This window comes from Streptomyces sp. CB02923 (assembly GCF_001905005.1).
Classification (GTDB): domain Bacteria; phylum Actinomycetota; class Actinomycetes; order Streptomycetales; family Streptomycetaceae; genus Streptomyces.
Map to the genome: position 1 here is coordinate 114,650 of NZ_LWKZ01000028.1, position 57,140 is coordinate 171,789.

48 protein-coding genes, 1 tRNA gene and 1 riboswitch (2 of these 50 running past the window's edge) are annotated in these 57,140 nt (G+C 72.7%); of the genes, 21 read left to right on the forward strand and 28 right to left on the reverse strand.

Features of this window, described 5'->3' with window-relative positions; all coding sequences use genetic code 11:
* The 6 genes from eno to A6A06_RS38620 all read right to left on the reverse strand — a co-directional run.
* A protein-coding gene (gene eno, locus A6A06_RS38595; protein ID WP_073768603.1) for a phosphopyruvate hydratase crosses the window boundary here: on the reverse strand, positions 1-694 show its 5' portion. 587 nt of this gene lie to the left of the window's left edge; 694 of the gene's 1,281 nt are visible here — the first part of the coding sequence; it begins with the start codon at positions 692-694; its stop codon lies off the left edge, out of view.
* 403 nt (positions 695-1,097) lie between these two features.
* Positions 1,098-1,811, reverse strand: a complete 714-nt coding sequence (locus A6A06_RS38600) for a transglycosylase family protein (protein ID WP_073768605.1) — start codon at positions 1,809-1,811, stop codon at positions 1,098-1,100.
* 1 nt (position 1,812) lies between these two features.
* Positions 1,813-1,983: riboswitch (cyclic di-AMP (ydaO/yuaA leader) on the reverse strand.
* 260 nt (positions 1,984-2,243) lie between these two features.
* Positions 2,244-3,236 carry a LysM peptidoglycan-binding domain-containing protein gene (locus tag A6A06_RS38605; RefSeq protein WP_073768607.1) on the reverse strand — a complete coding sequence of 331 codons (993 nt, stop codon included), beginning with the start codon at positions 3,234-3,236 and terminating at the stop codon, positions 2,244-2,246.
* A 180-nt stretch (positions 3,237-3,416) separates the two neighbouring features.
* The gene (locus tag A6A06_RS38610) at positions 3,417-4,682 is read right to left on the reverse strand and encodes a cytochrome P450 family protein (RefSeq protein ID WP_199931432.1); all 1,266 of its coding nucleotides are present in this window, start codon (positions 4,680-4,682) and stop codon (positions 3,417-3,419) included.
* Positions 4,683-4,775: 93 nt separating this feature from the next.
* Positions 4,776-5,174: a DUF6479 family protein gene (locus A6A06_RS38615; protein ID WP_242441160.1), complete on the reverse strand. Its 399-nt coding sequence runs from the start codon at positions 5,172-5,174 to the stop codon at positions 4,776-4,778.
* Between the two features lie 107 nt (positions 5,175-5,281).
* Positions 5,282-6,190 carry a LysR family transcriptional regulator gene (locus A6A06_RS38620; RefSeq protein ID WP_073768611.1) on the reverse strand — a complete coding sequence of 303 codons (909 nt, stop codon included), beginning with the start codon at positions 6,188-6,190 and terminating at the stop codon, positions 5,282-5,284.
* 142 nt (positions 6,191-6,332) lie between these two features.
* Between A6A06_RS38620 and A6A06_RS38625 the strand changes: the two genes are divergently transcribed.
* Positions 6,333-7,592 carry an MFS transporter gene (locus A6A06_RS38625; protein WP_073768613.1) on the forward strand — a complete coding sequence of 420 codons (1,260 nt, stop codon included), beginning with the start codon at positions 6,333-6,335 and terminating at the stop codon, positions 7,590-7,592.
* Here A6A06_RS38625 and A6A06_RS38630 read toward each other — a convergent pair.
* From A6A06_RS38630 to A6A06_RS38650, 5 genes are all read right to left on the reverse strand, one after another.
* A complete protein-coding gene (locus A6A06_RS38630) occupies positions 7,538-8,548 on the reverse strand; it encodes a nucleoside triphosphate pyrophosphohydrolase (RefSeq protein ID WP_073768615.1) in 1,011 nt (336 codons plus the stop codon). The genes A6A06_RS38625 and A6A06_RS38630 overlap by 55 nt on opposite strands.
* A gap of 179 nt (positions 8,549-8,727) precedes the next feature.
* Positions 8,728-9,369 carry a SurA N-terminal domain-containing protein gene (locus A6A06_RS38635; RefSeq protein WP_073768617.1) on the reverse strand — a complete coding sequence of 214 codons (642 nt, stop codon included), beginning with the start codon at positions 9,367-9,369 and terminating at the stop codon, positions 8,728-8,730.
* Between the two features lie 195 nt (positions 9,370-9,564).
* On the reverse strand, positions 9,565-11,262 hold the full coding sequence (locus A6A06_RS38640) for a serine/threonine-protein kinase (RefSeq protein ID WP_073768619.1): 1,698 nt from the start codon (positions 11,260-11,262) through the stop codon (positions 9,565-9,567).
* Positions 11,259-11,942 carry a hypothetical protein gene (locus tag A6A06_RS38645; protein ID WP_073768621.1) on the reverse strand — a complete coding sequence of 228 codons (684 nt, stop codon included), beginning with the start codon at positions 11,940-11,942 and terminating at the stop codon, positions 11,259-11,261. Before A6A06_RS38645 ends, A6A06_RS38640 begins: the two co-directional genes overlap by 4 nt.
* 118 nt (positions 11,943-12,060) lie before the next feature.
* Complete coding sequence (locus A6A06_RS38650; protein ID WP_073768859.1) at positions 12,061-14,106, reverse strand: N-6 DNA methylase; 2,046 nt, start codon at positions 14,104-14,106, stop codon at positions 12,061-12,063.
* 330 nt (positions 14,107-14,436) lie between these two features.
* On the opposite strand from A6A06_RS38650, the gene A6A06_RS38655 reads away from it, so the two are divergent.
* Complete coding sequence (locus A6A06_RS38655; protein ID WP_073768623.1) at positions 14,437-15,216, forward strand: DUF4190 domain-containing protein; 780 nt, start codon at positions 14,437-14,439, stop codon at positions 15,214-15,216.
* 122 nt (positions 15,217-15,338) lie between these two features.
* Here the strand turns inward: A6A06_RS38655 and A6A06_RS38660 are convergent, their stop codons facing one another.
* On the reverse strand, positions 15,339-16,076 hold the full coding sequence (locus tag A6A06_RS38660; RefSeq protein ID WP_073768861.1) for an HNH endonuclease family protein: 738 nt from the start codon (positions 16,074-16,076) through the stop codon (positions 15,339-15,341).
* Between the two features lie 138 nt (positions 16,077-16,214).
* On the opposite strand from A6A06_RS38660, the gene A6A06_RS38665 reads away from it, so the two are divergent.
* Both A6A06_RS38665 and cpt read left to right on the forward strand, forming a co-directional pair.
* A complete protein-coding gene (locus A6A06_RS38665) occupies positions 16,215-17,678 on the forward strand; it encodes a DUF2079 domain-containing protein (protein ID WP_073768626.1) in 1,464 nt (487 codons plus the stop codon).
* A 17-nt stretch (positions 17,679-17,695) separates the two neighbouring features.
* The gene (cpt, locus tag A6A06_RS38670) at positions 17,696-18,265 is read left to right on the forward strand and encodes a chloramphenicol phosphotransferase CPT (RefSeq protein ID WP_073768628.1); all 570 of its coding nucleotides are present in this window, start codon (positions 17,696-17,698) and stop codon (positions 18,263-18,265) included.
* A 16-nt stretch (positions 18,266-18,281) separates the two neighbouring features.
* On the opposite strand, the gene A6A06_RS42420 is transcribed toward cpt, so the two are convergent.
* Complete coding sequence (locus A6A06_RS42420; protein WP_199931438.1) at positions 18,282-18,869, reverse strand: hypothetical protein; 588 nt, start codon at positions 18,867-18,869, stop codon at positions 18,282-18,284.
* A gap of 165 nt (positions 18,870-19,034) precedes the next feature.
* Positions 19,035-22,574, reverse strand: coding sequence for a transcription-repair coupling factor (gene mfd / locus A6A06_RS38680; protein ID WP_073768630.1), 3,540 nt, complete (start codon positions 22,572-22,574; stop codon positions 19,035-19,037).
* A gap of 381 nt (positions 22,575-22,955) precedes the next feature.
* On the opposite strand from mfd, the gene A6A06_RS38685 reads away from it, so the two are divergent.
* Positions 22,956-24,710 (forward strand): MFS transporter, encoded by a 1,755-nt coding sequence (locus tag A6A06_RS38685; protein WP_242441162.1) that lies wholly within the window; start codon positions 22,956-22,958, stop codon positions 24,708-24,710.
* A gap of 65 nt (positions 24,711-24,775) precedes the next feature.
* On the opposite strand, the gene A6A06_RS38690 is transcribed toward A6A06_RS38685, so the two are convergent.
* From A6A06_RS38690 to A6A06_RS43670, 4 genes are all read right to left on the reverse strand, one after another.
* Complete coding sequence (locus A6A06_RS38690; RefSeq protein WP_242441163.1) at positions 24,776-26,044, reverse strand: cellulose-binding protein; 1,269 nt, start codon at positions 26,042-26,044, stop codon at positions 24,776-24,778.
* A gap of 109 nt (positions 26,045-26,153) precedes the next feature.
* On the reverse strand, positions 26,154-27,215 hold the full coding sequence (locus A6A06_RS38695) for an LCP family protein (RefSeq protein ID WP_443333827.1): 1,062 nt from the start codon (positions 27,213-27,215) through the stop codon (positions 26,154-26,156).
* A 78-nt stretch (positions 27,216-27,293) separates the two neighbouring features.
* A complete protein-coding gene (locus tag A6A06_RS38700) occupies positions 27,294-29,876 on the reverse strand; it encodes an SUKH-4 family immunity protein (protein WP_073768632.1) in 2,583 nt (860 codons plus the stop codon).
* A 6-nt stretch (positions 29,877-29,882) separates the two neighbouring features.
* Entirely contained in the window at positions 29,883-30,890 is a 1,008-nt protein-coding gene (locus A6A06_RS43670) for an SMI1/KNR4 family protein (RefSeq protein WP_073768634.1), read from the reverse strand.
* 318 nt (positions 30,891-31,208) lie between these two features.
* Between A6A06_RS43670 and A6A06_RS38710 the strand changes: the two genes are divergently transcribed.
* Positions 31,209-31,721, forward strand: coding sequence for a YwqJ-related putative deaminase (locus A6A06_RS38710; RefSeq protein WP_073768636.1), 513 nt, complete (start codon positions 31,209-31,211; stop codon positions 31,719-31,721).
* Between the two features lie 8 nt (positions 31,722-31,729).
* Positions 31,730-32,308: an SUKH-3 domain-containing protein gene (locus A6A06_RS38715; protein WP_073768650.1), complete on the forward strand. Its 579-nt coding sequence runs from the start codon at positions 31,730-31,732 to the stop codon at positions 32,306-32,308.
* Positions 32,309-32,420: 112 nt separating this feature from the next.
* On the opposite strand, the gene A6A06_RS38720 is transcribed toward A6A06_RS38715, so the two are convergent.
* A complete protein-coding gene (locus tag A6A06_RS38720) occupies positions 32,421-33,890 on the reverse strand; it encodes a sensor histidine kinase (RefSeq protein ID WP_079194644.1) in 1,470 nt (489 codons plus the stop codon).
* A 156-nt stretch (positions 33,891-34,046) separates the two neighbouring features.
* On the opposite strand from A6A06_RS38720, the gene A6A06_RS38725 reads away from it, so the two are divergent.
* The 7 genes from A6A06_RS38725 to A6A06_RS38755 all read left to right on the forward strand — a co-directional run bounded on the left by A6A06_RS38725 (position 34,047) and on the right by A6A06_RS38755 (position 39,758).
* Entirely contained in the window at positions 34,047-34,895 is an 849-nt protein-coding gene (locus tag A6A06_RS38725) for a hypothetical protein (RefSeq protein WP_073768654.1), read from the forward strand.
* 29 nt (positions 34,896-34,924) lie between these two features.
* Positions 34,925-34,996, forward strand: a tRNA-Gln gene (locus A6A06_RS38730).
* Between the two features lie 111 nt (positions 34,997-35,107).
* Positions 35,108-36,565, forward strand: a complete 1,458-nt coding sequence (glmU, locus tag A6A06_RS38735; RefSeq protein ID WP_073768656.1) for a bifunctional UDP-N-acetylglucosamine diphosphorylase/glucosamine-1-phosphate N-acetyltransferase GlmU — start codon at positions 35,108-35,110, stop codon at positions 36,563-36,565.
* Positions 36,566-36,635: 70 nt separating this feature from the next.
* Entirely contained in the window at positions 36,636-37,610 is a 975-nt protein-coding gene (locus A6A06_RS38740) for a ribose-phosphate diphosphokinase (RefSeq protein WP_073768658.1), read from the forward strand.
* 223 nt (positions 37,611-37,833) lie between these two features.
* On the forward strand, positions 37,834-38,415 hold the full coding sequence (locus A6A06_RS38745) for a 50S ribosomal protein L25/general stress protein Ctc (RefSeq protein ID WP_073768660.1): 582 nt from the start codon (positions 37,834-37,836) through the stop codon (positions 38,413-38,415).
* Positions 38,416-38,517: 102 nt separating this feature from the next.
* Positions 38,518-39,111, forward strand: a complete 594-nt coding sequence (pth, locus tag A6A06_RS38750) for an aminoacyl-tRNA hydrolase (protein WP_073768662.1) — start codon at positions 38,518-38,520, stop codon at positions 39,109-39,111.
* 110 nt (positions 39,112-39,221) lie between these two features.
* Positions 39,222-39,758 carry a hypothetical protein gene (locus tag A6A06_RS38755; protein ID WP_073768664.1) on the forward strand — a complete coding sequence of 179 codons (537 nt, stop codon included), beginning with the start codon at positions 39,222-39,224 and terminating at the stop codon, positions 39,756-39,758.
* A gap of 86 nt (positions 39,759-39,844) precedes the next feature.
* Here the strand turns inward: A6A06_RS38755 and A6A06_RS38760 are convergent, their stop codons facing one another.
* The gene (locus A6A06_RS38760; RefSeq protein ID WP_073768666.1) at positions 39,845-40,441 is read right to left on the reverse strand and encodes a hypothetical protein; all 597 of its coding nucleotides are present in this window, start codon (positions 40,439-40,441) and stop codon (positions 39,845-39,847) included.
* 64 nt (positions 40,442-40,505) lie between these two features.
* On the reverse strand, positions 40,506-43,280 hold the full coding sequence (gene ppc / locus A6A06_RS38765; protein ID WP_073768668.1) for a phosphoenolpyruvate carboxylase: 2,775 nt from the start codon (positions 43,278-43,280) through the stop codon (positions 40,506-40,508).
* A gap of 407 nt (positions 43,281-43,687) precedes the next feature.
* Between ppc and A6A06_RS38770 the strand changes: the two genes are divergently transcribed.
* Together A6A06_RS38770 and A6A06_RS38775 are read left to right on the forward strand one after the other, a co-directional pair.
* Positions 43,688-44,680, forward strand: coding sequence for an acyl-CoA desaturase (locus tag A6A06_RS38770; RefSeq protein ID WP_073768670.1), 993 nt, complete (start codon positions 43,688-43,690; stop codon positions 44,678-44,680).
* Between the two features lie 22 nt (positions 44,681-44,702).
* Positions 44,703-45,389: a TetR/AcrR family transcriptional regulator gene (locus A6A06_RS38775; protein WP_073768672.1), complete on the forward strand. Its 687-nt coding sequence runs from the start codon at positions 44,703-44,705 to the stop codon at positions 45,387-45,389.
* 24 nt (positions 45,390-45,413) lie between these two features.
* Here the strand turns inward: A6A06_RS38775 and A6A06_RS38780 are convergent, their stop codons facing one another.
* Positions 45,414-45,782, reverse strand: coding sequence for a VOC family protein (locus A6A06_RS38780; RefSeq protein WP_073768674.1), 369 nt, complete (start codon positions 45,780-45,782; stop codon positions 45,414-45,416).
* A 17-nt stretch (positions 45,783-45,799) separates the two neighbouring features.
* A complete protein-coding gene (locus A6A06_RS38785) occupies positions 45,800-46,618 on the reverse strand; it encodes a trans-aconitate 2-methyltransferase (RefSeq protein WP_073768676.1) in 819 nt (272 codons plus the stop codon).
* Between the two features lie 144 nt (positions 46,619-46,762).
* Here A6A06_RS38785 and A6A06_RS38790 point away from each other — a divergent pair, with 144 nt between their 5' ends.
* The 3 genes from A6A06_RS38790 (at position 46,763) to A6A06_RS38800 (ending at position 50,371) form a co-directional block, all read left to right on the forward strand.
* The gene (locus A6A06_RS38790; protein WP_073768678.1) at positions 46,763-47,260 is read left to right on the forward strand and encodes a MarR family winged helix-turn-helix transcriptional regulator; all 498 of its coding nucleotides are present in this window, start codon (positions 46,763-46,765) and stop codon (positions 47,258-47,260) included.
* Positions 47,261-47,341: 81 nt separating this feature from the next.
* Positions 47,342-48,166: an SDR family NAD(P)-dependent oxidoreductase gene (locus tag A6A06_RS38795; RefSeq protein ID WP_073768680.1), complete on the forward strand. Its 825-nt coding sequence runs from the start codon at positions 47,342-47,344 to the stop codon at positions 48,164-48,166.
* Between the two features lie 147 nt (positions 48,167-48,313).
* Positions 48,314-50,371, forward strand: a complete 2,058-nt coding sequence (locus A6A06_RS38800; protein WP_073768682.1) for a beta-galactosidase — start codon at positions 48,314-48,316, stop codon at positions 50,369-50,371.
* Positions 50,372-50,420: 49 nt separating this feature from the next.
* On the opposite strand, the gene A6A06_RS38805 is transcribed toward A6A06_RS38800, so the two are convergent.
* From A6A06_RS38805 to galT, 4 genes are all read right to left on the reverse strand, one after another.
* The gene (locus A6A06_RS38805) at positions 50,421-51,200 is read right to left on the reverse strand and encodes a response regulator transcription factor (RefSeq protein WP_073768684.1); all 780 of its coding nucleotides are present in this window, start codon (positions 51,198-51,200) and stop codon (positions 50,421-50,423) included.
* 365 nt (positions 51,201-51,565) lie between these two features.
* Positions 51,566-52,801: a galactokinase gene (galK, locus tag A6A06_RS38810; RefSeq protein WP_073768686.1), complete on the reverse strand. Its 1,236-nt coding sequence runs from the start codon at positions 52,799-52,801 to the stop codon at positions 51,566-51,568.
* Complete coding sequence (gene galE / locus A6A06_RS38815; protein ID WP_073768688.1) at positions 52,798-53,769, reverse strand: UDP-glucose 4-epimerase GalE; 972 nt, start codon at positions 53,767-53,769, stop codon at positions 52,798-52,800. The genes galK and galE overlap by 4 nt, the downstream gene beginning before the upstream one ends.
* Positions 53,766-54,812, reverse strand: a complete 1,047-nt coding sequence (gene galT / locus A6A06_RS38820) for a galactose-1-phosphate uridylyltransferase (protein ID WP_073768690.1) — start codon at positions 54,810-54,812, stop codon at positions 53,766-53,768. Before galT ends, galE begins: the two co-directional genes overlap by 4 nt.
* 235 nt (positions 54,813-55,047) lie before the next feature.
* On the opposite strand from galT, the gene A6A06_RS38825 reads away from it, so the two are divergent.
* The gene (locus A6A06_RS38825; RefSeq protein WP_073768692.1) at positions 55,048-56,718 is read left to right on the forward strand and encodes a sodium:solute symporter family protein; all 1,671 of its coding nucleotides are present in this window, start codon (positions 55,048-55,050) and stop codon (positions 56,716-56,718) included.
* 33 nt (positions 56,719-56,751) lie between these two features.
* Positions 56,752-57,054: a hypothetical protein gene (locus tag A6A06_RS38830; protein WP_073768694.1), complete on the forward strand. Its 303-nt coding sequence runs from the start codon at positions 56,752-56,754 to the stop codon at positions 57,052-57,054.
* Positions 57,055-57,063: 9 nt separating this feature from the next.
* Here the strand turns inward: A6A06_RS38830 and A6A06_RS38835 are convergent, their stop codons facing one another.
* A protein-coding gene (locus A6A06_RS38835) for a helix-turn-helix transcriptional regulator (protein ID WP_073768696.1) crosses the window boundary here: on the reverse strand, positions 57,064-57,140 show its 3' end. It continues 640 nt past the right edge of the window; the window shows 77 of its 717 coding nt (coding positions 641-717); its start codon lies beyond the right edge, outside the window; the stop codon is at positions 57,064-57,066.

Sequence of the window (57,140 nt, forward strand, 5' to 3'; positions counted from 1 at the left end):
TGTAACCGGCTTCCTTGATCGCTTCGAGGATCAGGTCCAGGGCCTCGCGGTTGGAGCCCAGGTTCGGGGCGAAGCCGCCCTCGTCGCCCAGGCCGGTGGCCAGGCCCTTGCTCTTCAGGACCTTCTTGAGGGTGTGGTAGACCTCGGCGCCCCAGCGCAGGGCCTCGGAGAAGGACTCCGCGCCGATCGGGGCGATCATGAATTCCTGGATGTCCACGTTGGAGTCGGCGTGCGAGCCGCCGTTCAGGATGTTCATCATCGGGACCGGCAGCACGTGGGCGTTCGGTCCGCCGAGGTAGCGGAACAGCGGCAGGTCGCTGGCCTCGGAGGCGGCGTGCGCGACGGCCAGGGAGACGCCGAGGATGGCGTTGGCGCCGAGCGAGCCCTTGTTGTCGGTGGCGTCCAGGTCGAACATGGCCTGGTCGATCAGGCGCTGCTCGGTGGCGTCGTAGCCGACGAGCTCCGGGCCGATCTGCTCGATGACCGCGAGGACGGCCTTCTCCACGCCCTTGCCCATGTAGCGGGCCGGGTCACCGTCGCGCAGCTCGATGGCCTCGAAGGCACCGGTCGAGGCGCCGGACGGGACGGCGGCACGGCCGGTGCTGCCGTCGTCGAGGCCGACCTCGACCTCGACCGTGGGGTTGCCTCGCGAGTCGAGGATCTCGCGAGCTACGACGACGTCGATGGACGGCACGTTGTCTCCTTCGTGGGTGTCTGGAGTTCTGCAGCACGAGCCTAACGGCCTCCGGGGGTTCCGCTTGCCGCCAGCCCGGGTCGTGGGACGAATACACCCACAAAGGCCCTGTTCACGGGACGTACGGCGGGCTGTTCGCTGAACGGGGAAGTCGGCGGGTGGGCGGATGCGGGCCGGGCGGACCACGGCGGGGCCGGGGGGCGACCGGGGGCCCGGGGGCCGGGCGGGGGAATGGAGAAGCCCCGCCGCGGCGCGTGCGGGGGACAGGCGCCGTGGCGGGGCGGTCTCACGGGAAGAGCGGGTTCCCGGGACGAGCGGGCCCCAGGGGGCCGGGCTGCCCGTACGTACCGCCGTACGTACGGGGTGCCGCGGTCACCCGGGGTCCGTCAGGGTGTCAGCGGGCTCAGACGGCCAGCTTCTGACCCGGGAAGATCAGGTTGGGGTTGCCGCCGATGACGGACTTGTTGTTCGCGTAGACCGACTTCCAGTTCTTGCCGTGGGAAGCGGCGATCTTGGCGAGGGTGTCACCGGACTTGACGGTGTAGTTGCCCTCGGGGTTCGACTTCGGCGTCGACTTCTTCTGGGGCGCCGGGGTCTTGCGGGCCAGGTCCTCGCCCTGCTTGCGGGCCTCGGAGCGCGAGGTGCCCTGCGGGGCGGAGTAGGAGCGCTCCGACTTGTGCGACTTGTGCGACTTGTGCGAGCCGCTGTCGCTGCCCTGCGACGAGCCGCCGTCGGCCTTGGCGTTCGCGTTGCCCTGGCCGAGGTGGCCGCCGGCGCAGGTCCAGGCGCCCGGGCCCTGGATGGCGAGCAGGCGCTCGGCCGCGGCGATCTGCTGGCTCTTGCTGGCCTGGTCGGCGCGCGGGGCGTACTGGGTACCGCCGGCGGCGGCCCAGCTGGAGTTCGTGAACTGCAGGCCACCGTAGTAGCCGTTACCGGTGTTGATCGACCAGTTGCCACCGGACTCGCACTGGGCGACGGCGTCCCAGTTGTTGCCCGCGGCGGAGGCAGAGGTGGCGCCCATCAGCGGGACGGCCACAGCGGCACCGGCGACGCCCGCCAGCGTGGCGACGCGGACGGCCTTGGAGGGACGACGGTGCTTGCCCTTGGAGTTCAGCATGGTTGTTCCTCACCGACGCCTGCGAGGTGAGCTGTCGGGTTCGGGCCATGTGAGTTGCCCGGCCGTGTGTGCTTCACACATGGCTTCACCCCAAGCCGGTTGGACCCGCTTTCGCGGGCGGGGCCGGCGCTTACCTTGGGTCCCCCGCTCCTGCCTTCGGCGCTCTCGCGTCGTGTGTCCTTCGGCCACCGGCAGGATTCGGCGTGCGGTCGAAGGGCCCGCTTTGGCGAGCGATGAAGACGGTAAACACGAACACCCCGCTGGTTCAAACCCCTACATCTGAGGCCAGTTGACCCTCAGACATCACAGGATCATCACATTCCCGCAGGTCGTCGCAGGTTTGGAAACAACGGACGGGCCGGGCGGTACAGCCCCGAACGAGATCCATGTCTCACTTTCACCAAAGCGGGCAGATGCCCATAAAACACCCGGTCAGCCGTCCAGGTCGAGCCGCTGACCAGGGTGGATAAGGTCCGGATCGCCCCCGATGACGTCTTTGTTGGCCTCGTAGAGCGCCGGCCAGCCGCCGGAGACGCCGCGGCCCTCCGCGATGACTGACAGGTTGTCACCGGGCCGCACGGTGTAGTCGCCGGGCGCGCCCGGGTCCGTACGGTGCGCGTCCCCGCCCCGCGAGGGGTGTCCCCCGCCGGACCGGTCCGCGTCGCCCGCCCCGCCGGAGCCCGTGCCGGAGCCGGTGCCCGTGCCGGGCTTCTTCTCGTCACCGGGCTCGCCGCGGTGCTTGCCCTGCGACGGGGGCGCGGTGGGGCCCGTGGAGGCCCCGTCGCCCGGGGTGGCCGGGTCGGCGGGCCGCGACGGGTCTTCCGTGCGGCCCGTACCGGACGGGTCCGGCGTACGGGACGGGTCCTGGGGCCCGGCCGGGCCGGTGGGCGACGGCTTGGGCTTCGGACTCCCCGTACCGCCCGGCTTCGGCGTCCCGGACGGCCCGGAGGACGGCGGGGTGGAAGGTGAGGACGGGGAGGACGGGGACGGGGAGGAGGGCTCCGGGGTCGGCGTCGGCGTGCCGCCCGGGTCGACGTCCGGCCCGCTGCCGCCCTGCTTGAGACCCGCGTTCACCGCGCAGCTCGGCCACGCGTCGGGGCCGCGCGCGGCGAGGATCGACTCGGCGACGGCTATCTGCTGCGAGCGGCTGGCCAGGTCGGGGCGTGAGGCGTACGCGGGGCCGCCGTGGCGGTCCCACATCTCCTGGGTCAGCTGCAGCCCGCCGTAGAACCCGTTGCCGCCGTTGGCGCTCCACGTCCCGCTGCTCTCGCACTGCGCGACGCGGTCCCAGGTGGCGGAGTCGGCGGCGTTGGCGCTGCTCGCGGCGAGCAGAGGCATGGCGAGGGCGCCGCCGGCGACTCCCGCCGTGACGAAGATGGCCGGAGCCTGACGGGGGCGTCGGTGGCGGCCGTTCCCGGAGCGCATGGCGTTGCCTTTCGAGCGGCGGTTGAGTTGTCGTCGAGAGGCCGGGAGCGTCGGCTGCGCGGCCCTTGCGCTGCCGCGCCGCCCGCCCCGGCCTTTCAAACGGTTGAAAGTAGCGGTGCCGCCCGCTCGTCACAACCCGGTGTAGCGGAGATCACGCGCAGGTCACGGCCTGACGTGACGTCACTTCCGTACGGGTGTGAACTCCACCGGCAGGGCCCGCAGCCCCCGCATGATCAGCCCGCCGCGCCAGCGCAGCTCGTCCGGGTCCGCGCCCAGCCGGAGGTCCGGCAGCCGCGTCAGCAGGGTCGCTATCGCGGTCTGGCCTTCGAGGCGGGCCAGCGGCGCGCCCAGGCAGTAGTGGACGCCATGGCCGTATCCGAGGTGCTGGTTGTCGCGGCGGGACAGGTCCAGGACGTCGGGTCCCGGGAAGCGCTCCGGGTCGCGGTCGGCGGCGGCCAGCACGACCAGGACCGGGTCGCCCTCCGCGATCCGCTGCCCGCCGAGGGTGAGGTCCCGGGTGGCGAAGCGCCAGGTGGCCAGCTCGACCGGGCCGTCGTAGCGCAGCAGCTCCTCGACCCCGGTGGCGAGCAGCCCGGTGTCGCCCTCGGCGGCCGCCTTCTGGAGCAGTGCGCGCTGGTCGGGGTGGCGCAGCAGCTGGTACACGCCGTTGCCGATGAGGTTGACGGTGGTCTCGAAGCCGGCGAAGAGCAGGATGAAGGCCATGGCGGCGGCCTCGTTCTCGGTCAGGTGCTCGCCGTGGTCGGAGGCGCGGATCAGGCCGGAGATCAGGTCGTCGGCGCCCTCGTCGCCGAGGCTCTCGCGCTTGCGGTGGATCAGCTCGGCGAGGTAGCCGCGCATCTTCTTCACCGACCGGGCGACGCCGCCGCGCGGCCCGCCGCCGTGCCGGATCATCATCCCGGCCCAGTCCCGGAAGTCGTCCTGGTCCTCGCGCGGGACGCCGAGCAGGTCGCAGATGGCGTAGATGGGCAGCGGGAAGGCGAACTCGTGGATGAGGTCGGCCTCGCCGCGCTCCTCGAAGGAGTCGATGAACGCGTCGGTCAGCTCCTGTACGCGCGGCGCGAACTGTGCGATGCGGCGCGGGGTGAACGCCTTGGAGACCAGGCGGCGCAGCCGGGTGTGGTCCGGCGGGTCGATGTTGAGCAGGTGCGTCATCAGGTTCGCGCCGCGCTCGCCGGGGATGCCGACCTTGCCCTTGCCGTGCGCGGCCTCGCTGTGGTGCACCGGGTTCTTCGACAGCCGGGCGTCGGCGAGCGCCTGCCGCGCGTCCGCGTACCGGGTCACCAGCCAGGCCTCGACGCCGCTGGGCAGCCGCGTGCGGTGCACGGGCGCGTGCTCGCGCAGCCAGGCGTACGCCGGGTACGGGTCGGAGGCGAACTCCCACGTGAACAGCTCGGGGCAGGCGGGGGCGGCTGCCGGGCCGGTCACGGGGCAGCCGGGTCCGGCCCCGGCAGGGGCCGCGGGCCGCTCGTCGGAGGGGGAATCGGAGGGGAAGGGGGTCTGCGGTCGCACCCCTCGACGTTATCCCCCGCCGAAGGACCCGCTGTGCCCGTCCTGCCAGCGGCTGCGCTCCCGGTCCTGGTCTTCGCCGTGGCGGGTGGGGGCGTTGCCGTAGTCGGGCAGTTCGTGCGGCGTCAGCCGGTGGTCGCCGTCGCGCGGCACCTCGTTCGGGTCGCGCAGCTCGCTCTCGTACCCGGTCGGGTTCTTGGGCGGGACCGGCTGGGTCTCCGGCTCGGGCGGCGCCGGCTCGCGGTCCCGGCGGCGCCTGCCGTAGACCACGGCGAGGATCAGGCCCGCGACGATGACGATCCCGGCGATCAGCGGTCCGGTGCCGACGACCATGTCCCGGGTGAGGTCCACGGCCTGCTGGACGGACGTGAGGTCCTGGGCCGGTGTGGCCGAAGCGATCGATGCTGTCATCCGAGCCGGGTACCCGGCTCGGCGGGGACGATGCGCGGGCGGGTACGGTGCACGCGCGCAGCGCCGGTACGCGGATGGAAGCCCAGGTCAGCGGCGTGGCGCGGGGGTCATGTCCCCCGTACGGCGGGTCCCGGGTCCGGCTCGGAGGGGTCCACGCCCAGCGCGTCCAGGAAGGCCGCGGCCGCCGGGGAGGGGCCCCGGGCGCTCCAGATGACGCGTTCGACCCGGGCGGGCGCGTTGGGGACGCGCACCACGCTCAGCCCGGTCAGTTCCGCGGCGAACGCCTGCGGCACCATGCCGATGCCCAGCCCGGCCCGTACCAGCTTGGCCAGGAACTCCACGGTGGTCACCTCGAAGGCCACCTCGGTCGTCAGGCCCGCCGCGCGGAACGCGTCGTCCCGCTGGCGGCGCGCCGCCGATCCGGCCGTGAAGTCCACGAAGGTCTCCTCGGCCAGCCGCGGCAGGTCCGTCCACTCCCGGCCCGCCAGCGGGTGGTCCGGCGGCACGACGGCCACCAGCTCGCCGTGGGCCAGCGCCCGCTCCCGTACGCCCTGGCTGCGGGCGCCCGGCACCACGCCGATGAAGGCGACGTCCAGGGTGCCCTGCCGGACCTGCTCGATCAGCTGCTCGCTCATCTCCATGCGCAGGCTGATGCGCACCTGCGGGTAGCGGGCGCGGTAGGCGCCGAGTTCACGGGCCAGGTCGACGGCCGCGACGGTGGAGATCGCGCCCACGGCGAGGCGGCCGCGCACCTCGCCGGCGGCCGCCTCCACCTCGGCGCGGGCCCGTTCGGCCGCCTCCAGCGCCTGCCGGGCGACCGGCACGAACGCCTCGCCCGCGGCGGTCAGCCGCACACTGCGGCTCGTGCGGTGGAAGAGCCGGGCGCCGAGTTCCTTCTCCAGGCGGGCGATCTGGTGGCTGAGCGCGGACTGCACCACGTGGCAGCGTTCGGCGGCGCGGGTGAAGCCGCCGGTCTCGGCGACCGCGACCACGTACCGCATCTGTTGCAGCTCCATGCGGCGAGCGTAGCCAGCACCGTCGATCACGGTTCGCGATGGATGGGATGAAAACTATGTGTTGGACTCATCAACCGGGGCGGCGGAAGCTGAGAGACGGAGCAACACCAACGGGGTGGCGCGTCGTGCAGGAAGGGACCTGATGGCTTCCCAGGAAGAAGGGCAGGGCGGGCTGGGGCGCGGCATGCTGCTGCTGATGTCCGTGGCGACCGGGCTGTCGGTCGCGGGCAACTACTTCGCCCAGCCGCTGCTGGACGTCATAGGCCGCGACCTGCACCTGGGGGCGGCCACGGCGGCACTGGTGGTGACCGTCGCGCAGGCCGGCTACGGGCTGGGGCTGCTGCTGCTCGTCCCGCTCGGCGACCTGCTGGAGCGGCGGCGGCTGGCGGTGGGCCTGTGCGCGGCCACCGCGGTCTTCCTGACCGTGACGGCGAGCGCGCCCAACGGCACCTTGCTGCTGGTCGGCACCGCGCTCACAGGACTGTCCTCCGTAGCCGCCCAGGTCGTCGTCCCGTACGCGGCCTCCCTCGCGCCGCCCGCCGAACGCGGCCGTACGGTCGGCACCGTCATGACCGGGCTGCTGCTGGGCATCCTGCTGGCCCGTACGGCAGCCGGGCTGCTGGCCGACCTGGGCGGCTGGCGCACCGTCTACTGGGTCAACGCCGGTCTGATGCTGCTGATGGCCGTCCTGCTGCGGCTGCGGCTGCCCGCGCTGCACACCGGCGCCGGACTGCGCTACCCGGCGCTGATCCGCTCCACGCTCGCCCTCTTCGTACAGGAGCCGGTGCTGCGCTGGCGGGCCGCGCTCGGCGCGCTGTCCTTCGCCGCGTTCAGCGTGCTGTGGACGGCGATGGCCTTTTTGATGTCCGGCCCCTCCTACGGGTGGTCGGAATCGGCGATCGGCCTGCTGGGGCTGGTGGGCGCGGCCGGTTCGCTGTCCGCCTCGGCCGCCGGGCGGCTGGCCGACCGGGGGCTGGCCCACCGGGTCACCGGCGCGGGCGGGTTCCTGCTGCTCGCCTCCTGGGCGCTGCTGGCGGCGGGCGGTACGGGCGGCGCCTGGTCGCTGGCGGCCCTGCTGGCCGGTGTGATCGTGCTGGACGCGGCGGTGCAGGCGGTGCACATCAGCAACCAGAACCTGGTCTACGCGGTGCGCCCCGAAGCCCGCAACCGCCTCAACTCCGCCTATATGACCAGCTACTTCGCCGGCGGCGCGGCAGGCTCGGCGCTCACCTCGGCGGTGTGGGGCGCGGCCGGGTGGGGCGGGGTGTGCGCCGTGGGCGCGGCGCTGGGCGCGGCCACGGCCGTCGTCTGGACGGCCGAACGGCTGCGGCACCGTGGGATGCGGGCTCAGTCCGCGGCGCCGGAGGCGGCCTCCTCTGCGGACCGGATCGCGTCCCGGTAGGTGCGGGCGGCGGCGCGCAGCGCGGTCTCCGGGTCCGTGCCGGAGGCCTCGGCCCGCGCGGCGAGGGCGAGCAGTTCGTAGCCGACGCCGTCGCCCGCCGGGAGCGCGTCGATACCGGCCGTCCGCGCCCGGGAGGACAGCTTGCCGGCGAGGGCCAGGGCGGGCTGGCCGAGCGGGACGCCTTCGGTGACCGAGGCGCGCTGCTTCTCGTCCGCCTTTTCGCGCAGCCAGTGCGCCTTCACGTCCTCGGGGGTGTGCGCCTCGTCGTCGCCGAAGATGTGCGGGTGGCGGCGGATCAGCTTGTCCACGATCGTGCCGGCCACCTCGTCGACGGAGAACGGCTCGTCCGGGTCGTCCTGGGCGATCCGGGCGTGGAAGACGACCTGGAGGAGGACGTCGCCCAGCTCCTCGCGCAGCGCCTCCCGGTCGCCGTCCTCGATGGCCTCGACCAGCTCGTACATCTCCTCGATGCCGTACTTCGCGAGGTCCTCGTGGGTGCGCACACCGCTCCACGGGCACTGGCGGCGGATCCGGTCCATGATCTGGACGAGGTCGAGCAGGCGGGCGCCCGGCAGATCGTACGAGCCGGGCAGCAGCTCCAGGTCCGGCATGGTCTCCCGGCCGGAGCCGGCCATCCTGGCCAGGCCGTCGGTCAGCTCCGTGTCACCGTCGGCGGAGGTGATCACGACTGCCGTACGGTCCCCGCCCCGGCAGAACTCCACCAGCTCACGGGCGCCGGGCACGGCCGCCTCGACCGCGACGCCCGCCTCGCGCAGATACGGGAGCTGCGGGTGGGCGTCGTCGGCGCACAGCACGCGGTCGGCGGCGCGCAGCGTCTGCCACGCGGGCCAGGACAGCAGGCCGGGCGCGACCCGGTGGCTGGTCGTGAGCAGGACCAGGCGGCCGGGGGCGGGGGCCTGCGGCGTGCCGGGGGCGTCGGTGGCGTCAGCGTTCACCCGACGAACGTAACGCACGGCACCGACAGCGCGGCGCGCCGACCGGTGCCACGGCGGAGGCCCCGGGGGCGCGACGCCGCACCGTGGAGCCCGTAGAAGCCGTAGCAGCCGTACGCGCCCCGGCCCTGGCCCGTCTCCGTCCTGTCCCCGGCCCGTCTCCGTCCTGCCCCCGGCCCGGCTCAGGTCTGCTGCTGCTCCGTGCCCGCCGCGCTCCGGACCCACGGCTCCTTCGACTCGCCCAGCACGACCTGGCTGTCGTCCCACTCCCCGTAGCGCGGGTTGACGTCGATGGCCATCTTCCGGGACGTCCCGGCCAGCGACTCGGCGAGCCGCTGCTGGCCCTGCGGCTGCCCGCGGTCGGCGCCGATGCTCTTGGCGACGCCGTCCAGCAGGAGCTGGTTGCGGACCACGGCGTCGATCTCGCCGGGGGCGATGGCCTGCTGGAGCCACATCTCCTTGAGCCGGTCCGCGCCGCCCGCGCTGCGCTCGGCCGCCGCGCGCCACTGCTGCACGTCGCGCCGGGTGACGGAGACACCGGCGTCCTTCGCGCCGCGCTCCAGGACCCGGTCGAAAATCATGCCGTTGAGGGTGGCGGGGCCCAGCTTCCCGGTGTTCTCCACCAGTTGGGCGGCCTGCGGGGACTTCTCCTGGGCGGTACGCACGTCCCGTACCCGCGACTGGAGCTGCGAGACGGTGATCCGCTGCCCGTCCACGACGGCCGCGGCGCCGGGATGCGCGTCCGTGCCGCAGGCCGTGAGCAGGGGCGCGGCCAGCAGAGCGGCAGCGGCGGAAACGGGAAGCGCGATCCTACGGCGGAACATCAAGCCTCCTGGCGGCGTACGACAACAGTGCGGCGACGTGCGGCTCTTCCAGCCTGTCCAACCTGGCGTTGATCGATGCCGATGCTAAAGAGTCCGCGTGGCCGGGGCCACTGATTCGACCAACGAGTTGCGCGGACGGCGGTTTCTCTCCCCCTGTCTTCCCCACGGCCCCCGCTCCCCCGGCCCCCTTCGGGGTCAGCCGCGTACCTGGCCCAGCCAGTACAGGGTGCGGCGGACCTCCGCGGGGAACGCGCCGTGCGGGCCGTGCAGCCGTTCCGCGTCGTGCAGGAGGCGGGACAGGGTCTCCTGGGCGGCGCCGCGCTCCCCGAGGGCGAGCAGCAGGTGGCCGATGGACCGCCGGATCTCCAGGGGCCGCACGGGGTCGTCCGGGTACCGCTCGAAGTGCGGCAGCAGGGCCCGGTACTCGTCCAGCGCCTGCGCCACCTCGCCCAGCTGCTCCAGGCACTGCGCGGCCTCGTAGTGGAACTGGAGCGCCTGCCGGGCCGCGCCGGTCCCGGTGTCGCGCCCGAACTCCTCGCCGAGTGCGCGCAGTTCCGGCAGGGCCCGGCGGTACTGGCCGTCGTCCATGAGCGTGGCCGCGTACTGCTTGCGCAGGGTCCGTACGACCGGTGAGTGCGCGCCGTGCCGGGCGGCGGCCGCGGGCAGGATGCCGCCGAGGATGTCCACGGCGTGCGTGATGCGGCCCTGGTCCAGGAGGCGCTTGACCTCGTCCACGGCCGCGGCGACGTCGGGGCCGCCGGTGCCCGGGGGCTGCTGGGGGCTTCCGGCACCCGGGTGCCGGTGACCGCCGGTGCCCGAGGACCGCGGGTCGCCGAATCCCGCGAACGTGCGCGGGTCGGCTCCCACGGGCGGGTACGGCGGCGGCGCGGCGGGGGCGGCCGGGGGCACCGCGGCGGCCTGCCGCGGCACGGCAGCCGCTGCGGCGACCGGCTGCGGGACGGCGGGCGCCGCCGCGCGGGCCGGCCACGGCGCGTGCGGGTGCAGGAACGGCCGGGTCGGGTCCATCGGCGCGCCCGCGCCGGGCCGCCCCTGGGACGCGGTGGGCAGCAGCGGCACCAGGGCCTGGTAGACCTCCTGCGCGTCGGCGGGACGCTCCTGCGGGTCCTTGCCGAGCAGCCGCAGTACGAGCGCCTCCAGCGGTTCGGGTACGTCCGCCCGGAGGCGGCGCACCGGGACGGGCGGCTCGTACAGGTGGCGGTGCAGCACGCCCAGCGCCGTGGAACCGGCGAACGGCACCTCGCCGCTGAGCAGCTCGTGCAGCAGCACACCGAGCGCGTACAGGTCCGTGTACGGGCCGACCGTGCCGCCCATCGCCTGCTCGGGCGCCATGTAGGCGGGGCTGCCGATGGGTGAGCCGGTGTGGGTCAGGCGGGTGGTGTCGGTGTCCAGGGCGGCGGCGATGCCGAGGTCGAGGACGGTGAGGGTGCCGTCCGGCTTGACCATCACGTTCCGCGGTTTCAGGTCGCGGTGGATGATCGGCACGGCGTGCACGGACGCCAGGACGGCGCACAGCTGCGCCGCGACGCTGACCGCCCACGGCCAGGGGTACGGGTCGTGCTCGGCCAGGTGGTCGGCGAGGTCGGCGCCTTCGACGTACTGCATGACCAGGTAGAGGTCGTCGTTGTCGCTGCCCGCGTCGTGGACGGTGACCAGGCCGGGGTGGTCGACCTGGGCGGTGACCCGGCACTCGCGGACGAAGCGGCGGCGCATCTCCTCCGCGTCGGGCGTGCCGGAGACCCGGTCGGGGCGCAGCAGTTTGACGCCGACGCGGCGGTCGAGGCGGCGGTCGTAGGCGATCCAGACCTGGCCCATGCCGCCCTGGCCGAGCAGCGCGGACAGTTCGTAGCGCTCGGCGACGACGCGTCCGTTCAACGCCCCTCCTCCTTGCGGAGGTAGTCGCTCAGCTCGTCCAGTTCGGCGCGGACCCGGTCGATGCGCTGCGGGTGCGGCGGCTGCTGAAGGGGCGGCGCCGGGTGGGCCGGGGGCTGGGGGTGGGAGTGGTGCTGGGGTTGAGGCTGGTGCTGGGGCTGGAAGGCTCCCTGCGTGTGGGCCTGGGCGTAGGGCCAGTTCTGGGGCAGCGGCTCCGCGGCCTGCCCCGGCGGCAGGGGCGGCAGCGGCGCTCCGGCGTACGGATGCGGGGCGGGCGGCGTGGCGGCCGGTCCGGGGTAGCCGTACGCCGGGCCGCCCGCGCCCGGGGCCCCGTACACCGGCCAGTCGGGCGCGACGCGCTGCGCACGCCCGTCGACGACGAGGAAGTAGACGACGGCTCCGGCCATCTGAAGGAGGATCAGGGCCACGCTGAGGTTCGTCTGCCAGGAGTCCTCGTCCCGGCCACCGCCGAACAGGATCGCGGCGACGAGGAGGACCAGGTCGGCGCCGAACACCCACCAGCCCGGCGGCCGGCGCTGCACGAGGGCGGCGCGCAGCAGCGTCACCCAGGCCAGGAAGCCGAGGCTGAGCACGGCCACGGCCACGAAGACCACCCGCAGCAGGACGACCGTCCTGTGCGGCGCGGGACGGTGCGGCGGCGGGGCCGTGACGGGGCCGTGCATGACTGCTCCTGACGGATCAAGGCCCGGCGCGGTGCTGTGGTGCGGTACCGGGGCATGCTCGAATGCGTGCGATCGAGCGTATATACGACACCGCTGAGGCCGCCGGGGTTGTAGGAAATCAGCCGGGCGTCACCGAACCGTCCGTCAGGCCGTCGTGGAGACCCTGGACCAGCTGTTCGCCCAGGCGGGCGGCGAGGCGCAGGCTCTCCTCGAAGGCGGCCAGTTCGCGGAAGCGCCGTCCGTAGCGGAGCTGGTCGGCCAGGGGCAGCCGCGGGAGCTGGAGGCGGCGGACGTCCAGGCGGGTGGCGGTGGACGCGTAGCTGCTGGCCTGGCGAGTGTTGGCGGTGCCGCGCAGGAACCCGGCGAGGAACCACGGGTCGAGGGCGGCCGGGTCGGGCCGCAGGAGGAAGAGGTTGCGGCCGAGGGCGGCGCCCGCGGTGGCCTCGTCGACGACGCGGGCGACGGCGCCGCCGCCCAGGACGGGCACCACGACGTCCCCGGCCGCCACGAGGACGGGCTCCTCAGGGGGCGCGGTGGCGGCGCCTTCAGGCAGCGCGCCGCTGGGCGCCGTACCGGCGATGACGTCGTGCTCGGTGAGGACGGCGGGCGTGGCGCCCTCGGTGGCGGTGCCGGGGCCGCCTGCGCGCAGCACGAGGGCACCGGCGCGGGCGAGTTCTCCGACGGTGGTCAGGGGCCAGCGGGCGGGCGCGGTCTGCGGGGCGTCCGCCGGTTCCGGGGTCAGTTCGGCCGTGCGGGACAGGGTGGTGGCCAGGTGTCCGCGCACCCGGGCCAGTTCGGCGAGGCCGCCCGCGGCCGGCGGGGGCGGCAGGTGCCGGGCCGGGGCCAGGTCCACGTCGTCGTCGAGGAGGTCGATGGCGGCCAGGGACCGCCGTACGCCGGGCTGTTCCTCGACACCGCCGTCCTGGTCGAACGCCTGCCAGGCCTCCAGAGCGGCGGTCCGTACGGCCTGCCAGTCGATTCTGTCCCGGCCGGGGGCGCCGCCCGCGGCGAGGGCCGCGGTGTCGACGACGAGGAGGTGCGGCGAGGGCGGCGCGGCGGAGCCCGGCCGCCGCAGCACCCACAGGTGCAGCGGGATGCCGTACGGCGGCGCGGCCCCGGCGGGCAGGGCGATGACGGCGCGCAGGGCGCCGCGGCGCAGCAGGTCGGCGCGGATGCGGCGGCCGGAGCGGCGGGAGGCGGCGGCCGGCGGCATCAGCAGGACGGCGGTGCCGCCCTCGCGCAGCCGGGCCAGTGCGTGCTGCACCCAGGCCAGTTCGGATTCGGTACGGGCCGGGAAGCCGTACTCCCAGCGGGGGTCGTAGGCGAGTTCGTCGTGGCCCCAGTTGCGTTCGTTGAACGGCGGGTGGGCGAGGACGGCGTCGGCGGCCAGCTGCGGGAAGGCGTCGGCGCGGAGGGTGTCGGCGGCGTGCACGCGCACCTGGGCGCCGGGGGCGTGCAGGGCCAGGCGCAGCGCGGTGAGCGCGGCCAGGTCCGGGTCGGCCTCCTGCCCGTACAGCTCCTGCGCGCCCTCGGCGGCGGCGGGCAGGCTGCCGGTGCCGCTCGCCGGGTCCAGGACGGTACGGGCCGGGCCGGCCAGCGCGGCCATCAGGGCGGCCGGGCCGGGCGGGGTGAGGGTGTACTGCCGGGGGTTGGCGTCCAGGTGGCGGCCGAGGAGGAACTCGAACGCCGGGGCGGCGCCGTCCTCGTCGGCGAGTTCGGCGGTGGCCCGCGCGAGGGCGGCGGACGGCAGCAGGGCGTCGTAGGTCAGGCCGTGTACGGGGTGGTGGCGGCCCAGGTGCGCGGCGAGGACCGATTCGAGGATGGCGGGCAGCATCCCGGCCAGTTCGGTGTCGCCGGCGGCCTCGTTCAAACGGCGCCAGGCGGACGGCCGGTCGCGGACGAACAGCAGGACGGCTCCGGCGTGCCGCAGGGCGGTGGCGGCGCCGGCCGGGTGGGAGACGAGCTGCTGCCAGACCCGTTCGCGCAGCGGCACCTCGGCGAGTTTGCCCTGGGCGCGCAGCCAGTGTTCGACGTCGGCGAGGGCGAAGGTGGGACTGGTCTCCGTGCCGCCGACGGGCTGGGGGAAGCCGGTGTGGCGGCGGCGCCAGTTGCTGACCGCGGCGCGGCCGACCCCGGCCAGCCGGGCGATGCCGGCGGCGGTCACCTCGGCCGCGGGGCCGGGCGCCGTGCCGCCGTCCGGCCCGTTCTCCGTCGCTGCTGCTTTCTCCGGCACCTGGCTGGCTCCTGTCCGCTCGCCCTCACCTGCCTGTGTCGCCGAGCATACCCACGAATGCGGCATCACCCCCTTCACGGCGTGAATGAACCAATAACCGAATCTCGTGTTGACTCGGTTCACAGCTAGTGTTGTTATTGACCCAGCGCACCACCGGTTCACACGGCGGGGCCGGTTCACCCGTCGGTTCACGGTGCGCCGCCGCGCGCCGCACCGCCGACCACCCGATCCAGCACAGCGCCCGGAAGGGGCCGTATCTCCATGTCGCACCAGATGCACCACCCGCAGGCCCCGACGGGCGTGCCGTCGCACCAGGCCGCACGCAACGGGCTGGGGATCGCCGCGCTCGTCCTCGGCATCATCGGCGCCCTCAGCGGCCTCATCCCGCTGCTCTTCTGGCTCGCCGGCACCCTCGGCCTGCTCGCCCTGATCTTCGGCTTGGTGGGCCGCGGCCGGGCCAAGCGCGGCCAGGCCACCAACAAGGGCATGGCCACCACCGGCGCGGTCGTCGGCGCCATCGCGCTGATCCTGTCGGTCGTCGGCGTGGTCATCACGATGACCGCGGTCAGCGACGCGGTCGACGAGATCAACAAGTCGATCGGCAGCGACTCCCGGGCGAAGCCGAAGGACGGCAAGGGCGGCTCGTCCGCGAAGACCTACCAGGGCGGCGACACCGCCGTCTACGACACGGGCCTGAACGTCACCGTCTCCAAGCCGGTCCCCTACACCGCCGACGAGATCGCCGTGGGCCACGGCGAGGGCAACAAGTCCTTCAAGGTCACCGTGCGGCTCTCGAACAAGGGCAGCAAGGACGTGTCCGGCGACCTGATCATGGTCGAGGCGCGGACCGGCAAGGACGGCAAGTCCACCGAGCCGATCTACGACGGCAAGGTCGGCTCCGGCTTCAGCGGCTCGCTGCCGCCCGGCAAGACCGCCACCGCCGACTACGCCTTCGACGTACCGGCCGGCGCCAAGGACCTCGACGTCCAGGTCCGCCCCGGCTTCGACCACGACGCCCTCCACTGGGAGCTCCGCCCCTGACCGGCCGCGGCGATCCCGTACCCCCGGTACGGACCCGCACCTCCCGGTACGCCGACAGGCCGCCGGCCCGGAACCCCGCACTGCGCGGGACCGGGCCGGCGGCCTGTTCGCGTCCGCCGCCGCTACTTGGCCGTGAACCGCTCCGGAGCCTCCGTCGGGCCGCCGCCCGCGGGCAGCTTCAGCTTCGGGCACCCGCTCAGCACCTGCGTCATCGCGTCCTTCTCCCCCTGCGTCACCCACAGCCCGTACTTCTTCTTCACGGCCACCTGGTGCGCCACGTAGTCACAGCGGTACGCCTTGTTCGCCGGGAGCCACGTCGCCGCGTCCCCGTCCCCCTTCTGCCGGTTGGCGGAGGAGTCGGCGGCGATCAGGTTCAGCGGATCGTTGGCGAGTGCGACCCGCTTGCGCCCCGGCCACTGCTGCGCGCCCTTCTGCCACGCGTCCGACAGCGCCACGAGGTGGTCTATGTCCACCTTGCTGCTGCCGCGCTCGTACGTCACCGCCTTGCCGGTGTACGGGTCGTCGGCCAGCGTCCCGGAGGCGACCTTGCAGTGCCCGTCGGTGAACCGCACCCCCTTCAGGTCCCGCTTGAGGATGTCGTCGCGCGTCCCGCAGTGGTTGCCGTCCGTGTCGGCCCAGGCCGTGCCGAAGCGGTTGCGGGCGTAACCGGTCTTGGGGGCGCGGCCCTTGACGGTGAGCGACCCGACGGCGTGCAGCGCGGTGCCGCCGGCGGCGGGAACGGGCGACGCCGCGCCGCCGTCTCCTCCGGTACCGCCGTCCTTTCCGCCGTCGGGTGTACAGCCGGTGAGGGCGAGCAGCGCGGCCAGTCCGGCCGCGGCGAGAGCGCCGCGGCGGCGGATGCCGGGCAGGTTCCTGACGTGGGGCAACGGCGTGGTCCGTATCCGGAGCAAGGGGACATCCCATCTCAAAACAGGCGACAATACCGGCCGGTTCGACGGCCTCGGATATCTTTTCGGAAGTTGAGAGTAAGGACGCCCATGGACACGGCCGCAGCAACCGCGACCAGCGGCAGGACGTCGCCCGTGCCCGTCACCGGGACCGGCTTCGCCCCCGCCCCCGGCCGGCTCCGCACCCGTACCGCCGCGCTGCTCGGCCCGCGCCTGCTCCCCTACTGGACCGCCGCGGCCTTCTTCGCCGTCTTCGCCCTGATCTCCGCCCTGCGCTTTCGCGCGATGCAGACGTCCTCCTGGGACCTCGGAATATTCGAGCAGGCCGTACGGGCCTACGCGCACCTGCGGGCCCCGGTCGCCGACCTCAAGGGACCGGGCACCAACCTCCTCGGCGACCACTTCAGCCCCGTGCTGGTCCTGCTCGCCCCGCTCTACCGGCTCTTCCCCGGCGGCCTGACGCTGCTGTTCGCGCAGGCCTTCCTGTTCGCGCTGTCCGCCCTGCCGGTGACCCGGACCGCCGTCCGCCTGCTGGGGCAGGGCCGGGGGCTGGCCGTCGGCGTCGCGTACGGACTGTCCTGGGGGCTGCAGAAAGCCGTCGACTTCGACTTCCACGAAATCGCCTTCGCCGTACCGCTGATCGCCTTCGCGCTCGAAGCGGTGGTGCGCGGCCGCTGGACCGCGGCGGTCTGCTGGGCGGCGCCGCTCGTCCTGGTCAAGGAGGACCTCGGGGTGACCGCCGCCGCCATCGGCGCGCTGATCCTCGTCCGCGCGCGGCGCGCCGTGCCGCTCGCCGTCGGCCTGACCGTCTTCGGCCTCGCCGCCACCGCCGTCACCCTCGGCGTGATCATTCCCGGCTTCAACGGCTCCGGCTCGTACGACTACTGGAACAAGCTCAGCGGCGCCGACGGCCCGGCCCCCCGCATCCCGCCGGACACCGCCGTACGCACCCTGCTGTGGATCCTGCTGCCCACCTCCGGGCTGCTCGCGCTGCGGTCACCGCTGCTGCTGGCCGCGCTGCCCACGCTGGGCTGGCGGTTCATCTCCCACGAGCCGCATTACTGGGGCATCGACTGGCACTACAACGCGGTCCTGATGCCGGTGGTCTTCCTGGCCCTGGCCGACGCCCTGCCGCGCACCCTGGTCTCCGCGCGCCCCTGGGTCCGGACGTACGCCCAGCACCTGCCCGCCGCCGTACTGGCCGCCGCGCTCGCCCTGACCACCACGCTCCCGCTCGCCCGCCTCACCGAGGCCGCCACCTACCGCAAACCGCCGTCCGCGACGGCCGCCGAACGCCTGCTGGAACGTATCCCCGACGGCGCCACGGTCGAGGCCGACATACGGCCCATCTCCCGGCTGACCGACCGCACCCGGGTCTTCTGGATAGGGGACACCCAGGGCATCGCGCCCGACTACGTCGCCGTGGAACTGCGCGACGGCCGCAAGCCCGAACAGGCCCTGGACGACGCGGGCCAACGCCACCCCCAGGGCGTGTACAGCGTCCTCGGCACCGCCGGTGGCGTCGCGGTATTCCAGCGGACGGGCCGCCTCTGACTGCGTACGGTGGCCCGATGACCACGGATCACCCGCGCCCCCGCACCGACGTCGTCGTCCTGAACGGCGGCTCCAGCTCCGGCACTTCGAGCCTGATACGGCAGCTCCAGGAGGTCCTGCCCCGGCCCTGGCTGACGTTCGGCGTCGACTCCTTCATCGAGGCACTGCCACCGTCGCTCGTCGTACCGGAGGCGTCCGCCACCGCACCGGGCCTCGGCCTCGCCCCCGACGGCAGCATCACCGTCGGGCCGGTCTTCCGCGCCCTCCAGGACGACTGGCGCCAGGGCGTCGCGGCCGTCGCCCGCGCGGGCACCGGCGTCCTCCTCGACGAGGTCTTCCTCGGCGGCGCCGCCTCCCAGGAGCCGTGGCGCCGCGCGCTGGAGGGCCTGTCGGTGCTGTGGGTCGGCGTGCGCTGCACCCCGGAGGCGGCCGCCGCCCGCGAGGCGGCGCGCGGCGACCGGGTCACCGGCATGGCCGCGTCCCAGGCGGAACTGGTGCACCGGGGTGTCACCTACGACGTCGAGGTCGACACCACCGCCGCCGATGCCGTCACCTGCGCACGGCAGATCGCCGCACACGTGGTGTGAGGGCGGCCCGTACCGCTCACTGCCAGTGCGGGCGCCCGCTCTGCATCTCGCAGCTCAGGGTGGCGCCGTGGGCGTCCTTCGTGGTCAGACCGAGGTGGGCCTTCTTGCAGAACTGGCCGCGGCGGTAGTGGTTGCCGGACGGCGCGAGGATGACCCCGCTCGACGCGTCGCTGCCGGAACCACCGGAACCGGAGCCGGAACCTGAGCCCGAACCGGAGCCAGAGCCCGAACCGGAGCCAGAGCCCGAACCGGAGTCGGAGCCGGAGCCCGAACCGGAGCCGCCGGAGGACCCGGACCCCGATCCCCCGGAAGTGCCGCCGGAGCCTCCCGAACCCCCGCCGTCCCCGTACGCCTTGCGCGTCGGCACCGGAGCGGCGGCCCGCGTCGGCGCGGGCGGCTCGCTGGTCTCCGGCGTGGCCGACAGGGTGGGACCGGCGCTCTCCGACGGGGAGGAGGACGGCGAAGGCGACGCGGTTGCGGAGGCGGTCGGTGTCGCCGTGCCGCCCTTGCCGTCCGCGGCCTCCGGCGTACAGCCGGAGAGGGCGACCAGCGCCGCGGTCATCAGAGCAGCGGCGGACAGGGCGGCACGGCGGGGTCTTATCACGGCAGGAACGTCCAGTTCGCTGGAAGGGCTGCCGCGCGGGACTCACGCGGCAGCCAGACCATAGACCGATATCTCCCACCGGTCACCGCCAAGATGCCTGAATCGGGCAGAAGACGGCACAAGCGGTGCCATGCCGGGCCCCGGCCCGGGACCGGCGCCCCGCCGCTACGACCCCAGGATCGACGTCAGGAACTCCCCCACCCACGCCAGCAGGTCCCGCCCGACCAGCGGCTTCCCGCCGATCTTGCCGGTGGACGGGCGCGGCACCAGGATCTGGCGGGTGGCGGGCTTGAGGACCGTACGCGGATAGAGGCGCTTGAGGCGCAGCTCCTGCGACTCGCGCAGCTCGACCGGGCCGAAGCGGACGTTGGAGCCCTGGAGCGTGATGTCCGAGACGCCGCAGGAGCGGGCGAGCATCCGCAGCCCGGCGACCAGGAGCAGGTTCTCGACCGGCTCCGGGAGCTTGCCGTAGCGGTCGGTCAGCTCCTCGCGGACCGCCGTGATGTCGTCCTCCGAGGTCGCCGCGGCAATCGCCCGGTACGCCTGGAGCCGCAGCCGCTCGCCCGGCGCGTAGTCGTGCGGGACGTGCGCGTCGACCGGCAGCTCGATCTTGACCTCCAGCGGCGGCTCCTCCTCCACGCCGCCCTCCAGGGACGCCCGGTAGTCCGCGACGGCCTCGCCCACCATGCGCACGTACAGGTCGAAGCCGACGCCCGCGATGTGCCCGGACTGCTCGCCGCCGAGGAGGTTGCCGGCTCCGCGGATCTCCAGGTCCTTCATCGCGACGTACATGCCCGCGCCCATCTCCGTGTGCTGCGCGATCGTCGCGAGGCGCTCGTGGGCGGTCTCGGTGAGCGGCTTCTCCGGCGGGTAGAGGAAGTACGCGTAACCGCGCTCCCGGCCACGGCCCACCCGGCCGCGCAGCTGGTGCAGCTGGGAGAGGCCGAAGTTGTCGCCGCGCTCGACGATGAGGGTGTTGGCGTTGGAGATGTCGATGCCCGACTCGACGATCGTCGTGGAGACCAGCACGTCGAACTTCTTCTCCCAGAAGTCCACCACGACCTGCTCCAGCTCCGTCTCGCCCATCTGCCCGTGCGCGGTGCGGATCCGCGCCTCCGGCACGATCTCGCGCAGCCGGGCCGCGGCCCGGTCGATGGACTCGACCCGGTTGTGGATGTAGAAGACCTGCCCCTCGCGCAGCAGTTCACGCCGGAGCGCGGCGCCGATCTGCTTCTGCTCGTACGGCCCGACGAACGTCAGGACCGGATGCCGCTCCTCCGGCGGAGTGGTGATCGTCGACATCTCGCGGATGCCGGTCACCGCCATTTCGAGCGTACGGGGAATGGGTGTGGCGGACATCGTCAGCACGTCCACGTTGGCGCGCAGCTTCTTCAGCTGCTCCTTGTGCTCGACGCCGAAGCGCTGCTCCTCGTCGACGATGACCAGGCCCAGGTCCTTGAACTTGGTCTCCGAGGAGAACAGGCGGTGGGTGCCGATGACCAGGTCGACCGAACCGTCCTTGAGGCCTTCGAGGGTGGCCTTGGCCTCGGTGTCCGTCTGGAAGCGGCTGAGCGCCTTCACGACGACCGGGAACTGGCCGTACCGCTCGGTGAACGTACCGAAGTGCTGCTGCACCAGCAGCGTCGTCGGCACCAGCACCGCGACCTGCTTGCCGTCCTGGATGGCCTTGAACGCCGCCCGCACCGCGATCTCGGTCTTGCCGTAGCCGACGTCGCCGCAGATCAGCCGGTCCATCGGGACGGACTTCTGCATGTCCTCCTTGACCTCGGCGATCGTCGTGAGCTGGTCGGGCGTCTCCGCGTACGGGAACGCGTCCTCCAGCTCGCGCTGCCAGGGGGTGTCCGGGCCGAAGGTGTGGCCGGGCGCCGCCATCCGCGCGGAGTACAGCTTGATCAGGTCGGCGGCGATCTCCTTGACGGCCTTCTTGGCGCGCGCCTTGGTCTTGGTCCAGTCGGCGCCGCCCAGGCGGTGCAGCGTCGGCGCCTCGCCGCCCACGTACTTGGTGACCTGCTCCAGCTGGTCGGTGGGGATGTACAGGCGGTCGCCGGGCTGGCCGCGCTTGGCCGGGGCGTACTCCACCAGCAGGTACTCGCGGGTGGCGCCCTGGACCGTGCGCTGCACCATCTCGATGTAGCGGCCGACGCCGTGCTGTTCGTGGACGATGAAGTCGCCCGCCTGGAGGGTCAGCGGGTCGATGGTCTTACGGCGGCGGGCCGGCATCCGGCCCAGCTCCTTGCTCGCCGACTTCTGGCCCGTCAGGTCCGTCTCGGTCAGCACCGCCAGCTTCAGGCCCGGGTCGACGAAACCGTTGTCGACACACCCGCACGAGACGTGCACGACCGACGGCGACAGCTCGCCCAGCTCCGGGTCCAGGCGGGCCGCGATGCCCTCCTCGCCGAGCACCTCGACCGTACGGGCGGCCGGGCCGTGCCCCTCGGTGACGAACACCGACCGCCAGCCGTCCGCGATCCAGCGCTTGGTGTCGGCCAGCGCCCGCTGGGTGTCGCCCCGGTACGTCTCCGGGGCGTGCATCCCCAGCTTGAGGGTGTCGTCGTCCAGTTCCTCGTCGGCGGCGAACGGGCTCACCGTCCACCACATCATGCCCAGTTCACGCGCCCGGTCCCGGACGTCCGCGATACCCCACAGGGAGGCCGCGCCGACGTCGATCGGAGCCTCGCCCCCACCCGCGGTCGCCGCCCACGACGCCTGGAGGAACTCCTGCGAGGTGGCCACCAGGTCGGCGGCGCGCGTACGCACCCGCTCCGGGTCGCACACCACCGTCATGCTGCCCTCCGGCAGCACGTCCAGCAGCAGCTCCATGTCGTCCACCAGCACCGGGGCCAGCGACTCCATGCCCTCGACGGCGATCCCCTCGGAGATCTTGCCCAGCAGCTCGCCCAGCTCCGGGTGCTGCTCCGCGAGGTCCGCGGCCCGCGCCCGCACCTGCGCGGTCAGCAGCAGCTCACGGCACGGCGGCGCCCACAGGCCGTGCTCCGCCACCTCCAGGGACCGCTGGTCGGCGACCTTGAAGTAACGGATCTCCTCGACGTCGTCGCCCCAGAACTCGATCCGCAGCGGGTGTTCCTCGGTCGGCGGGAAGACGTCCAGGATGCCGCCGCGCACCGCGAACTCGCCGCGCTTCTCGACCAGTTCGACCCGGGCGTAGGCGGCTGCCGCCAGCCCGTCCACGATCTCTTCCAGGTCCGCCGTCTGCCCCGTGCGCAGCGCCACGGGCTCCAGGTCGCCCAGGCCCTTGACCTGCGGCTGGAGTACGGACCGTACGGGCGCGACGACCACCTGGACGGGGCCCGCGGTCGGGTCGTCCTGGCTGGGGTGGGCCAGGCGGCGCAGCACCGCCAGGCGCCGGCCGACGGTGTCCGAGCGCGGCGAGAGCCGTTCGTGCGGCAGCGTCTCCCAGGACGGGTACTCCACCACCGCGTTCTCCTCGCCGGCCGGCATCAGCGAGCGCAGCGCGGCGGCCAGGTCCTCGGCCTCCCGGCCGGTGGCGGTCACCGCCAGGACCGTACGGGAACTGCGGCGGGCCAGGGCGGCGATGGAGAACGGGCGGGCGGCGGGCGGGCCGACCAGGTCCACATGGGGACGGTTGCCGTCCGCGGCGGCCCGCGCGGCTTCGGCGAGCGCCGGGTCCTGGGCGACGGCGTCGAGCAGACCAGTCAGGCTCATGAGAATGGCTTTTCCGTCCCGGTGAGGCGAACAACGCGAGCAGCCCGGCACGTGCGACGGGCCGGGTTTCAACAAGAGTACGACTCCCTGCTGACACCCGCGTTCCACTCGCCCCATCCCCCGGGCCGGGGCAGGCGCGAAGCGCGGTTCCGGTCGGCGCGCCCCCATGGAAGGGTGTTACGTACACGCAATAGCCGAGGGGGGCACGTGAGCCACAGCAGCAGGGGACCGGGTCAGGACACGAGTGAGCGGCCGGACGGGGCGGCGGACCGGAGACGGGGTGAGGGCGGGGGCGCCGTTTCCCCGGCGGACGCTCCCGCGCCCGCGGCGGATACTCCCTTATCCCCGGCGGATGCCCCCTTACCCCCGGCGGACCCTCCCGTGGCCCCGGCGGACCCGCCCATACCCCCGGCGCCCCGCACGGCCGCCCCGGCCAAGCGCGGCCGCGTCGTCGCCGCCCTGATGCTCTGTATGGCGCTCGCCGCCCTCGACTCCACCATCATCGCCACCGCCGTCCCGCAGATCGTCGGTGACCTCGGCGGCTTCGCCGTCTTCTCCTGGCTCTTCTCGGGCTACCTGCTCGCCGTCACCGTCACCCTGCCCGTCTACGGCAAGCTCTCCGACACCTTCGGCCGCAAGCCCATCCTCGTCACCGGCGTGATCATCTTCCTCGCCGGGTCGCTGCTGTGCGCGACCGCCTGGAACATGGCCTCCCTCATCGCCTTCCGCATCCTTCAGGGGCTCGGCGGCGGCGCTCTCCAGGGCACCGTCCAGACCGTCGCCGCCGACCTCTACCCGATGAAGGAACGCCCCAAGATCCAGGCCAAGCTGTCCACCGTCTGGGCGACCTCCTCGGTCGCCGGGCCCGCCCTCGGCGGCCTGCTCGCCGCGTACGCCGACTGGCGCTGGATCTTCCTGGTCAACCTGCCGGTGGGCGCCCTCGCCCTGTGGCTCGTCGTACGGCACTTCCGCGAATCGCTGCCCGCGCGCGAGCGCACCCGGCGCCCGCGCGTCGACTGGCCCGGCGCACTCGCGATCTTCGCCTGCGGCGGCCTGCTGCTGACCGCCCTCGTCCAGGGCGGCGTCGTCTGGCCCTGGCTCTCCGCGCCCTCACTGCTGCTCTTCGCGGGCAGCGCCGGGTGCGCCACCGCCACCGTCCTCATCGAACGCCGCGCCGCCGAACCGATCATCCCGGGCTGGGTCTGGCGCCGCCGTACGATCTCGGCCGTCAACCTCGCGCTCGGCGCCGTCGGACTCCTCATGGTCGCGCCGACCGTCTTCCTGCCCACCTACGCGCAGGCCGTCCTGGGCCTCGGCCCCATCGCCGCCGGATTCGTGCTGTCCACCATGACCCTGAGCTGGCCGGTCTCCTCCGCCCTGAGCAGTCACGTCTACAACCGCGTCGGCATCCGCGCCTGCTCCATGATCGGCATCGGCGCCGCCACGCTGGTGCTGCTCGCCTTCCCGCTGCTCCCCTACCCGGGCGCCGCCTGGCAGCCCGCGCTGATCATGTTCGCGCTCGGCGCCGCCCTCGGAATCTTCCAGCTGCCCCTGATCATCGGCGTGCAGTCCTCGGTCGGCTTCGAGGAGCGCGGCACCGCGACCGCCTCGATCCTCTTCTGCCGCCAGGTCGGCCAGTGCGTCGGCGCGGCCCTCTTCGGCGCCGTCGCCAACGCCACCCTCAACGGCCGCCTGGCCACCGCCCCCGCCGACATCCGGCCGGGCCTGCCCGGCGACCTGGACTCCGTCTCGCACGCCCTGGCCCGCGCGGGCACCCTCACCGACCGCGCCGCCGACTACCTGCGGCGTGCCGTGGACGCCACCGTCGACCACGTCTACATCGGAGCGGCCGTCGCCGCCGGCCTCGCCTTCCTCATCCTGCTGCTGCTCGCACCGCGCCGCTTCCCCGTACACGGGGAGCCCGGCGACGCGTCGGGTACGCCCATTGAAGAGACCGGCACACCCCTTAAAGAGACCGGTACGCCCTTTAAAGAGACTGCCGCAGCGTCCGTCTCAGAGGCCGCCGCAGCGACTCCCTCAGAGACCGCCCCGGCGACTGCCTCAGAGACCGCCCCGGCGACTGCCTCAGAGTCCGCCCCGGCGACTGCCTCAGAGACAGCCAGGGGCAACGGCTGACAGGGCGCCCGCCGGGGAAGGGCGCTCGGCTCCCGCCGCCGTCCCCGCCGGGCTCGCGGCCCGTATCACTGCTGTTCCCCGGGCAGCCGCGGCAGCTGTGTCTCCAGCGTGTCCTCGTTGTCGGGGTCCACCGGCGCGCGCGTGTCGGCCGCCGCGCCGGAACCGGACACCGCGGCCTCCTCGACCGCACCGGCCGTACCGGCCTGCGCGGTTTCCACGGCCTGCGCGGTTTCCACGGCCTGCGCGGCTTCACCCGTTCCAGCGGCTTCACCGGACCCGGCACCCGCCGCGTCCTCCGCCGCGCCACCGGCCTTCTCCAGCAGCACCGTGCCGCCTTCCGCACTCGTCGTGGCCCCCGCACCCACAGCAGCGTCCCCGGCATCCCCGGCATCCCCGGCATCCCCGGCGCCCCCGGTGCCCTCGGCCGCCGTGCCGTCCGCCGCCGGCTCGTCCTCGTCCGGCGCCTTGCCCGTCAGGGCCGCCAGCGTGTTGCGGACGTGCGTCATGTGCTCGCGCACCTTCTCGCGCCGCTCCCCGTGCTCACGCAGCGTCCGCTCGGTGGCCCGCTCGACCCGCTCCACCTCGACCCTGGCCTGCGCCAGCAGGTCGGCCGCACGCGCCTCGGCGTCCTCGTCGCGGTGCCGCGCCGCCTCCTCGGCCTCCGCGAGGAGCCGCTCCGACTCGGCGACCCTGGCCCGGCCCAGCTCCTCCAGCTCCGCCACCCGCTGTTCGAGGTCGGCCTCCTGCGCGGCGAGGTCCCGGCCGGCCGCCTCCCACTCCTCGGTCTGCTCCTGGTCCAGCTCCCGCAGCATCCCGGTGGTGCGCTGCTCCATCTCGTGCAGCGCGTCCGCGGCCGCGGTCCGCCACTGCCCGGCGTCCTTGACGGCCGCGGCCTCGGCGCCGTCCGCCTCGGCCCACGCCGCCTCGACCGCACGGCGCGCCCGGTCCTCGGTCTCGTCCCGCAGCTCCTGCGACGCCCGGTCCGCGGCCTCCTGGATCTGCCGCCCGTACGCCTCGGCCTCCTCGCGCGCCCGCTCGGCAGCCTCCTCGGCCTCCGTGCGCAGCCGCGCCGCCTCGGACTCCGCCGTCGTCAGGATCAGCCGCGCCTGGTCGCCCAGCGACTCGTACGTCTGCGGCGGCAGCTGCCGTACGTACTCCTGCAGCTCCGCCAGCTCGGCCGTCATCTCGTTGGCGAGGACCGTCAGCCGGGCGGCGCGCTCCCAGCAGGAGTCCCGGTCGACCGAGAGCCCTTCCACCCGGCGGTCGACATCCCCGGGACGGTAGCCACGTCCTCGTACGATCTCGAACCCATGAGGCGAAACCGATGCACTCATCCCTCAAGCCCCTCTCCGACGTGCGGCGCGATTCCGCGCACATCTTTCTGGATCGATTCGAAGCGACCGTTACGCGACACTCCGCCCCTTTCCATCGTCCAAGGATGCGTCAATTGTTGCCAGAAGTCGGAATCGGGACATCTTCACGGAGCGCCTGGAAGAGCCGCCGCGCTCCCTGCTCGTCCCACTCCACCACATCACCGAGACCACCCAGGTTCACCCCTGGGTTCGCCACCGGAACGGTGGTCGCCGCACCCGCCCCGTCCGCGATCTTCTTCATCGACCAGCCCAGGCGCGCCAGGTCCAACACCCCCGCCTCCCGGTCCACCGTCAGCGCCGACAGCGCCGCGTCCAGCGCCGGGACCAGCGCGAACGGGTTGAGCAGCACACCGGCCCCGAGCATCTTGTCGCCGAGCGCGCCGATCAGCTGCCGCTGCCGCCTGACCCGGCCCAGGTCACCCTCCGGATCCGTATAACGCGCCCGTACGTACGCAAGTGCCCGCACTCCGTCCATCTCCTGGCATCCCGCCCGGAAGTCCGCACCCGACTTCTCATCCTTGAGCGGTTTGTCCAGGCACATCCGTACCCCGCCGAGGGCGTCCACCACCTTCACGAAGCCCAGGAAATCCACCTCGGCGTAGCGTTCGATCCGCAGCCCCGTCGCCTGCTCCACGGTACGGGTCAGCAGCTTCGGTCCGCCCTCGGCGAACGCCACGTTCACCTTGTTCCGGCCGTGGCCCGGCACCGCCACGTAGCTGTCCCGCGGCAGACTCACCAGGTAGGGGCCGCTGTCCCCGTGGTGCAGCACCATGATCGTGTCGGTGTTCAGCCCCCGGTCGTTGCCGACGTGCAGCTGCTTCCGCTGCTCGGGCGTGAGGCTCTCGCGGCTGTCCGAACCGACCAGCAGCCAGTTCGTGCCCTTGCCCGGCGACGGCCTGCCGGTGTAGTCGGCGACAGCGTCGGTACGGCGCGCCTGCTCGCCCGCCCAGACGTACAGCGCCACACCACCCGCCACCGCCAGCACCACCAGAACCAGCAGCACCAGCGCGATCCGCTTCGGCCACGACAGCCGCCGCCGGCCGCGCGGACGGCGGCCCCCGCGCCCCGACCGGTACAGCGTCGACGTACCCTCCGGCGACGGAGGCTGCGACGACCACGACGGCTGACCCATATACGAAGGATCATGGCGACCCGCCCGTCCCGCAGGTCGAGCGCCGCCGGAGGCGGCACGGGCGGTACCGGCAGTGCCCTACAGCAGCCCGTCCCACATCTGTTCGAGCAGCACCGACCACCACGTCTCCGGCGACCCCAGCGCCGGCGCGTCCAGCGCCACCAGCTGCGCCTGGAAGTCCACCGTCCAGCGCCCCGCCTGCTCCGGCGTCAGCCCGTACCGCAGCCGCCACATCCGGCCCAGCATCGCCATGCACCGCACGAACTCCGGCAGCCCGCTGTTCACGAACTGCGGCACCGCCGGCTGCCCGCCGGGCCCCTGCGCGGCACCGTCCAACGGCACCGCCACGATGTGCGCCGTCCCGTACTGCACACACAGCTGCCGGCCGAAGTCGTTGCCCATGACCAGGTACGACCCCGCGTCGGCCGCCGGCCGCACCCCGCGCTCCGCCGCCAGCTCCGCCAGCGTCGGCACCGGACGGCCCGGCTGCGCCTGCGCCCAGAAGAACGGCCCGAAGTCCACCGGCAGCCCCGCCCACACCAGCGTCTGCGCCACCACCTCCGGCACCCCGTGCCGGGACACCGCCCGCTGGTCGAAACGGAAGACACCCTGCGGGCCGAACGACTGCTCCAGCTCCTGCCCGAACACCTGCGGCGGCACCGGCGGCACCGGCTGCACCTGGGACGGATGCGGCAACGGCGCCCGCACCGGCGCAGGCCGCGCCGGACCGTCCGCCACCTGGTGCAACTCACCCTGGTGCTCCACCAGATGCCGCACACCCTGCTGACGCGAGGCGTGCTCCGTCCCGTACGCCGCGGTATGGCTGATACGCACCTGCGGCCACGTCTCACGGACCATCCGCGCGCAGTACCCGCCCGGCAGGGCACACGACTCCAGCTCCGTGTGCAGCTCCAGCACCTGCTGCGGCGGGATGTTCATACCGCGCAGCTCGTGCAGCAGCTGCCACTCCGGATGCGGGGTGCCCGGCGCGGACCGCCGCACGATCTTCTGCTCCGACCCGTCCGGCGCGCGGTAGCTCAGTACGGCCATGTAGCCGGGACCGACGGTCGGCTGCCCGGACGGCGGCGCCTGCGGATAGCCGTACGAGCCGGAGGCCGGCGGCGCGGCGGGCGGCTGCGCGACCGGGCCGGACGCGGGCGGGCCCGGAGCGGCAGGCGGACCGGACGCGGGCGGGCCCGGAACGGCAGGCGGCTGCGCACCCGGGCCCGGCACGGCCGGACCGCCCGCACCGTCGGCCAGCATCGTCGCCGCCGCATGCACACCGCCACCGGGACCACCGGACGGCGGCGCGGCCGGAGGGGCGGACGGAGGCGGCGGCGGGCCGCCCGCGTCACCGGACGCCGTCGGCTTGCCGGGCACACCAGGAGCCTTCGGAGCACCGGGCGGGCCGGGCGGACCGGGCGGCCCGCCCGGGGGCGCGACGGGCGGCGGCACGCCGGGGCCACCCGGACCACCGGCACCCGCCGCGTCCGACGCGAGCACCGCACCACCGGCCAGCATCGTCGCCGCCGCGTGCACACCACAACCGGGAGCACCGGACGGCGGCGCGGGCGGACCCTGGTCCGCTCCGGCGGCAGCCGGGTCCGGGCCGTCCACGGCGCTGAGATCCACCTGGTCCGCGTCGAGCTGCGAGACGAACTGCGTCGGAACGTACCCCCCGGCCGGAGCGGCGGCGGGCGGCGCGGCCTCGTCCGGGCCACCCCCCGGCGGCGCGGACGGCGGCGGAGGCGGCGCACCGGGCCCCTCCGCCGCACCCGGCCCGCTGGCGGGCCCCGCGTACGCAGGGGGCGGCGGCACATCGGCGATCGGCGGCCCGGACGGCGGCGGCAGCTCGGCCAGCCCCGCACCGTCCGCATCGCCGGGGAGCGGCCCGGCCGCGTCCACCGGCCCGGTGGGCCCCGGCCCGTCCACCGGCTGCGCCATCATCGTCCGCGGCAACCGGTAGCCGCCCGCGATCAGTTCCGTCTCGGCCTCGGCCTCCGCACCCGGCAAAGGCGCGTCCTCGTCGTCGAACCCGGCGAGCGGCGGCGCGAAGACCGTCGCGGGCAGCCCCACCGAACGGTCGTCCGCGTCCTCGTCCGCCCGGATGTCCGTACCCGCCCACGGCGCGGCGTCGACCGGCTCGTCCTGCACGGAGGGGACCTGATCCGGCGCCGAAGGGACCTGATCAGGTACGGAAGAAACCTGATCCGATACGTCCGAACCCGTGCCCGAACCCGAAGCCGGGCCCGAACCCGCCCCCCGGCCCGCATCCGGCCGCCGGTCCGCCATCCCGATCTGGTCCGCCGCCTCCTGCAGCCACTCCGGCGGCGTCAACAGGAACGACGTCGCCTCCAGATCGATCCGCTGCGGCGCGGCCTCCGCCACGGCGGCGTCCGCCACCGCGCCGTACTCCTCCTCGTACCGCCGGATCACCTCACCCACCGGCAGCCCCGGCCACAGCGTCGTCTCCCCGCTGTCCCGCGCGATCACCAGCCGGGCCCGGCCACCGTCCGTGGTCGGCCCTCCCGCACGGTCCTCCGCCCAGGCCACGAAACCCAGATCGAACTCCCGCACCCGCACCTCACGCTGGAACGGCCCCGGCACCTCACCGTTGACCCAGCGCTCCGCACGCTCCTGCGCCTGCGCGAACGTCACCACCGCGCCTCACCCCTCCACCGGAACGACACGCGCGAAGCCGCCGTCCACCATCAGACCCGCCACCGTCTCCAGCTCCGGCGGACTCCCCGCCAACTGCTGCAGGAAATCATCGAAATCCGCCCCGCACGGCAACAGCAACTGCTCCGCCCGCTCCTGCACCGGCCAGCCGTCCCGGTCCCGGGCGTCGTCGTACGCACAGAACCACACCGAACCCGGCGCATCCCCGCGCACCCGCACCGCCATGACACCGCCCTGCACGAACCCCACTCCCAGAAAATCCTTGGTGAAGTGGTCCCGCAGACACTTGTTGACGTACACCAGATCGTTCATCGCGGCCTCGTCCCGCACCGTGAAGAACGGCTGGTCCACCAGCAGACCCAGATCCGCGTGCAGCCCCACACCCACCGGCGCACAGCCGCCCGCCGCCTTCAGGAACGAACGGTAAGCACCCGGCAACCGGTACCCCAGCGCCTCCTCCGCCTGGCGCACCTGCTCCTCCGCCACCGACAGGTCCCGGTGCGGCAGCCCGAAATGCACCGGCCGGGTGTCCTGCAACGGCCGCGTCCCCCGCTTGCCGTGATCCACCGCGGCCGTCGCCAGCCCACCGTGATGCCGCAGCAGCGCCTTCACCTCGACCGGCACCAGCTCCATCCGCCGCGTACCCGCCACGTGATGCCACGTCCAGCCGTGCGGCGTCGCCACCGACGGCACGTCCTCCCACAGCTCGTGCCCCTGCGCGTGCAACGCGACGTTCGCCGACACATAGTCCGTCAGCCGCAACTCGTCCACGCCGAAACCCTCCGGCGGCTCCGCGATCTCCGCGGCCGCCCGCGCATACGACGAGAAATCCGGAAAACCACGCCCGTCCACCGGCACCCCACGGGGATACCGCGCGGCGCGCACCGGATCCGGGAAATGCACCACCTGCCCGGCATAGGCCGTATTCGGTGGCGCGGCGTGGCCCGCGGCCTGAAGGCCCGAAGGTGCCCCCAGCCCGTGCCGACCTGACGTCATGGCGGTGCTCCCTGGCTGATCCGGCTACTGGACACAGCCTATGCCGTGCCGCAACCGGCTCCCCCGCCCACGTCAACCGCCCACCCACCGCCCCCGGCCCAACAACCCCCGCCCCACAGCCACTTCACCGCACGCCCCCACCGCACACCCGTCCGCCACCCCCCACCGGACCGGTACCGGACACGGACACAACCGTGACATCACCGACAGCACACCCGACTTCCCCAACACCCGGGGCATTTGGCAGGCTGACCCTCCCCCTACCCTTGCGGGGGACCTCCGGCGTCCCGGGGATTCGGGGAGGGAAAAGCACTGACCATGCGCACCACCGCACACCACAACACCGCCACCGCGGGCGACCCCCGCGTCGGCTGGAGCGGCACCGCCGACGACGACCGTCCGCCTGCCCTCCACCACCGCCGCGACGGCATCCTCCCCACCGTCGGCGCCGCCCTGTCCGTACGCGGACGCACCCTCACCTGCACCGCGAGCAAAGCCGAACAGCCCCCCGCGCTCCACCACCTCGTCCAGGACTTCCTCGACACCCTCCCCACCGCCCAGCGCGAACGCTTCACCGGCCGCTGCCCCGAAGCCGTCCTGCTCAGCCGCCACCTCACCGCCGTCGAAGCCAACCGCGGCAAACGCGCCTCCCGGAAACCCCTCACCAACGGCGAAGCCCGCCGCTCCCTCAAACACTCCAAAATCACCGCCCGGCACATCCGCGAGGACGGCGACCCCCTGCACGGCAGCTACGCTCCCCCCTGTCGCTCCTGCGACGCCCTCATCGCCTTCTTCGGCGTCATGCCCATCGGAACGCCCGCAGGGAGCTGACCCGCACCATGCCCCCCACCGCACCGTCCGCGGACTCCGCCGCCCCGGCCTCCGCCGCGCCCGTCGCCCCGGTCTACGACTCCTACGACCGGACCTCGGCCACCCGCTTCCCCGTCGCCGTCGACGCCGCCCTCCAGGACGCCGGCTGGCGCACCGGACGCTGGGACATACAGCAGGCCGAACACTGGGCCGACGCCCTGCGCGCCCACGCCTCCCCCGCCGGACACCGGCACACCGTCTTCCCCGCCGCCGTCGAGGCCTGGGCCGAATTCGGCGGACTGGACATCGTCCCCACCGGCCCCGGACGGCACATCGCCCCCACCCCCTTCACCCTCGACCCCCTGCACGGCCTCCACCTCGCCCGCACCCTCGGCGACCTCGGCCGCGCCCTGGAAACCGACGTCGCCCCCCTCGGCCAGGAAGCCGGCGGCCAGGCCGTCCTCGCCATCGACACCGAAGGCCGCGTCTACAGCCTCGACCACACCGGCGACTGGTACCTCGGCGCCGACATCGACCAGGCCCTGAGCACCCTCGTCCTCGGCACCCGCCCCACCCGCCTCGGCCCGGCAGGCACGGAAGACAGCTGAACCGGCGCCGGAGAGCCGCACCGCCACCGGGCGTCCCCGCTTCCCTGCGCCGGAGAGCCGAACCGCCACCGGGCGTCCCCGCACCCCGGCGCCGAGGTGTCCCGAAGCGCCCCTACTCCCCCTGCCACCCGGGCAGCACCGCCGACACCCGGAAACCGCCCGCCTCCGTGGCACCCGACACGAACACCCCGCCCAGCCCGGACACCCGCTCCCGCATGCCCACCAGGCCGTTACCGCCACTCGGCAACCCCACATCCGCCGCACCCCGCTCCGACGGACCGTTCTCCACCTGCACCGCGACCTCACCCTCACGATGCGCCAGCCGCACCCGCGCCCGCGCACCCGGCGCATGCTTGTGCACGTTCGTCAGCGCCTCCTGCACCACCCGGTACACCGTCTGCTCCACCCCCGGCGGATAACCGCCCTCCCCGGCCGCGCCGTCCACCGACAGCTCCACCGCCATCCCGGCCGCCCGCGACTGGCCCACCAGATCCCCCAGCTCCGCCAGCGAAGGCCCCTCGCTCTCCGACTCCGCCGTCACCACCACGGCACCACCCCGCACCGGCCCACCGGACTCCGCCCCGGCCTCCGCCACCCGCACGGACACCTCCGACCGCACCCCCGCACCACCCACGTCACCAGGCTCCCGCGCCCCCTCGGCCGCCGCCTTCGCCTTCACCTTCGACGCCACCGCCACCAGCCGCTCCGGCTCGCCCGACACCGGCCCCGACGACCGGCCCGACGCACCCTCCGCCGTCCGCAGCACCCCCAGCATCTCCCGCAACTCCGTCAGCGCCTGCCGCCCCATGTCCCCCACCAGCACCGCGTTCCGCGACGCCTTCTCCGGATCCTTCAACGCCACCGCCTGCAACGCCGCCGCATGCACCACCATCAGGCTCACCCGGTGCGCCACCACGTCGTGCATCTCCCGCGCGATCCGCGTCCGCTCCTCGTTACGGGCCCACTCCGCCCGCTCCTCGGCCCGGTCGGCCAGCAACGACAGCTCCCGCTCCAGCCCGTCCGCCCGCTCCCGCAGACTCTCCACCAGCCGCCGCCGGGCACCGACGTACAACCCCCACAACACCGGCGGCGCCGTCACGACCAGCGCCACCGCCGCCGCCATCACCAGCACGAACCACGTCGGCGGATTGAAATCGGGCACGCCCCCCACGTCCTGCCGGATGGTGAAGGCACTGGACACCAGCGTCCCGACCACCGACATCCCCGCCAGCAGCCCCATCACCCGCCGCGGCGCGTCCGAGACCGCCAGCGAATACAGGCCGACCACGCCCAGCAGCCCGCCCATCTGCGCCGGCGTCACCGCGATCGACACCAGCACCACGGCCACCGACCAGCGGCGCCGCAACAGCAGCACCGGACCCACCACCAGACCGAGCAGCAGCCCCGTCCACGACGGCAGCCCCGCGTCCCCCGCGAAATCCAGCCCCTCGAACACGGTCTCCAGCGTCGAGACGACAGCCAGCGACACATCCAGCACGGCACTCCGCCGCCGCGGCCACCACCACGGCCCGGCGGGCGCGCCCCTCGCACCCGTTGCTTCGATTGCCCCCGTTGTGGTCATACCAACCAGCCTACGGGCGCCCGCGACCGTTTTTCCGTCGCGCGCTCCTGCACGCGAGTGCACCGTTACGGGCCGGTACCCACCCTTTTCCCTCGAACTATTGAATCGTCCACATTTTCGGCTCCTCCGTACACCGCCCGGCCCGAACCTGACCTCATGCACCACCACACACGAACGGACTTCGAGTCCCTGCGCGACCAGGCCGTCACCCTCCGCCGAGCCGGCCTGAGCCGCCGCCAGATCCGCGACCGCTTACACGTCCACAACAACGACATCCTCAACCGCCTCCTGGAAGGCGAACCACCCCCGGACTGGACCCACCGCCCGAACGCGAAGGACGACGTACGAGCACGGGCGCGGGAGCTTCGGGGGGAGGGGATGACGTATGACGAGATCCAGGTCGAACTGGGAGTGTCGAAGAGCTCCATCTCCCTATGGGTACGGGACATGCCCAGGCCGCCCAGGCGCACCCCCGAGCAGGCGTCCGCCATCGCCAAACGCGGCTGGGAGGCGACGCTGCGCCGCCGCGACGAGGAGCGGCAGCAGACGAAACGTGCCGCGACCGACGAGATCGGCACCATGAGTGATCGCGAGCTGTTCCTTGTCGGGGTGGGGCTCTACTGGTCCGAGGGCAGCAAGAGCAAGCCGCACAGCCCCCAGGAACGCGCGACCTTCGTCAACAGCGACCCGGGCATGATCCAGGTATTCGTCGCGTGGCTCTCGCTCCTCGGGGTAACGCCGGAGCGCATGCAGTTCCGCGTCCAGATCCACGAGTCGGCCGACATCGGCGCCGCCGAACGCCACTGGGCGGACCTGGTCGGGATCGACGTCACCGTCCTCGCCAGAACGACACTGAAGAAGCACAACCCGAAAACGGTCCGCAAGAACGTGGGCGAGGGTTATCGCGGCTGCCTGGTGGTCCGAGTTCTGCGATCCGCCGATCTGTACCGTCGCATCGAAGGCTGGTGGTACGGCATAGTGTTGGGTGCCAAGCGGACAGCCTGAAGAAATGTCCGGTTTGGCCGCTTATACACTCCCCTGTGGTGTAATCGGCAACACAGTCGGTTTTGGTCCGATAGTTCCGGGTTCGAGTCCTGGCAGGGGAGCAAAAGCAAGTTCGGGTCCCGACCTCCGGTCGGGACCCGCCCGCGTTTCGGCCGCAAACCGCACCGGTATCCTTCGGGTGTCCACCACCCGAAGAAGCCGAAGGGCATCCCGTGAGCGCCAACCGCCCGGCCGCCGTCGTCGTTCTCGCAGCGGGTGAGGGCACCCGCATGAAGTCGTCGACTCCGAAGGTCCTGCACGCGATCTGCGGCCGCTCCCTCGTGGGGCACGTCGTCGCCGCCTCCCGCGAGCTGGACCCCGAGCACCTCGTCGTGGTCGTGGGCCACGCCCGTGAGCAGGTCGGCGGGCATCTCGCCGAGATCGACGCGGACGTGCGCACCGCCGTCCAGCACGAGCAGAACGGCACCGGCCACGCGGTCCGGATGGGCCTGGAGGAGCTGGGTGACGGCGGTGTCACCCTCGACGGCACCGTGATCGTCGTCTGTGGCGACACCCCGCTGCTGACCGGCGAGACCCTGAAGAAGCTGGGCGACACCCACGCCGCCGACGGCAACGCCGTCACCGTGCTGTCGGCCGAGGTCCCGGACTCCACCGGGTACGGCCGGATCGTGCGGGACGAGAACACCGGTGCGGTCACCGAGATCGTCGAGCACAAGGACGCCACGGACGCGCAGCGCGCGATCCGTGAGATCAACTCCGGGGTGTTCGCGTTCGACGCGCAGCTGCTGACCGACGCGCTGGGCAAGGTGCGTACGGACAACAGCCAGGGTGAGGAGTACCTCACGGACGTGCTGGGGATTCTGCGCGAGGCCGGTCACCGGGTCGGTGCCGCGGTGGCGGACGACCACCGGGAGATCCTGGGGATCAACAACCGTGTGCAGCTCGCGGAGGCGCGCCGGCTGCTGAACGAGCGGCTGCTGACCCGGGCGATGCTGGCGGGTGTGACGGTCGTGGATCCGGCGACGACGTGGGTGGACGTGTCGGTGACGTTCGAGGCGGACGCGACGGTGCACCCGGGTACGCAGCTGCTGGGCGGTACGCATGTGGCGGCGCACGCGGAGGTGGGTCCGGACGCGCGGCTGAAGGACACGTCGGTCGGCGAGGGCGCGACGGTGTCGTTCACGGTCGCGGACGGCGCGAAGGTCGGTCCGGGGGCGAGTGTGGGTCCGTACGCGTATCTGCGTCCGGGTACGGATCTGGGGCCGAAGGCGAAGGCCGGTACGTACGTGGAGATGAAGAACGCGAAGATCGGTGAGGGCACGAAGGTGCCGCATCTGTCGTACGTGGGTGACGCGACGATCGGTGAGTTCACCAACATCGGTGCGGCGAGCGTGTTCGTGAACTACGACGGTGAGTCGAAGCATCACACGACGATCGGGTCGCACTGCAAGACCGGTTCGGACAACATGTTTGTGGCTCCTGTCACGGTCGGGGACGGTGCGTACACCGCTGCCGGCTCGGTCATCACCAAGGATGTGCCTTCGGGTTCGCTGGCGGTCGCGCGCGGCCAGCAGCGGAATATCGAGGGCTGGGTCGCCCGTAAGCGCCCCGGAAGCGCCGCCGCGCAGGCCGCGTCTGCCGCCGGTCGGGAGTCCGACGGCGAGCAGTGATCGTGCTCGGGTGCGCCGTGCGGGGCGTACCGTGATAAGCGCACGCAAACAGGATCTGAGGAGATTTGCTGTGACCGGGATCAAGACGACCGGCGAGAAGAAGCTGATGCTCTTCTCCGGCCGCGCCCACCCCGAGCTGGCTGAGGAGGTCGCCCACCAGCTGGGTGTCGGGCTGGTCCCGACCAAGGCGTTCGACTTCGCCAACGGAGAGATCTATGTCCGTTACCAGGAGTCGGCGCGTGGTGCGGACTGCTTCTTGATGCAGAGCCACACGGCTCCCATCAACAAGTGGATCATGGAACAGTTGATCATGATCGATGCGCTGAAGCGGGCCTCGGCCCGCAGCATCACCGTGGTCATCCCGTCGTACGGGTACGCCCGCCAGGACAAGAAGCACCGCGGCCGCGAGCCGATCTCGGCCCGTCTGATCGCGGATCTGCTGAAGTGCGCGGGTGCCGACCGGATCGTCACGGTCGACCTGCACACCGACCAGATCCAGGGCTTCTTCGACGGCCCGGTGGACCACCTGTTCGCCCTGCCGGTCCTCGCGGACTACGTGGGCGCCAAGGTGGACCGCGAGAAGCTGACGGTGGTCTCGCCGGACGCGGGCCGGGTGCGGGTCGCGGACCGCTGGTGCGACCGGCTGGACGCGCCGCTGGCGATCGTGCACAAGCGCCGGGACAAGGACGTGGCGAACCAGGTCACCGTCCACGAGGTCGTCGGCGAGGTCAAGGACCGGGTCTGCGTCCTGGTCGACGACATGATCGACACCGGTGGCACGATCTGCGCCGCGGCGGACGCGCTGTTCGCGAACGGTGCCGCGGACGTCATCGTGACGGCCACGCACGGCATCCTGTCGGGTCCGGCGGCGGACCGCCTGAAGAACTCGAAGGTCAGCGAGTTCGTCTTCACGAACACCCTGCCCACCCCGTCCGAGCTGGAGCTGGACAAGATCACGGTGCTGTCGATGGCGCCGACGATCGCGCGGGCGATGCGTGAGGTCTTCGAGGACGGCTCGGTGACCAGCCTCTTCGAGGAGCAGTGAGCCGGATTCCGCGGCTCTGAGGGGCTTGCGGAGATCGACTTTGGGGGCGGCCTCCCCGCCGGGTAGACTCACGGAGTTGCTCGGCGAGGGAGGCCGCACTTTTCTGTGGTGCGGCGGTCCGTTATCGACGCGCTCTTCGTAGCAGGTCTGTCGTGGGCCGGGTGACGCCCCACAGATCCGTCCGGTCGCCTGTCGGCCGTGAACGACTACGAGGAGTGCCGCCATGGCTGAGGTCAAGCTCGACGCCAAGATCCGTACCGACTTCGGTAAGGGTGCCGCCCGCAGTCTCCGCCGCGAGGACATGGTTCCCGCGGTGATCTACGGTCACGGTGCCGAGCCGAAGCACATCGCCATCCACAACCACGCGCTGATGATGGCCCTGAAGACCCCGAACGCGCTGATCCGCCTGGACGTGGACGGCACCAGCGAGCTGGTCATCCCCAAGGCCGTGCAGCGTGAGGCCATCCGTGGCTTCCTGGTCCACGTGGACTTCCTGGCCGTCAAGAAGGGCGAGAAGGTCACCGTCGAGGTGCCGATCCACGTCGAGGGCGACCTGGCGCCGGGTGCCAACCTGCTGGAGCACCTGCTGAACACCCTGCCGCTGGAGGCCGAGGCCACCCACATCCCGGAGTCGGTGACCGTCTCCGTGGCGGGCCTGGACGCCGGTGACTCGGTGCACGCCAAGGACATCACCCTGCCGTCCGGTTCGGCCCTGGCCATCGACGAGGAGACCGTGGTGCTCCAGGTCGTCGCGGCGCAGGCCGAGGCGCCGGCGGCCGAGGGCGACGAGTCCGCCGAGGGCTGATCGCTTCCGTAACGCGCGTTACTGTCAACCGCTGCCCCGCACTCCCGGTGCGGGGCGGCGGTTGAGCCGTTTCACGGTGGGTCGCTGCAAGGAGACATGAGGATGACGACGGACGCCGAGGGTCCCTGGCTGGTCGCGGGGCTGGGCAACCCGGGCCCGGAGTACGCGGCCAACCGCCACAACGTGGGGTTCATGGTGGCGGATCTGCTCGCGGAGCGGATGCGCGGACGTTTCAAGGCGCACAAGGCGCGGGCGCAGGTCGTGGAGGGCCGGATCGGTCCGCCGGGGCCGGGGAGCCGCCGGGTGGTGGTCGCCAAGCCGATGACGTACATGAACCTGTCGGGTGGTCCGGTGACGGCGCTGCGGGACTTCTACAAGGTTCCGGTGGCCAACATCATCGCGGTGCACGACGAGCTGGACATCGACTTCGGTGCGCTGCGGCTGAAGCTGGGCGGTGGCGACAACGGGCACAACGGTCTGAAGTCGATGACGAAGTCGCTGGGGCCGGATTATCACCGGGTGCGGTTCGGTATCGGCCGTCCTCCGGGGCGTATGCAGGTGGCGGACTTCGTCCTGAAGGACTTCTCCGGCGCGGAGCGCAAGGAGCTGGACTACTTCGTGGACCGGGCGGCGGACGCGGTGGAGGGGCTGGTGCTGGACGGTCTGGAGCGGGCGCAGAGTACGTACAACTCCTGAGTCGGCGGGCGGGGCCTCGGGGGCGGTGTGCGGCGGCGTTCCCGGCCAAGGGCTGACGAACCGACGCCTCAGGTTGACCGCGCGCAGTCATATGGCCAAGGATCGCCGCCATGCCCAAGAGCAGCCCGAGCAGCAAGAAGCGCAGCCGCCCCGTCAAACGCAGCCGTACCCGCCGGATGCGGGAGAGCGCCTATGGGCTGCTGCTCGTCGCCCGTACGGGGCTGATGGGCGCGCTGGCGCTGTTGCTGCTGGTGGCGGGGGTCTGGACGTCGTGGAACACGGCGCAGTACGCGATGCTCGTGGAGGCGCGGGAGCGCGGCACGATGACGGTGGCGGACTGCCGGGACGAGCGGTGTACGGGCCCGTATCTGCCGTCGGAGGGTGACGGCCGGCGCCGTACGCAGGTGTCGATAGCCGCGGCGGCCGCGCCGGCCGAGGGTGAGCAGGTCGAGGTGACGGTGAAGCCCGGGACGCACAACGCGGTGCGTACGGGTGCGGGTGGCGTCCTGCACGCGTGGGTTCCGTTTGCGGGGTCGTTGCTGCTGGCGGCGCTGGTGGTGGCGGGTGGCATGAAGCTGCGGCGGGTGGCCTGGGTGATGGGTCTGCTGGGCACGGTGCTGCTGGGGGCGACGTTCGCGGCGCTGTAAGGCGTGTGTACAGCGCCGTGCTGTAGTGCGTGTGTACGGCGCCCCGCTGTAGTGCGTGTGTACGGCGCGGAGCGGGTGTCCGGGGTTCAGCGCTGGTACAGCTGCCACATGCCGAGTTCGTCGTCGTGGGCGCGGAGCCGGGCGACGGCTTCTTCCAGAGTGCGCTGCTCGGTGAGTTCGTAGAACAGGAACAGCGGGGCGAAGACGCTGGCGTAGCCGAAGGGGGCGCCGTGCGGTGCGATGTAGGCGCGCGCTCCGGCGTCGAGGAAGGCGTCGGCCAGTGCGGGGGCTCCGGTTTCGCAGCCGTTCGCGATGACGACGCTGCCCGGCAGGCGGACGTGCGAGCGCACTTCGTCGGGGCCGGCGGTGTCGTTGAACGGCTGGTAGGCGGCGAGTTCGGGCGCGAGGTCTTCCATGAGGACGCGTCCTTCGTCGCCGTGGCAGGACAGGATGACGTACGGTGCGGCCGGCCGGCTGCCGTCGAGGGCGGCGACGAAGTGCCGGGGCTGTCCGATGTGCAGGTAGTTCACCTGCACGCCGAAGCCCTCCAGGGCGTCCCGCAGGGGCCGCGCGTGGCCGCTTTCCACGTCCAGGAGGTCGACGGTGGTCCAGGCCAGCTGTCCGGCCTGCACCTCGCGGAGCCGGGACGGCCGCTGTGTCGCCAGCCAGGTTGCTTCGTCCATGTGTGCCCCCTCCTGGTTGCCGGTCGGCCGGGGCTTGTCGAAGGCCCCGGCCGACCGGACGGGTTCACCCTGTGTTGCGGAGTCCCGCCGCCACTCCGTTGACGGTGAGCAGCAGCGCCCGTGCCAGCACCGGGTCGGCTTCCTCTCCCCGCTCCGCCGCGGCCCGCTGGCGGTGCAGCAGGGTGACCTGGAGGTAGGAGATCGGGTCGAGGTAGGCGTCGCGGATGTGGAAGGTCTGCTTGAGCACCGGGTTGGAGTCGAGCAGTTCGTTCTCTCCGGTGATGCGCAGTACTTCCTGCACGGTCAGTTCGTGTTCGGCCCTGATGGTGTCGAAGACGTGCTTGAGCTCGTCGGGTACGAGGGTGTCGACGTAGTGCCGGGCGATTCGCAGGTCGGTCTTGGCCAGCGTCATCTCGACGTTGGACAGGAAGTTGCGGAAGAAGTGCCAGTGCTCGTGCATTTCGTCGATGACGACGTCGAGTCCGGCTTCGCGGGCGGCCTTGAGGCCCGTACCGACGCCGAACCAGCCGGGGACGATCTGCCGGGACTGGGTCCAGCCGAAGACCCACGGGATGGCGCGCAGGCCGTCGAGTCCGGCGCCGGAGTCGGGCCGGCGGGAGGGCCGGGAGCCGAGGTGGAGTTCGGCGAGCTGGTCGACGGGGGTGGACGCGAAGAAGTACGCGGGCAGGTCGGGGTCCTCGACCAGCTTGCGGTAGGCGCCGTGGGCGGCGTCGGAGACGGTTTCCATGGCGGCGTCCCAGCGGGCGAGTGCCTCGTCGGACTGGCGCGGTGCGGTGTGCAGCGCGGATGCCTGGAGGGTGGCGGCGACGGTCAGTTCCAGGTTCTCCCGGGCGAGGGAGGGCACCAGGTACTTGTCGGAGATGACTTCGCCCTGTTCGGTGACCTTGATCTCGCCTTCGAGGGTGCCGTAGGGCTGGGCGAGGATCGCGTCGTGGGAGGGGCCGCCGCCGCGGCCGACGGTGCCGCCGCGGCCGTGGAAGAGGCGCAGGCGTACGCCGTGCCGGTGGGCGACGTCGCGCAGCAGGCGCTGGGCGCGGTGGATCTCCCACTGGCTGGTGGTGATGCCGCCGAACTTGGAGGAGTCGGAGTAGCCGAGCATGACCTCCTGGACGTCGCCGCGCAGGGCGACCAGGCGCCGGTAGGAGGGGTCGGCGAGCATTTCGTCGAGGAGCTGGTCGGCGATCTTCAGTTCGTCGGTGGTCTCCAGGAGCGGCACGATGCCGATCTTCGCCCAGCCGGCGTGCAGGTCGATGAGGCCGGCTTCGCGGGCGAGGACGGTGGCGGCGAAGACGTCGTCGGAGCCCTGGCACATGGAGATGATGTACGACTCGACGACCTCGGGGCCGAAGGTCTTCTTGGCCTTGAGGACGGTGCGGAAGACGCCGAGGGTCTTGGCGCCGGCCTCGTCGAGGGGGGCGGGGCTGGGGGCGAGGGGCCGGCGGGAGCGCAGTTCCTTGGCGAGGAGCTTGCGGCGGTAGTCGCGCGGCATGTCGGTGTAGCGCCAGGATTCCTCGCCGAGGCGGTCGAAGAGCTGGCCGAGGGCGTGGTGGTGGGCGTCGGCGTGTTCGCGGACGTCCATGGTGGCGAGCTGGAGGCCGAAGGCGGCGATGGTGCGGATGGTGCGTTCGAGGCGGCCGTCGGCGACGAGGCCGCCGCGGTGTTCGCGCAGCGAGGTCTGGATGAGGGTGAGGTCGTCGACGAGTCCGGCGGTGCCGAGGTAGTCGCGGCCGGGGACGTGGGGGGTGTCGGCGGCGAGGCGGTCGCGGGTGTTGACGAGCTTCTGGCGGATGCAGGTGGCCTTGAGGCGGTAGGGCTCCTCGGCGTTCAGCCGCTTGTAGCGGGGGCTGATCTCGGGGAGGGCGTCGAGGTCCTGCTGGAGGGAGGCGAGGAGGTCGTCGGTGGCGCCGCAGTTGCGGATGGAGTTGGACAGGGCGCCGCGCAGCTCGTCGACGTGTTCGAGGGCGTCGGTGATGCCGTGTTCGTGCTGGAGGATCAGGACGTCCCAGGTGACCTGGGGGGTGACGTTGGGGTTGCCGTCGCGGTCGCCGCCGATCCAGGTGCCGAAGGTGAGGGGGCGGGTGCCGGGCGGCAGCTGGGCGCCGGCTCGTTCCAGTTCGGCGGCGAGGTCTTCGAGGACGTCGCCGACGGCGCCGCGGCCGAGCTCGTCGAGGTAGTAGATGGCGTTGCGGGCCTCGTCGGTGGGCTCGGGGCGGGCGACGCGCAGTTCGTCGGTCTGCCAGATGAGGTCGATGTTCTCGGCGAGGCGCAGGTCGGCGCGGCGGCGCTCGGTGGTGTCCGTGCGGTCGAGGAGTTCGGCGACCTTGCGGAGCTTGGTGAGGACGGAGCGGCGGGCCGCTTCGGTGGGGTGGGCGGTGAAGACGGGCCGTACGCCGAGGTTGGCGGCGGTGGCGCGCAGGTGCTCGGGGTCGGCGTCCTTGAGCATGTCGGCGGTGCGGGCGAGGATGCCGCCTTCGGCGGCGCGCCGGGCGCGCAGTTCGCGGCCGCGGTGGACCTGCTCGGTGACGTTGGCGAGGTGGAAGTAGGTGGAGAAGGCGCGGACCAGCTTGGCGGCGGTGGCCAGGTCGGTCTCGCCGAGGAGCCGGGCGGCGTCCTCGCCGTCGGAGCGGGTCAGGGCGCGGACGCGCTCGACGAGGTCGAGGAGTTCTTGGCCTTCCTGGCGGACGAGTGTCTCGCCGAGGAGGTCGCCGAGGCGGCGGATGTCGGCGCGCAGGGGTCCGTTGTCGCGGGCGGCGTCGGCGGCGGCCGGGGTGCCGGTGCGCTCGTCGTTCGCGGCGGGGGTGTTGTCGGCACTGCTCACAGGTGCGGCTCCTTGCAGTGATCTTCGTGATCTGAGCACGTCCGGGCGCTTGCGGGGGTGCCCCCCGGCTGTCGCGGGGGTGCCCCCGACGGCAGCTGGGGGCGGTTTGCGGACCGCGCTGTCCGACGTTCCCCAGGATAGGTCTCCGCGGCGTCGGCGGATCACCCTGTCCGTTCTGTGGGCACCTACCTTTCGCGCGGGGTGCTCACACCTGGACGTTGTTCTTATGTGACGGAACTTGCACTGTTCCCGCACCTTGCCTATGGCAGTTTTTGCCGCAATTCGGTCACCCGTTACCGACCTGTCGGACCCTTGCCCGCCCCGGAGGCGCTGCCATACTTACGTGACCGTAGGTTACGGTCCCGTAGCCGTAACCGTGCCCCTGAGCCCCCGACGAGGGACACCACATGACCGCTAGCCCCGAAGTCATCGAAGACTCGCCGAAACCCGCCGAAACCCCTCTGCCGTCCGCGACGCTCGGCAGCGACAGCAAACGCTCGGTCGAACAGATCACCCTGCTGCTGTTCATCACCCTGCCCTTCGTGGCGCTGGTGGCCGCGGTCCCGCTGGCCTGGGGCTGGGGCGTGAGCTGGCTCGATCTGGCGCTGCTGGCGGCGATGTACTTCATCGGCTGCCACGGCATCACCATCGGCTTCCACCGTTACTTCACCCACGGTGCCTTCAAGGCCAGGCGCCCGCTGCGGATCGCGCTGGCGGTCATGGGGTCGCTGGCGGTCGAGGGGCCGCTGGTGCGCTGGGTGGCCGACCACCGCAAGCACCACAAGTTCTCCGACGCCGAGGGCGACCCGCACTCCCCCTGGCGGTTCGGTGAGACGGTGCCGGCGCTCATGAAGGGCCTGTGGTGGGCCCACATCGGCTGGATGTTCGACGAGGAGCAGACCCCGCAGCACAAGTACGCGCCCGACCTGATCAAGGACGACGCGATCCGCCGGGTCTCCCGCCAGTTCGTCCTGTGGACGGTCGTCTCCCTCCTGATCCCGCCCCTGGTCGGCGGCCTGGCCACGCTGTCCTGGCAGGGCGCGGTCACCGCGTTCTTCTGGGGCTCCCTGGTCCGCGTCGGGCTGCTCCACCACGTCACGTGGTCGATCAACTCCATCTGCCACGCCGTCGGCAAGCGCCCCTTCAAGTCCCGCGACCGCTCCGGCAACGTCTGGTGGCTGGCGGTGCTCTCGTGCGGCGAGTCCTGGCACAACCTGCACCACGCCGACCCGACGTGCGCGCGGCACGGCGTCATGAAGGGGCAGCTCGACTCCAGTGCCCGGCTGATCCGCTGGTTCGAGAAGGCCGGCTGGGCGTACGACGTGCGCTGGCCGGACGCCGCACGCATCGACGCCAAGCGCCTGGACGGCGCCGGGCCCGGGGGGACCGGGCGGCGATAGCCGGGGAAGGCATGATTGACGGGTGGCGATCGACGGCAGCAGCGTGAACGACAAACAGGGCAAGGCCCCCTCCGGTACCGGCACCCGGCGCACCCGCAGGGTGCGGATGACGGGCGCCCAGCGCCGTGAGCAGCTGCTCGACATCGGTCGCGCCCTCTTCGCGGAGCGCGGCTTCGAGGGCACCTCGGTCGAGGAGATCGCGGCCAAGGCCGGTGTCTCCAAGCCCGTCGTGTACGAGCACTTCGGCGGCAAGGAAGGGCTGTACGCGGTCGTGGTGGACCGCGAGATGCGCCAGCTGCTGGACATGGTCACCGGCGCCCTGACCGCCGGCCACCCCCGTGAGCTCCTGGAGCAGGCCGCCTTCGCCCTCCTCGACTACATCGAGACGTACACCGACGGTTTCCGCATCCTGGTCCGCGACTCCCCCGTCGCCCAGTCCACCGGCACCTTCGCGTCGCTGATCAGCGACATCGCCACCCAGGTGGAGGACATTCTGGGCCTGGAGTTCAAGGCCCGCGGCTTCGACCCGAAGCTGGCTCCCCTGTACGCCCAGGCGCTGGTCGGCATGGTCGCGCTGACCGGGCAGTGGTGGCTGGACGTCCGTAAGCCGAAGAAGGCCGAGGTGGCCGCCCACCTGGTGAATCTCGCCTGGCACGGCTTGGACGGCCTGGAGCCGAAGCCGCGGCTGATAGGCCACCGCCGCGCCTGAACCGATGCCGCGGCCGGGGCCCGGTCACGGCTCGTCGCGGCGCTCCAGGAATTCCAGGCGGTTGCCGACCGGGTCGTACGCGTAGAAGCGGTTGTGGTCCGGCAGGCCGTCGTCCCAGGTGACCTCGATGCCGTGGGCGGCCAGGCGGTGGGCGTAGGCACGCAGGCCCGTGGTGCGCAGGGCCGGGTGGGCCTTGCGGGCGGGGTGGAAATCAGGGTCCATGCCCAGATGGAGCTGAGCCTCACCGGCCTCGAACCAGCATCCGCCCCGGCCGGCCAGCGCCGTCGGCTTAGGGATCTCCCGGAGCCCGAGGACACCCCCGTAGAACGCGCGCAGAGCGCCTTCACTGCCGGGTGGTGCGGCGAGCTGGACGTGGTCGAGGCCGGTGATCATGGCTTCACCTCACGGGGTCATTGTTCTCTGCGGGCCACCACGAAGATGCGGCGGAACGGGAAGACCGTGCCGTGCGGGCCGGGCGGGTAGGACTTGCGCAGCAGGTCGCGGTACTGGGAGAGGAATTCGTCGCGGGCCGCCGGGTCGTCGTCCAGGGCGGTCAGTACGGGGCGCAGGGCCGTGCCCTTGACCCAGTCGAGGACCGGGTCCTCGCCCTGGAGGAGCTGGACGTAGGTCGTCTCCCAGGCGTCCACCGCGCAGCCGAGCGCGGTGAGGCGTTCCAGGTAGGCGGTGGGGTCGAGGATGTGGACGAAGCGGCGTCCGTGGCCGGCGAGGCGGTCGCGCCATTGGGGTTCGTCGCACAGTTCGCCGAGCAGGGCGTGGCTGGGAGAGGTGAAGTTCCCGGGGACCTGGAAGGCGAGGGTGCCGCCGGGGGTGAGGCCGTCGATCCAGGCCGGGAGGGATGCGGGGTGGTTGGGGACCCACTGCAGCGCCGCGTTGGAGACGATCAGGTCGAACGGTTCCGCGGGGCGCCAGTCCGCGGCGTCGGCGGGGCCGAAGTCGAGGTGGCCGCCGCCGGGGGTGGGCCCGGCGTACAGCTCGGCTTCCTTGAGCATGTCGGCCGAGCTGTCGAGGCCGGTGATGTGCGCGTCGGGCCAGCGGTCGGCGAGCTGGACGGTGACGTTGCCGGGGCCGCATCCGAGGTCGGCGATGCGGGCGGGGCGGTTCCGGTTGGGCAGCTCGGGTATCCGGGCGAGCAGGTCGTGGAACGGGCGCGTGCGGTGTCCGGCGTGGCGCAGGTACTGCTGTGGATCCCAGGTTGGTGCGACGTGCATGTTCGAACCCCTTCGGCTGATACAGGGTTGGTACAGGCCACGCGAGCGCAGCGTGAGCCCCTCGCCGACGATGCCCAATAGTCCACAGAAATATATCTTGATGTCAAGAGACTTCATGTCGACAGACCAACTACACTGATCGACATGGAGGACGAGGTCGACCGACTGGTCGCAGCATGGCGCCGGGAGCGCCCGGACCTCGACGTGGAACCGCTTGAGGTCCTCAGCCGCATCAGCAGGCTGGCCAGACACCTCGACCGCGCGCGCCGCCTCGCCTTCTCCGAGGTCGGCCTGGAGCCCTGGGAGTTCGACGTCCTGACCGCGCTGCGCCGCGCGGGGGCCCCGTACCAGCTGTCGCCCGGTGCCCTGCTGACGCAGACCCTGGTCACGTCCGGCACGATGACCAACCGCATCGACCGGCTGGCGAAGAAGAGCCTGGTCGAGCGGCTGCCCGACCCCAGTGACCGGCGCGGCGTACTGGTCCGGCTCACCCCGGAGGGGCGCGAGGCGGCCGACGAGTCGCTGGCCGGACTGCTCACCCAGGAGCGCGCGATCCTGGCCGAGCTGTCCCACCAGCAGCGCGGCGAACTGGCCCGGCTGCTGCGCCAGTTGACGGCACCTTTCGACAACACGCCGGGCTGACGGCCGTACGGGGACCGCCGCGGGCCCCCGCCCGCCGCGTCCCCTTGCCGCGCCCCCGCCCGGTGGGCTTGGATCGCGGGCATGAACCGGCACGGGCAGCAGGGCGCGTACGAGCGGCACGGGCGCCGACGGCCCTCCGGTGCGCCGGACGGCTCGCGCTTCCCCGGCCGTACGGTCCTGGTGAGCGGCGCCGCCGCGGGGATCGGCGCGGCGACCGCCGACCGGCTGGCGGCCGAGGGCGCGCAGGTGCTGCTCCTGGACATCGACGACGAGCGCGGCGAGCGCACCGCCCGCCGCATCCGCGCCCTGGGCGGCCGGGCCTCGTACGAGCACTGCGACGTGGCGCGCGAGGACCACTGGCAGCGCGCCGCGCACGCCGCGCGGCAGCGGTACGGGCCGGTGGACGCGCTGGTGAGCAACGCCGCCCGGCAGGGGCCGCACGCGCCCGCCGGCCTGGCCGACCCGGCGGACTGGGACCGGCAGCTGGCGGTGAACCTGACCGGGGCCTTCCTGGGCGTGCGGGCCGTACTGACGGATCTGCGGGAGCGGCGCGGCGCGGTGGTGCTCACCTCGTCCGTGCAGGCGCACTTCGGGCTGCCGGGCCGTCCCGCGTACGCCGCGTCCAAGGCGGGGCTGACCGGGCTGGCGCGCCAGCTGGCCGTCGAGTACGGGCCGGAGGTCCGGGTGAACAGCGTGCTGCCGGGGCCCGTGCTGACGGCCGCCTGGGAGGCCGTCAGCGAGGAGGACCGGCGGGCCAGCGCCGAGGCGACCGCGGCCGGCCGGCTGGGGCGCCCGGAGGAGGTGGCGGCAGCCGTCGCGTTTCTGCTCTCCGACGACGCGTCGTACGTGACGGGGGCGGACCTGGTCGTGGACGGCGGCTGGAGCGTCCGCAAGGACTCGTCCTGACGGACGCCTCGCGCCGGGCCGCGGCCGGATGTGCGCGGTGCGGCGCCCGTCGCCGGGAATCATGACGGTACGGGCGGCACGCGCCGCGCTCGGCCGGCCGCGCCGCCCGCAGCTCGTGCCGCTACACGTCGCGACCAAGGGAACCCGATGGGAATCCATTTCGGTGCGGACTACAACCCCGAGCAGTGGCCCGAGGAGGTGTGGGAAGAGGACCTGAGCCTCATGAAGCGGGCCCGCGTCACCATGGTCACCGCCGGGATCTTCTCGTGGGCGAAGGCCGAGCCCCGGCCCGGCGCGTACGACTTCGACTGGTTCGACCGGGTCATGGACGGCCTCGGCGGCGCGGGCATCCGCGTGTGCCTGGCCACCATGACCGCCTCCCCGCCGCCCTGGCTCACCCGCGCGCACCCGGAGGTCCTGCCGCAGGGCCCGGACGGGCAGCGCCGCTGGCCGGGCGGGCGGCAGCACTACTGCCCGTCCAGTCCGGTCTACCGCGAGCACGCGGTCCGCCTCGTCGAGCGGCTCGCCGTCCGCTACGCCGGGCACCCGGCGCTGGCCATGTGGCACGTCGGCAACGAGTACGGCTGCCACACCCGCCAGTGCTTCTGCGACGTGTCGGCCGGGGACTTCCGGCGCTGGCTGCGCGAGCGGTACGGGAGCGTGGCGCGCCTCAACGCCGCCTGGTCGACGGCGTTCTGGTCGCAGGCGTACGCGGACTTCGAGGAGGTGCTGCCGCCGCGCACCGCGCCGACCTTCCCCAACCCCGCCCAGCAGCTGGACTACCTGCGCTTCGGCGACGACGCGCTGCGCCGCTGCTATCTGGCGGAGAAGAGGGTGCTGGAGCGGGTGAGTCCGGGGGTGCCGGTGACCACGAACCTGATGCCGTTCCACAAGCCGGTGGACGCCTTCGGGTGGTCGCGGGACATGGACGCGATGGCGCTGGACTTCTACCAGGACCCCTTCGATCCGGAAACGCATCTGAAGGCCGCGTACACCTTCGACCTGATGCGTGCGGCGCGCGGCGGGCAGCCCTGGCTGCTGCTGGAGCAGGCGCCCGGCGCGGTCAACTGGCGGGCCCGCAACGGCCCCAAGCCGCCGGGCGCGATGCGCCTGTGGAGCTGGCAGGCCGTCGCGCAGGGCGCGGACGCCGTCCTGTACTTCCAGTGGCGGCAGTCGCGCGGCGGTGCGGAGAAGTTCCACTCGGCGATGGTGCCGCACGCCGGTACGGACACCCGGGTCTTCCGCGAGGTCTGCGACCTGGGGCGGGAACTGGCGTCCGTACCGGAGATCGCGGGGACGCGGGCGGTGCGGCCGACGGCGGCGCTGGTGACGGACTGGGACAGCTGGCGGGCCCTGGAGCTGGACTCGCACCCTTCCACGGCGCTGCGCCTGCCGGAGCTGGCGCTGGGGCACTACCGTCCGCTGTTCGAGGCGGGGGTGGCGTGCGACGTCGTGCCGCCGGACCGTGACCTGTCCGGCTACCGGCTGGCCGTCGTGCCGAACCTGTACCTGCTGACGGAGCCCTGCGCGCAGCGGCTGGCGTCGTACGTGCGGGGCGGCGGGCACCTGCTGGTGTCGTTCTTCTCGGGGGTCGTGGACGACCGGGACCGGGTGCATCCCGGCGGCTGTCCGGGGCCGCTGCGGTCGCTGCTGGGCCTGTGGGTGGAGGAGTTCTGGCCGCTGGACGAGGGCGCGACGGTGGGCGTACGGGGGCGGGGCGGCGAATCCGGGCAGGGGGACTCCCGGGAGCTGCCCGCCGGTACGGCGGACCTGTGGTCCGAGGTCATCCGCCTCGAAGGCGCCGAGGCCGTCGCGGAGTTCGCCGACGGCGACCTGGCGGGCAGCCCGGCCGTCACCCGGCACGGCTACGGCGCGGGCACGGTGACGTACGCCGGGACCCGGCTCGAACCGGCGCTGATGCGTGCCCTGATGGACGGCGTGCGGGCGGCGGCGGGCGTGCGGCCGGTGCTGGCCGGGCTGCCCGCGGGTGTCCAGGCCACCGTCCGGGAGGGCGCCGGCGGGCGCTTCCTGTTCCTGCTCAACCATGGTGCGCGGGCAGCCGACATCGCGCTGCCCCGCCCGATGGCCGACGCGCTCGCCGGGGCACGCGGGGAGCGGGTGGACCACACGTACCGGATAGGGCTGCCGGCCCGTGGCGTGGCCGTGCTGAAGGACCTGCACGGTGCGGTGTCCGCGGGCACCTGACCGCCGAGCGGCAGGTGCCGGGCGCGGCGCGGGCGGTCCCGCGCCGCGCTCAGGTCAGCGCGGAGGCCGCGGCCGGGGCCGGTTCGAGCTCCACCGGTCCCACGCCGGCCCGCCGCGCCAGTGCCACGGCGGCGAGCGTCGAGTGGACGCCCAGCTTGCCGAGCACGTTCTGCATGTGGGTGCGGACGGTGTGCGGGGACAGGAACAGCCGCTCGGCGACGGCCTTGCGGCCCAGCCCTGCCACCATGCAGCGCAGTACCTCGCGCTCGCGCGGCGTCAGCGACTCCACCAGCCGCTCGCTCTCCGTCCGGTGCTTGCGTGCCGCCGTCAGCTCCCGCAGGACGCCGGTCAGCAGCGCGGGCGGCAGGTGCGTCTCGTCGCGCAGCACGCCGCGGATGACGGCGAGCAGGCGGGAGAGCGAGCAGTCCTTGGCGACCCAGCCGCCGGCGCCGGCCTGCAGGGCGAAGGCGGCCCGGCGCGGGTCGTCCTTCTCGGCGAGCACGACGGTACGGACGTACGGGTACGCCGTGCGGACGCCCGCGACGAGCGAGATGCCGTCCAGCGGCCCGCCGTCCGAGGCGCCGTCGCGGCCCTGCACGGGCCGGTCCGGCACGGACGCCAGCGGCGCCGTGACGGTGCCGAGGTCGGCGTCGATGAGCATCACGTCGAAGCGGCGGCCGTCCGTGGCCGCCCGCTCCAGGCTGCGCAGAGCCGCCGGTCCGCTGCCGGCCGCGGCCACGTCGACGTCCTGTTCGGCCGCGAGCGCGGCCGCCAGGGATTCGGCGAAGATGCGGTGGTCGTCGACCACCAGTACCCGGATGCGTTGCACTGAGACCCCCTGTCTCGGGGAACGGACCAAGTGGGCACGGCGCCCGGGACAAAGGCCGACGCAGCCGCACGGCCGCCGCCGTGCCGCCTGGCTACCCCACCCCGGGCGTCGTACCCGACTGTCTCGCCCCCTGATCAGCACCGGCCCCCACCGGTGCTGGGACTCAGAGTACGGACGGGGTGCGGCAACGGAAGGCTATTGGCAAAACTGCCCGGCGCAAGTGTTCAGGGTGGGGCCCAGCGGCCGTCGAGGGGCACAAGTCGACAAGGTTCGTCTCAATCCGATCGGCCGGAGGGCGGGCCGTGACCGGCCCGGAGGCGGGTACGCGCCGGGGCCCGCCCGGGGTCCGCGCCCGGTGCCGTGCCTCACACGAGCCGCCGCGCCCCCGCGCTCGGAACGGCCGGAAAGATCCGTGGCGCCGCGTACCCGGCAGCGGCGAACGCCTCGGTGACCCGCGCGGCGACGGCGTCCGCGGCCGGCTCCTCGACGAGGACGACGGCCGAACCGCCGAACCCGCCGCCCGTCATCCGCGCCCCGAGCGCGCCCGCCGCGCCCGCCGCCTCGACGGCGAGGTCCAGCTCGGCGCAGGAGACCCGGAAGTCGTCGCGCAGCGAGGCGTGGCCGACGGTCAGCAGCGGGCCGATGGCGCGGGTGTCGCCGGCGTCCAGGCGGGCGATGACGTCCTCGACCCGGCGGTTCTCGGTGACGACGTGGCGTACGACGGCCTGGACGTCGGGGGCACCGTCGCCCGGTGCGCCGTCGCCCGGTGCGCCGGTCTCCGCCGCCAGTCTGTCCAGTGCCGCGGGCAGTTGCGCGTACGGCACGTCGCGCAGGGCGTGTACGCCGAGCGCCCGCGCACCGCGCTCGCACATGGCGCGCCGTTGTGCGTACGCGCCGTCCCCCAGCTCGTGTTTCACCCGGGTGTCCACGACCAGGAGCCGCAGCCCCTCCCCCGCCAAATCGAACGGGACCTGTCGCTGTGTGAGGTCGCGGGTGTCCAGGAACAGCGCGTGGCCGTCCGTGCAGCAGGCCGCCGCGGTCTGGTCCATGATGCCGCAGGGCACGCCCACGAAGGCGTTCTCGGCGCGCTGCGCGAGCTGCGCCAGGCGCTGCCGGGCGAGCCCGAGTGCGTACAGGTCGTCGAGGGCGAGGGCGGTGACGACCTCCAGGGCGGCCGACGAGGACAGTCCGGCGCCGACCGGCACGGTGCTGTCGTAGTGGAGGTCCGCGCCGCCGACGGGCAGCCCGGCCTCGCGCAGGGCCCAGGCGATGCCCGCCGGGTAGCCCGCCCAGCCGCCGTCGGAGGCCGGGTGCAGGGCGTCCAGGCGCAGTTCGGCGATCTGGCCGTTGCCGCTGCTGTCGCCGGAGTGCACCCGCAGGACGCCGTCGGTGCGGGGCGCGGCGGCGGCGAGGGTGGTGTGCGGCAGCGCCAGCGGCATGACGAAGCCGTCGTTGTAGTCGGTGTGTTCGCCGATCAGGTTGACGCGGCCGGGCGCCGCCCACACTCCGGTGGGGGCGGCGCCGTACACCTCCTGGAAGCGCTCGGCGGTCTGCCGGGCGCGGCGGTCCCGGTCCGCGGTGGTGCGGTCGGTGTCCGTCATGGGGTGCCGGCCTCCCTGCGCCGGGTGAACTCCCAGGCGTCGGCGACGATGTCTGCCAGGTCGGTGCGGCTGGGGCGCCAGCCGAGCCGGTCGGTCGCGGTCTGTGCGGAGGCGACCAGGACGGCGGGGTCGCCGCCGCGGCGGCCCGCGGTGATCTCGGGGACGGGGTGGCCGGTGACCTTGCGGACGGTCTCGATGACCTCGCGTACGGAGAAGCCGTTGCCGTTGCCGAGGTTGCAGATCAGGTGTTGTCCGGGCTCGGCGGCCGTCAGGGCGAGGAGGTGGGCCTCCGCCAGGTCGGCGACGTGGATGTAGTCGCGTACGCAGGTGCCGTCGGGCGTCGGGTAGTCGTCGCCGTAGACGGAGATGGCCTCGCGCCTGCCCTGGGCGACCTGGAGGACGAGCGGGATCAGGTGCGACTCGGGGTCGTGGCGTTCGCCGCAGTCGCCGTGGGCGCCCGCGACGTTGAAGTAGCGCAGGGAGACGGCGGCCAGGCCGTGCGCGGCGCACTCGCCCGCGATCATGTGGTCGACGGCCAGCTTGGAGGCGCCGTACGGGCTGGTGGGCGCGGTGGGCGCGGACTCGGTGATCGGGGTGGTGGCGGGTTCGCCGTAGGTGGCGGCGGTGGAGGAGAAGACCAGGGTGCGCACGCCCGCGCCGCGCATCGCGGCGAGCAGGTCCATGGTGCCGCCGACGTTGTTGCGCCAGTACTTCTCGGGGTCGGTGACGGACTCGCCGACCTGGGAGAAGGCGGCGAAGTGCAGTACCGCGTCGTAGGAGGCGTCCAGGTGGCGGGCGGCGTCCTGGACACGGCCCTCGATGAAGTCGGTGCCGGCCGGGACGCCCTCGCGGTGTCCGGTGGACAGGTCGTCGAGGACCGTGACGGTGTGCCCGGCCTCGACCAGGTGGGCCGCCACCACACTGCCCACGTATCCCGCACCGCCGGTGACCAGGTACTTGTTGCTCACTCGCTCGCTACCTCTCGCAGTCGCTCGGCCGCAGCCTCCGGCGGCACGTCGTTGATGAACACGTTCATGCCGGATTCGGAACCCGCGAGGAACTTCAGCTTGCCGGAAGTACGGCGGACGGTGAAAAGCTCAAGGTGGAGCGCGAACTCGCCGCGGTCGGCGGCGTACAGCGGCGCCTGGTGCCAGGCGGAGATGTACGGGGTCGGCGGCTCGCCGGGGCCGAAGATCCGGTCGAAGCGCCGCAAGACTTCCAGATAGACCTGTGGGAACTCTGTGCGCGCCTCCTCGCCGAGCGCGAGCAGGTCGGGGACCCGGCGCTTGGGGTAGAGGTGGACCTCGTACGGCCAGTGGGCGGCGTACGGCACAAAGGCGGTCCAGTGTTCGGCGTCCAGCACGATGCGGCGGCCGTCGGCCCGTTCGTCGGCGAGGACGTCGTCGAAGAGGTTGCGGCCGCCGGTCGCCTCGCGGTGGGCGGCCAGCCGGTCGAGCATCCGCTCGGTGCGCGGGGTGGTGAAGGGGTAGGCGTAGATCTGGCCGTGCGGGTGGCCGAGGGTCACGCCGATCTCCGCGCCGCGGTTCTCGAAGCAGAAGACCTGCCGGACGCCGGGGTGTTGGGAGAGTTCGGCGGTGCGGTCGGTCCAGGCTTCCAGGACGAGCGCGGCCTGCTCCTCGGTGAGGTCGGCGAAGGAGGCGTCGTGGTCGGGGGTGAAGCAGACCACCTCGCAGCGGCCGGTGTCGCCGGCCAGCGAGGGGAAACGATTCTCGAAGACGGCGACGTCGTAGTCGGCGGCGGGGATCTCGGTGCTGCGGCCGTCGCGGGAGGGGCACAGCGGGCAGGCGTCGGCCGGCGGGTGGTACGTACGGCCCTGGCGGTGCGAGGCGACGGCGACCGCGTCACCGAGCAGGCGGTCCTCGCGGACCTCGGAGGCGGTGCTGACCGGGTCGAGCGGGCGGCGGTCGGCGTCGTCGCGCACCACGTCGTCGCGCAGGTCGTAGTAGATGAGCTCCCGGCCGTCGGCGAGCCGGGTCATCGTCTTCTTCACTGGAGCACTCCTCGGGCCCACCGTCACACCCACCAAACACAAACACACACAATGAAGCACAACTAAACAACCCAGTCAACGCCCGACCTCGGCCGGATCGGCACCCGGAAAAAACAGAACAAACCGCCCGGCCCGATCACGATCGCACCACGAGAACGAACAAAAGTCTTCAGTTTCTGAACGACCGCGCGTAGTTTCCTGTGCGTTCATCACGCACAGAGAAGTGAGTGCCCCCATGATCACCTTGGCCGCAGGGCTACGGCTGCCCACCAACGGGCTCGACTACGCGATTCTGGCCATCTACTTCGCCGTCGTCCTCGGCATCGGCTTCGCCGCCCGGCGCAGTGTGAAGACCAGCCTGGACTTCTTCCTCTCCGGCCGGTCACTGCCCGCCTGGGTCACCGGCCTGGCCTTCGTCGCCGCCAACCTCGGCGCCACCGAGATCCTCGGCATGGCCGCCACCGGCGCGCAGTACGGCGTCGCCGTCGTGCACTGGTACTGGATCGGCGCCATCCCCGCCATGGTGTTCCTCGGCCTGGTGATGATGCCCTTCTACTACGGCTCGCGGGTCCGCTCCGTACCGGAGTTCCTGCTCCAGCGCTTCGACAAGTCGGCGCACCTGCTCAGCTCCGTCCTGTTCGCCTTCGCCGCCATCCTCATCGCGGGCGTCAACCTCTACGCCCTGTCGATCGTCGTCGAGGCGCTGCTGGGCTGGCCGCAGTGGGTCGCCATCGTCGTGGCCGGCGTGTTCGTCCTCGCGTACATCACCATCGGCGGCCTGTCCTCGGCGATCTACAACGAGGTCCTGCAGTTCTTCGTCATCCTGGCCGCGCTCATCCCGCTCTGCGTCATCGGCCTCAAGCGGGTCGGCGGCTGGGACGGGCTGACCTCGTCGCTGGACAAGAGCCACGGGCACAGCTTCCTGACGGCCTGGGACAGCACCGGCATCGGCGAGCCCAACGCACTCGGCGCCAACTGGCTGACGATCATCCTCGGCCTGGGCTTCGTGCTCTCCTTCGGCTACTGGACCACCAACTTCGCCGAGGTGCAGCGCGCCCTGTCCGCCAAGAACCTCTCCGCCGCGCAGCGCACCCCGCTGATCGCCGCCTACCCGAAGATGTTCATCGCCTTCCTGGTGATGATCCCCGGCCTGGTCGCCGCGGTCGTGGTGCCCCGCCTCGGCCAGGACGGCTCCGACCTGACGTACAACGACGCCATTCCGGTGCTGATGCGGGATCTGCTGCCCAACGGCGTCCTGGGGATCGCGGTCACCGGTCTGCTGGCCGCCTTCATGGCGGGCATGGCCGCCAACGTCTCGTCGTTCAACACCGTCTTCACCTCCGACATCTGGGCGAAGTACGTACGGCCCGGCCGCGAGGACCGCTACTACCTGCGGTTCGGCCGCCTGGTGACCGCCGTCGGCGTGCTGTGCAGCATCGGTACGGCCTTCCTGGCCGCCAGCTTCAACAACATCATGGGCTACCTCCAGACGCTGTTCTCCTTCTTCAACGTGCCGATGTTCGTGGTCTTCATCATCGGCATGTTCTGGAAGCGGGCCTCCATGAAGTCCGGTGTGTGGGGCCTGGTCGCGGGCACCACCGCCGCGATGATCAACTACTTCTGGATCTACAAGCAGGGCATCATCGCCATCCCCACCGACCAGGGCGCCAACTTCGTCTCCGCGATCGTCGCCTTCGTCGTCGGCGCGGTGGTGATGGTCGGTGTCACCCTGTTCACCGAGCCCAAGCCCGAGGCGGAACTCGCCGGCCTGGTCTACGGCACCCGGTCTCCCGGCCTGGAAGAGCCGCCCGCCAAGGGCGACGACGCCTGGTACCGCCGGCCGGCCCTGCTCGGCTGGGGCGCGATCGTCCTCGCCGCGCTCTGCTACATCCCGTACTCCTTCTGACGCCCGCACCCCTGCCGAAGGAACCGAAGCACCATGAGTGACTACCAGCAAGAAGTCGAACTGGAGCGCAGGTCGGCCACGGCCGCCCGGCTCTTCGACATCCGGCTCATCATCGGCGGCCTGTTCACGCTCTACGGCGTCATCGTCATGATCGCCGGGTTCACCGTCTCCGACGCCGACCTGAAGAAGGCCGAGGACATCAACATCAACCTCTGGACGGGCCTGGGCATGCTGCTGCTCGGCCTGTTCTTCCTGGCCTGGATCAAGCTCCGCCCGGTCGTCCCGCCGACCGCCGAGGAACTCGCGGCGCTCCAGGACGACACCGACTCCCACTGAACGCGCCCGTCACGGCGGCGGAACCACCTCGGCCTCCGCCGCCTCGCGCGCGCCCGCGCCCCGCGTCGCCGCCCGGTCCAGCAGCC

What these genes read in the sequence shown, in the direction of transcription:
- A6A06_RS38600 (WP_073768605.1), bottom strand. Translation starts at nt 1,811, where the DNA reads ATGCTGAACTCCAAGGGCAAGCACCGTCGTCCCTCCAAGGCCGTCCGC.
- A6A06_RS38605 (WP_073768607.1), bottom strand. Translation starts at nt 3,236, where the DNA reads ATGCGCTCCGGGAACGGCCGCCACCGACGCCCCCGTCAGGCTCCGGCC.
- A6A06_RS38615 (WP_242441160.1), bottom strand. Translation starts at nt 5,174, where the DNA reads ATGACAGCATCGATCGCTTCGGCCACACCGGCCCAGGACCTCACGTCC.
- A6A06_RS38620 (WP_073768611.1), bottom strand. Translation starts at nt 6,190, where the DNA reads ATGGAGCTGCAACAGATGCGGTACGTGGTCGCGGTCGCCGAGACCGGC.
- A6A06_RS38625 (WP_073768613.1), top strand. Translation starts at nt 6,333, where the DNA reads ATGGCTTCCCAGGAAGAAGGGCAGGGCGGGCTGGGGCGCGGCATGCTG.
- A6A06_RS38635 (WP_073768617.1), bottom strand. Translation starts at nt 9,369, where the DNA reads ATGTTCCGCCGTAGGATCGCGCTTCCCGTTTCCGCCGCTGCCGCTCTG.
- A6A06_RS38645 (WP_073768621.1), bottom strand. Translation starts at nt 11,942, where the DNA reads ATGCACGGCCCCGTCACGGCCCCGCCGCCGCACCGTCCCGCGCCGCAC.
- A6A06_RS38655 (WP_073768623.1), top strand. Translation starts at nt 14,437, where the DNA reads ATGTCGCACCAGATGCACCACCCGCAGGCCCCGACGGGCGTGCCGTCG.
- A6A06_RS38665 (WP_073768626.1), top strand. Translation starts at nt 16,215, where the DNA reads ATGGACACGGCCGCAGCAACCGCGACCAGCGGCAGGACGTCGCCCGTG.
- cpt (WP_073768628.1), top strand. Translation starts at nt 17,696, where the DNA reads ATGACCACGGATCACCCGCGCCCCCGCACCGACGTCGTCGTCCTGAAC.
- mfd (WP_073768630.1), bottom strand. Translation starts at nt 22,574, where the DNA reads ATGAGCCTGACTGGTCTGCTCGACGCCGTCGCCCAGGACCCGGCGCTC.
- A6A06_RS38690 (WP_242441163.1), bottom strand. Translation starts at nt 26,044, where the DNA reads ATGAGTGCATCGGTTTCGCCTCATGGGTTCGAGATCGTACGAGGACGT.
- A6A06_RS38695 (WP_443333827.1), bottom strand. Translation starts at nt 27,215, where the DNA reads ATGGGTCAGCCGTCGTGGTCGTCGCAGCCTCCGTCGCCGGAGGGTACG.
- A6A06_RS43670 (WP_073768634.1), bottom strand. Translation starts at nt 30,890, where the DNA reads ATGACGTCAGGTCGGCACGGGCTGGGGGCACCTTCGGGCCTTCAGGCC.
- A6A06_RS38710 (WP_073768636.1), top strand. Translation starts at nt 31,209, where the DNA reads ATGCGCACCACCGCACACCACAACACCGCCACCGCGGGCGACCCCCGC.
- A6A06_RS38715 (WP_073768650.1), top strand. Translation starts at nt 31,730, where the DNA reads ATGCCCCCCACCGCACCGTCCGCGGACTCCGCCGCCCCGGCCTCCGCC.
- A6A06_RS38720 (WP_079194644.1), bottom strand. Translation starts at nt 33,890, where the DNA reads ATGACCACAACGGGGGCAATCGAAGCAACGGGTGCGAGGGGCGCGCCC.
- A6A06_RS38725 (WP_073768654.1), top strand. Translation starts at nt 34,047, where the DNA reads ATGCACCACCACACACGAACGGACTTCGAGTCCCTGCGCGACCAGGCC.
- A6A06_RS38745 (WP_073768660.1), top strand. Translation starts at nt 37,834, where the DNA reads ATGGCTGAGGTCAAGCTCGACGCCAAGATCCGTACCGACTTCGGTAAG.
- pth (WP_073768662.1), top strand. Translation starts at nt 38,518, where the DNA reads ATGACGACGGACGCCGAGGGTCCCTGGCTGGTCGCGGGGCTGGGCAAC.
- A6A06_RS38755 (WP_073768664.1), top strand. Translation starts at nt 39,222, where the DNA reads ATGCCCAAGAGCAGCCCGAGCAGCAAGAAGCGCAGCCGCCCCGTCAAA.
- A6A06_RS38760 (WP_073768666.1), bottom strand. Translation starts at nt 40,441, where the DNA reads ATGGACGAAGCAACCTGGCTGGCGACACAGCGGCCGTCCCGGCTCCGC.
- A6A06_RS38770 (WP_073768670.1), top strand. Translation starts at nt 43,688, where the DNA reads ATGACCGCTAGCCCCGAAGTCATCGAAGACTCGCCGAAACCCGCCGAA.
- A6A06_RS38780 (WP_073768674.1), bottom strand. Translation starts at nt 45,782, where the DNA reads ATGATCACCGGCCTCGACCACGTCCAGCTCGCCGCACCACCCGGCAGT.
- A6A06_RS38785 (WP_073768676.1), bottom strand. Translation starts at nt 46,618, where the DNA reads ATGCACGTCGCACCAACCTGGGATCCACAGCAGTACCTGCGCCACGCC.
- A6A06_RS38790 (WP_073768678.1), top strand. Translation starts at nt 46,763, where the DNA reads ATGGAGGACGAGGTCGACCGACTGGTCGCAGCATGGCGCCGGGAGCGC.
- A6A06_RS38795 (WP_073768680.1), top strand. Translation starts at nt 47,342, where the DNA reads ATGAACCGGCACGGGCAGCAGGGCGCGTACGAGCGGCACGGGCGCCGA.
- A6A06_RS38800 (WP_073768682.1), top strand. Translation starts at nt 48,314, where the DNA reads ATGGGAATCCATTTCGGTGCGGACTACAACCCCGAGCAGTGGCCCGAG.
- galK (WP_073768686.1), bottom strand. Translation starts at nt 52,801, where the DNA reads ATGACGGACACCGACCGCACCACCGCGGACCGGGACCGCCGCGCCCGG.
- A6A06_RS38825 (WP_073768692.1), top strand. Translation starts at nt 55,048, where the DNA reads ATGATCACCTTGGCCGCAGGGCTACGGCTGCCCACCAACGGGCTCGAC.
- A6A06_RS38830 (WP_073768694.1), top strand. Translation starts at nt 56,752, where the DNA reads ATGAGTGACTACCAGCAAGAAGTCGAACTGGAGCGCAGGTCGGCCACG.